This is a genomic window from Streptomyces sp. NPDC085866 (genome assembly GCF_044541035.1).
GTDB lineage: Bacteria > Actinomycetota > Actinomycetes > Streptomycetales > Streptomycetaceae > Streptomyces.
The window spans coordinates 951-57906 of record NZ_JBITSQ010000032.1; the positions used below are offsets into that span (position 1 = coordinate 951).

General features: G+C 71.9%; 52 protein-coding genes (1 of these 52 running past the window's edge). 39 read left to right on the forward strand and 13 right to left on the reverse strand.

Annotation, left to right across the window (positions count from 1 at the left end):
• The first annotated feature begins 342 nt into the window (after nt 1-342).
• A complete protein-coding gene (locus ACIF83_RS44840; RefSeq protein WP_399736387.1) occupies nt 343-1152 on the forward strand; it encodes a hypothetical protein in 810 nt (269 codons plus the stop codon).
• Between the two features lie 93 nt (nt 1153-1245).
• On the opposite strand, the gene ACIF83_RS44845 is transcribed toward ACIF83_RS44840, so the two are convergent.
• Complete coding sequence (locus ACIF83_RS44845) at nt 1246-2529, reverse strand: DUF1015 domain-containing protein (RefSeq protein WP_399736309.1); 1284 nt, start codon at nt 2527-2529, stop codon at nt 1246-1248.
• Between the two features lie 73 nt (nt 2530-2602).
• Between ACIF83_RS44845 and ACIF83_RS44850 the strand changes: the two genes are divergently transcribed.
• The 4 genes from ACIF83_RS44850 to ACIF83_RS44865 all read left to right on the forward strand — a co-directional run bounded on the left by ACIF83_RS44850 (nt 2603) and on the right by ACIF83_RS44865 (nt 6718).
• On the forward strand, nt 2603-3670 hold the full coding sequence (locus ACIF83_RS44850) for an HAD-IIA family hydrolase (RefSeq protein WP_399736312.1): 1068 nt from the start codon (nt 2603-2605) through the stop codon (nt 3668-3670).
• Nucleotides 3671-3768: 98 nt separating this feature from the next.
• Entirely contained in the window at nt 3769-4812 is a 1044-nt protein-coding gene (locus tag ACIF83_RS44855; RefSeq protein WP_393476563.1) for a FecCD family ABC transporter permease, read from the forward strand.
• Nucleotides 4809-5846 carry a FecCD family ABC transporter permease gene (locus ACIF83_RS44860; protein ID WP_393476560.1) on the forward strand — a complete coding sequence of 346 codons (1038 nt, stop codon included), beginning with the start codon at nt 4809-4811 and terminating at the stop codon, nt 5844-5846. Before ACIF83_RS44855 ends, ACIF83_RS44860 begins: the two co-directional genes overlap by 4 nt.
• Before the next feature lie 59 nt (nt 5847-5905).
• Entirely contained in the window at nt 5906-6718 is an 813-nt protein-coding gene (locus ACIF83_RS44865) for an ABC transporter ATP-binding protein (RefSeq protein WP_393476557.1), read from the forward strand.
• Here ACIF83_RS44865 and ACIF83_RS44870 read toward each other — a convergent pair.
• Nucleotides 6702-7049 (reverse strand): SCP2 sterol-binding domain-containing protein, encoded by a 348-nt coding sequence (locus tag ACIF83_RS44870; RefSeq protein WP_393476555.1) that lies wholly within the window; start codon nt 7047-7049, stop codon nt 6702-6704. The two genes, ACIF83_RS44865 and ACIF83_RS44870, sit on opposite strands and share 17 nt — an antisense overlap.
• A gap of 42 nt (nt 7050-7091) precedes the next feature.
• On the opposite strand from ACIF83_RS44870, the gene ACIF83_RS44875 reads away from it, so the two are divergent.
• From ACIF83_RS44875 to ACIF83_RS44900, 6 genes are all read left to right on the forward strand, one after another.
• Complete coding sequence (locus tag ACIF83_RS44875; RefSeq protein ID WP_393476552.1) at nt 7092-7400, forward strand: hypothetical protein; 309 nt, start codon at nt 7092-7094, stop codon at nt 7398-7400.
• A gap of 69 nt (nt 7401-7469) precedes the next feature.
• Nucleotides 7470-8285 carry a TlyA family RNA methyltransferase gene (locus ACIF83_RS44880; protein WP_386574498.1) on the forward strand — a complete coding sequence of 272 codons (816 nt, stop codon included), beginning with the start codon at nt 7470-7472 and terminating at the stop codon, nt 8283-8285.
• Nucleotides 8282-9199, forward strand: coding sequence for an NAD kinase (locus tag ACIF83_RS44885; RefSeq protein WP_386574499.1), 918 nt, complete (start codon nt 8282-8284; stop codon nt 9197-9199). Before ACIF83_RS44880 ends, ACIF83_RS44885 begins: the two co-directional genes overlap by 4 nt.
• Nucleotides 9200-9238: 39 nt before the next feature.
• The gene (gene recN / locus ACIF83_RS44890) at nt 9239-10981 is read left to right on the forward strand and encodes a DNA repair protein RecN (protein ID WP_393476549.1); all 1743 of its coding nucleotides are present in this window, start codon (nt 9239-9241) and stop codon (nt 10979-10981) included.
• A gap of 10 nt (nt 10982-10991) precedes the next feature.
• Nucleotides 10992-11753, forward strand: coding sequence for a hypothetical protein (locus ACIF83_RS44895; protein WP_393476546.1), 762 nt, complete (start codon nt 10992-10994; stop codon nt 11751-11753).
• 323 nt (nt 11754-12076) lie between these two features.
• Entirely contained in the window at nt 12077-13213 is a 1137-nt protein-coding gene (locus ACIF83_RS44900; RefSeq protein ID WP_393476543.1) for a glycosyltransferase family 4 protein, read from the forward strand.
• Here ACIF83_RS44900 and ACIF83_RS44905 read toward each other — a convergent pair.
• The 3 genes from ACIF83_RS44905 to ACIF83_RS44915 form a co-directional block, all read right to left on the reverse strand.
• Nucleotides 13210-14859 (reverse strand): PucR family transcriptional regulator, encoded by a 1650-nt coding sequence (locus tag ACIF83_RS44905; RefSeq protein WP_393476541.1) that lies wholly within the window; start codon nt 14857-14859, stop codon nt 13210-13212. The two genes, ACIF83_RS44900 and ACIF83_RS44905, sit on opposite strands and share 4 nt — an antisense overlap.
• A 49-nt stretch (nt 14860-14908) precedes the next feature.
• The gene (locus ACIF83_RS44910; RefSeq protein WP_393476538.1) at nt 14909-16291 is read right to left on the reverse strand and encodes an FAD-binding oxidoreductase; all 1383 of its coding nucleotides are present in this window, start codon (nt 16289-16291) and stop codon (nt 14909-14911) included.
• Between the two features lie 67 nt (nt 16292-16358).
• Nucleotides 16359-18161: a glycoside hydrolase family 15 protein gene (locus ACIF83_RS44915; RefSeq protein ID WP_393476624.1), complete on the reverse strand. Its 1803-nt coding sequence runs from the start codon at nt 18159-18161 to the stop codon at nt 16359-16361.
• A gap of 527 nt (nt 18162-18688) precedes the next feature.
• Here ACIF83_RS44915 and ACIF83_RS44920 point away from each other — a divergent pair.
• The 12 genes from ACIF83_RS44920 to ACIF83_RS44975 all read left to right on the forward strand — a co-directional run bounded on the left by ACIF83_RS44920 (nt 18689) and on the right by ACIF83_RS44975 (nt 32717).
• The gene (locus ACIF83_RS44920; protein WP_393476622.1) at nt 18689-20338 is read left to right on the forward strand and encodes a CTP synthase; all 1650 of its coding nucleotides are present in this window, start codon (nt 18689-18691) and stop codon (nt 20336-20338) included.
• Nucleotides 20339-20437: 99 nt separating this feature from the next.
• Nucleotides 20438-21064: an NUDIX domain-containing protein gene (locus ACIF83_RS44925; RefSeq protein ID WP_393476535.1), complete on the forward strand. Its 627-nt coding sequence runs from the start codon at nt 20438-20440 to the stop codon at nt 21062-21064.
• A 163-nt stretch (nt 21065-21227) separates the two neighbouring features.
• A complete protein-coding gene (locus tag ACIF83_RS44930) occupies nt 21228-23300 on the forward strand; it encodes a tetratricopeptide repeat protein (RefSeq protein WP_399736325.1) in 2073 nt (690 codons plus the stop codon).
• Between the two features lie 149 nt (nt 23301-23449).
• On the forward strand, nt 23450-24565 hold the full coding sequence (gene ald, locus ACIF83_RS44935; protein WP_399736391.1) for an alanine dehydrogenase: 1116 nt from the start codon (nt 23450-23452) through the stop codon (nt 24563-24565).
• 413 nt (nt 24566-24978) lie between these two features.
• On the forward strand, nt 24979-26112 hold the full coding sequence (locus tag ACIF83_RS44940; protein ID WP_145882658.1) for a ParA family protein: 1134 nt from the start codon (nt 24979-24981) through the stop codon (nt 26110-26112).
• The gene (locus ACIF83_RS44945; RefSeq protein WP_393476526.1) at nt 26097-26648 is read left to right on the forward strand and encodes a hypothetical protein; all 552 of its coding nucleotides are present in this window, start codon (nt 26097-26099) and stop codon (nt 26646-26648) included. The genes ACIF83_RS44940 and ACIF83_RS44945 overlap by 16 nt, the downstream gene beginning before the upstream one ends.
• Before the next feature lie 467 nt (nt 26649-27115).
• The gene (locus tag ACIF83_RS44950; RefSeq protein ID WP_399736394.1) at nt 27116-28255 is read left to right on the forward strand and encodes a segregation/condensation protein A; all 1140 of its coding nucleotides are present in this window, start codon (nt 27116-27118) and stop codon (nt 28253-28255) included.
• On the forward strand, nt 28252-28905 hold the full coding sequence (gene scpB, locus ACIF83_RS44955; RefSeq protein ID WP_393476523.1) for an SMC-Scp complex subunit ScpB: 654 nt from the start codon (nt 28252-28254) through the stop codon (nt 28903-28905). Before ACIF83_RS44950 ends, scpB begins: the two co-directional genes overlap by 4 nt.
• Nucleotides 28905-30026: a pseudouridine synthase gene (locus ACIF83_RS44960; protein WP_398140831.1), complete on the forward strand. Its 1122-nt coding sequence runs from the start codon at nt 28905-28907 to the stop codon at nt 30024-30026. Before scpB ends, ACIF83_RS44960 begins: the two co-directional genes overlap by 1 nt.
• 198 nt (nt 30027-30224) lie before the next feature.
• Complete coding sequence (locus tag ACIF83_RS44965; RefSeq protein ID WP_398140830.1) at nt 30225-30944, forward strand: NUDIX hydrolase; 720 nt, start codon at nt 30225-30227, stop codon at nt 30942-30944.
• Nucleotides 30941-31963 (forward strand): ADP-ribosylglycohydrolase family protein, encoded by a 1023-nt coding sequence (locus ACIF83_RS44970; RefSeq protein WP_393476514.1) that lies wholly within the window; start codon nt 30941-30943, stop codon nt 31961-31963. The genes ACIF83_RS44965 and ACIF83_RS44970 overlap by 4 nt, the downstream gene beginning before the upstream one ends.
• A gap of 4 nt (nt 31964-31967) precedes the next feature.
• Nucleotides 31968-32717 carry a DNA polymerase beta superfamily protein gene (locus ACIF83_RS44975; protein ID WP_393476511.1) on the forward strand — a complete coding sequence of 250 codons (750 nt, stop codon included), beginning with the start codon at nt 31968-31970 and terminating at the stop codon, nt 32715-32717.
• On the opposite strand, the gene ACIF83_RS44980 is transcribed toward ACIF83_RS44975, so the two are convergent.
• Entirely contained in the window at nt 32643-33386 is a 744-nt protein-coding gene (locus ACIF83_RS44980; RefSeq protein WP_393476508.1) for a DNA polymerase beta superfamily protein, read from the reverse strand. The two genes, ACIF83_RS44975 and ACIF83_RS44980, sit on opposite strands and share 75 nt — an antisense overlap.
• Nucleotides 33387-33408: 22 nt before the next feature.
• Entirely contained in the window at nt 33409-33792 is a 384-nt protein-coding gene (locus tag ACIF83_RS44985; protein ID WP_393476505.1) for a Rieske (2Fe-2S) protein, read from the reverse strand.
• Nucleotides 33793-34021: 229 nt separating this feature from the next.
• Between ACIF83_RS44985 and aroH the strand changes: the two genes are divergently transcribed.
• The 5 genes from aroH to der all read left to right on the forward strand — a co-directional run bounded on the left by aroH (nt 34022) and on the right by der (nt 38469).
• Nucleotides 34022-34390 (forward strand): chorismate mutase, encoded by a 369-nt coding sequence (gene aroH, locus ACIF83_RS44990; protein WP_393476502.1) that lies wholly within the window; start codon nt 34022-34024, stop codon nt 34388-34390.
• Nucleotides 34387-35472 carry a prephenate dehydrogenase gene (locus ACIF83_RS44995; protein ID WP_393476500.1) on the forward strand — a complete coding sequence of 362 codons (1086 nt, stop codon included), beginning with the start codon at nt 34387-34389 and terminating at the stop codon, nt 35470-35472. Before aroH ends, ACIF83_RS44995 begins: the two co-directional genes overlap by 4 nt.
• 98 nt (nt 35473-35570) lie before the next feature.
• Nucleotides 35571-36266, forward strand: a complete 696-nt coding sequence (gene cmk, locus ACIF83_RS45000; RefSeq protein WP_393476497.1) for a (d)CMP kinase — start codon at nt 35571-35573, stop codon at nt 36264-36266.
• Nucleotides 36267-36319: 53 nt separating this feature from the next.
• Nucleotides 36320-36907, forward strand: coding sequence for a lysophospholipid acyltransferase family protein (locus ACIF83_RS45005; RefSeq protein WP_393476616.1), 588 nt, complete (start codon nt 36320-36322; stop codon nt 36905-36907).
• A 77-nt stretch (nt 36908-36984) separates the two neighbouring features.
• On the forward strand, nt 36985-38469 hold the full coding sequence (der, locus tag ACIF83_RS45010; protein WP_393476494.1) for a ribosome biogenesis GTPase Der: 1485 nt from the start codon (nt 36985-36987) through the stop codon (nt 38467-38469).
• Between the two features lie 64 nt (nt 38470-38533).
• Here der and ACIF83_RS45015 read toward each other — a convergent pair whose 3' ends face one another.
• Both ACIF83_RS45015 and ACIF83_RS45020 read right to left on the reverse strand, forming a co-directional pair.
• A complete protein-coding gene (locus ACIF83_RS45015; RefSeq protein ID WP_393476492.1) occupies nt 38534-38929 on the reverse strand; it encodes a hypothetical protein in 396 nt (131 codons plus the stop codon).
• 157 nt (nt 38930-39086) lie between these two features.
• The gene (locus tag ACIF83_RS45020) at nt 39087-39872 is read right to left on the reverse strand and encodes a hypothetical protein (protein ID WP_393476613.1); all 786 of its coding nucleotides are present in this window, start codon (nt 39870-39872) and stop codon (nt 39087-39089) included.
• Nucleotides 39873-40412: 540 nt separating this feature from the next.
• Here ACIF83_RS45020 and ACIF83_RS45025 point away from each other — a divergent pair.
• The 3 genes from ACIF83_RS45025 to ACIF83_RS45035 all read left to right on the forward strand — a co-directional run bounded on the left by ACIF83_RS45025 (nt 40413) and on the right by ACIF83_RS45035 (nt 42770).
• Complete coding sequence (locus ACIF83_RS45025; protein WP_399736339.1) at nt 40413-41099, forward strand: transglycosylase family protein; 687 nt, start codon at nt 40413-40415, stop codon at nt 41097-41099.
• Nucleotides 41100-41190: 91 nt separating this feature from the next.
• Nucleotides 41191-42189 (forward strand): helix-turn-helix transcriptional regulator, encoded by a 999-nt coding sequence (locus ACIF83_RS45030; RefSeq protein ID WP_399736342.1) that lies wholly within the window; start codon nt 41191-41193, stop codon nt 42187-42189.
• Nucleotides 42190-42554: 365 nt separating this feature from the next.
• Nucleotides 42555-42770 carry an I78 family peptidase inhibitor gene (locus ACIF83_RS45035; protein WP_393476483.1) on the forward strand — a complete coding sequence of 72 codons (216 nt, stop codon included), beginning with the start codon at nt 42555-42557 and terminating at the stop codon, nt 42768-42770.
• Nucleotides 42771-42883: 113 nt separating this feature from the next.
• Here ACIF83_RS45035 and ACIF83_RS45040 read toward each other — a convergent pair whose 3' ends face one another.
• Together ACIF83_RS45040 and ACIF83_RS45045 are read right to left on the reverse strand one after the other, a co-directional pair.
• Nucleotides 42884-43918 carry a phosphatase PAP2 family protein gene (locus ACIF83_RS45040; RefSeq protein WP_399736345.1) on the reverse strand — a complete coding sequence of 345 codons (1035 nt, stop codon included), beginning with the start codon at nt 43916-43918 and terminating at the stop codon, nt 42884-42886.
• A gap of 239 nt (nt 43919-44157) precedes the next feature.
• Nucleotides 44158-45363: a mannosyltransferase family protein gene (locus tag ACIF83_RS45045; protein ID WP_399736348.1), complete on the reverse strand. Its 1206-nt coding sequence runs from the start codon at nt 45361-45363 to the stop codon at nt 44158-44160.
• 261 nt (nt 45364-45624) lie between these two features.
• Here ACIF83_RS45045 and ACIF83_RS45050 point away from each other — a divergent pair, with 261 nt between their 5' ends.
• Together ACIF83_RS45050 and ACIF83_RS45055 are read left to right on the forward strand one after the other, a co-directional pair.
• Entirely contained in the window at nt 45625-47265 is a 1641-nt protein-coding gene (locus ACIF83_RS45050) for an MFS transporter (protein ID WP_398140822.1), read from the forward strand.
• 67 nt (nt 47266-47332) lie between these two features.
• Nucleotides 47333-48517 carry an acyl-CoA dehydrogenase family protein gene (locus ACIF83_RS45055; RefSeq protein ID WP_393476472.1) on the forward strand — a complete coding sequence of 395 codons (1185 nt, stop codon included), beginning with the start codon at nt 47333-47335 and terminating at the stop codon, nt 48515-48517.
• A gap of 39 nt (nt 48518-48556) precedes the next feature.
• Here the strand turns inward: ACIF83_RS45055 and ACIF83_RS45060 are convergent, their stop codons facing one another.
• Both ACIF83_RS45060 and ACIF83_RS45065 read right to left on the reverse strand, forming a co-directional pair.
• The gene (locus ACIF83_RS45060) at nt 48557-48994 is read right to left on the reverse strand and encodes a cell division protein SepF (RefSeq protein WP_398140821.1); all 438 of its coding nucleotides are present in this window, start codon (nt 48992-48994) and stop codon (nt 48557-48559) included.
• A 239-nt stretch (nt 48995-49233) separates the two neighbouring features.
• Complete coding sequence (locus ACIF83_RS45065) at nt 49234-50181, reverse strand: ABC transporter substrate-binding protein (protein ID WP_393476466.1); 948 nt, start codon at nt 50179-50181, stop codon at nt 49234-49236.
• A gap of 456 nt (nt 50182-50637) precedes the next feature.
• Between ACIF83_RS45065 and ACIF83_RS45070 the strand changes: the two genes are divergently transcribed.
• From ACIF83_RS45070 to ACIF83_RS45095, 6 genes are all read left to right on the forward strand, one after another.
• Nucleotides 50638-51495 (forward strand): amino acid ABC transporter permease, encoded by an 858-nt coding sequence (locus ACIF83_RS45070; protein WP_393476464.1) that lies wholly within the window; start codon nt 50638-50640, stop codon nt 51493-51495.
• Nucleotides 51492-53252, forward strand: a complete 1761-nt coding sequence (locus tag ACIF83_RS45075; protein ID WP_393476461.1) for an FAD/NAD(P)-binding protein — start codon at nt 51492-51494, stop codon at nt 53250-53252. Before ACIF83_RS45070 ends, ACIF83_RS45075 begins: the two co-directional genes overlap by 4 nt.
• The gene (locus tag ACIF83_RS45080) at nt 53249-54010 is read left to right on the forward strand and encodes an amino acid ABC transporter ATP-binding protein (protein ID WP_393476459.1); all 762 of its coding nucleotides are present in this window, start codon (nt 53249-53251) and stop codon (nt 54008-54010) included. The genes ACIF83_RS45075 and ACIF83_RS45080 overlap by 4 nt, the downstream gene beginning before the upstream one ends.
• A gap of 33 nt (nt 54011-54043) precedes the next feature.
• Nucleotides 54044-55108, forward strand: coding sequence for an LLM class flavin-dependent oxidoreductase (locus ACIF83_RS45085; protein ID WP_399736399.1), 1065 nt, complete (start codon nt 54044-54046; stop codon nt 55106-55108).
• Nucleotides 55109-55255: 147 nt separating this feature from the next.
• A complete protein-coding gene (locus ACIF83_RS45090; protein WP_393476454.1) occupies nt 55256-56038 on the forward strand; it encodes a DUF1684 domain-containing protein in 783 nt (260 codons plus the stop codon).
• Between the two features lie 201 nt (nt 56039-56239).
• Nucleotides 56240-56956, forward strand: the 5' portion of a protein-coding gene (locus ACIF83_RS45095; RefSeq protein WP_393476451.1) for a S1 family peptidase. The gene runs 183 nt beyond the window's last position; the window shows 717 of its 900 coding nt (coding positions 1-717); its start codon is at nt 56240-56242; the stop codon falls past the right edge of the window.

Consider the following 56956-nt stretch of genomic DNA (forward strand, 5'->3'; position numbering starts at 1 on the left):
CCCGCCTACCGCCGCGACGACCGGCGCGACGACAGCCGCGGCGGCTACGGCGATCGTGGCGGTTTCCGCCGCGACGACCGCCGTGACGACCGCCGCGACGACCGCCGTGACGACCGCCGTGACGACCGCCGTGATGACCGAGACCGCGGTGAGCGCGGTGGCTTCCGTGGCCGGGACGACCGAGGCAGCCGTGGGCCCCGGCCGGCCGACCGCGGTGGTCGGCCGGGTGGCTTCCGCGGGCGTGACGGGCGTGACGACCGCCGTGACGACCGCCGTGACGACCGGCGTGGTGGCGGCCGCTTCCGCGACGAGCGCGACCGGGACCGTGAGCCGATCAAGCGGCTGCCGATCCCGGAGGACGTCACCGGTGACGAGATCGACAAGGACGTCCGGCAGGAGCTGCAGAGCCTGCCCAAGACGCTCGCGGAGGACGTCGCCAAGAACCTGGTGATGGTCGCGCGGCTCATCGACGAGGACCCCGAGGGTGCCTACGGCTACTCCAAGGTGGCCCTGCGTCTGGCGTCCCGTGTGGCCGCCGTACGCGAGGCCGCCGGGTTCGCGGCGTACGCCAGCCAGAAGTACAGCGAGGCCCTCGCCGAGTTCCGTGCCGCGCGGCGCATGACCGGCAGCGCCGAGCTGTGGCCCGTGATGGCCGACTGCGAGCGTGGGCTCGGGCGGCCGGAGAAGGCGCTGGACATGGCCGGCGCCCCCGAGGTGCACAAGCTGGACAAGGCCGGGCAGGTCGAGATGCGGCTCGTCGCGGCGGGTGCCCGCCGTGACATGGGTCAGCTGGACGCGGCCATCGTGACCCTGCAGAGCCCCGAGCTGGCCTCCAACTCCGTCCAGCCGTGGACCGCGCGACTGCGCTACGCCTACGCCGACGCCCTGCTGGCCGCGGGCCGGGAGAACGAGGCGCGCGAGTGGTTCGCGAAGGCCGTCGAGGCGGACCGGGACGGCAGCACGGACGCCTCCGACCGGCTCGCCGAGCTGGACGGCGTGGAGTTCGTCGACGCCCTCGACGAGAACGAGAACGAGAGCGAGAACGAGAGCGAGAGCGGGAACAAGGAGGTCGAGGGTGGCAACGAGGACCAGCGCGATGACAGCGCTGCCTCTGCGGACGCCACCGCCGCTCAGGACGACGACAAGGACTGACCCGAGCGGGTGACGACGTGACAAAAGGGCGGGACCGGCCGGTCCCGCCCTTTCGCATGTGTGCTGACAGATCTGTGGGATCTGTCAGGTCCTTCAGATCTCCAGCGCCCGCAGCACCAGCCCCGACGCCGGCTTGGGGCCGAACGACGTCGACTTGCGGGGCATGGTCACGCCCTGGCGGGCCAGGTCGCGTACGACGTCCTCGTGGACCGGGTGCAGCAGGACGGCCGTACCGCCGTCGCGCTCCGCCTTCGCGACCGTGGCGGAGGTGTCGTGGATGTAGGCGATGTGGGCCGGGGAGTCCTCGGGGATGTGCCAGACGTGGTCGAGGAGTGTGGCGTGCAGGACCGTGGCGTCCAGGGAGCGCCAGGCGGCCGGACGGTCCTGGGGGATCGTGCGGGCCAGCAGGTCCGGGTCCGGGAGGTCGACGAGGTGGAAGGCGCCGTCGCCGGCCAGCAGGAAGGCGTTGCCGGCACAGGCCGCGTCCGCCAGCAGTCCCAGCGCCTCGGCCAGCGGCACGTCGAGGTGGCGTACCCGGAAGAGGCCGTTCAGGGCTGTCAGTGCGTCCGCGACCGGCAGGCCGTGCAGCAGGCGGTGGATGGCGCGGACGCGCAGCGGGTAGCGGGCGGTGTCGACCAGCAGGACCAGGCCGTGGTCCCAGGGGCTGGGGGAGGGGTGCTCGGCGCGCAGCAGCCGGTAGGTGGCCCAGCGGTGGTGGCCGTCGGCGATGAGGGCCTGGTGGTGGCCCAGGTCGGACTGGATGCGGGCCACGTCGGCGGGGTCGGTGACCGACCACAGGCTGTGGTGGAATCCGTCCTCGGTGGTCGTGGCCAGCAGCGGGGGCTGTTCCGCCGTGCGCTCGACGACCTCGGCCGCCGCGCCGTTGCCGTGGTAGGTCAGCAGCAGGGGTTCCAGGTTGGCGCGGGTGGCGCGCATCAGGGCCGCGCGGTCGGCGACCACCGGGGGCATGACGTCCTCGTGCGGCAGCACCACGCCGTCCGCGGGCTCTGACACGCGTAGAGCGCCGATGAGACCGCGCTGGACCATGCCGTTGCCGTCCCGCTGTTCGTACACGTACAGGGCCGGGTCCGGGTCGGTGGTCAGGACGCCCTCGGCGAGCCAGCGGCGCAGGGTGTCGGCTGCCTGTTCGTTGCGGGCGCTGGGGGTGCCGGCCTGGGGGAGGATCAGACGGACGATGTTGTACGGGTCCGCGGCCTCGAGATGGTGCAGGCCGTCGGGGCGGACGACGACGTCGTAGGGCGGGGAGGTGACGGAGGCCAGGCTGCCGACCCGGTCGGGGTCGTAACGAAGGCCTCGGAACGGGGTGAGTTCCAGGCCTCGGCGCGCCGTTGCTTCCGAGTGACCTGCAGTGTTCATCCCGGCATCGTACGTGTGTCAGTGGCGTGCGGGATGATCGGGGGAGAGACCGTCGAGCAAGGAGCGATGTGGAATGAGCCAGGGCGTCAGGACGAGGCCCGAGGGCAGTGGGCAGCCCCTGAGCGAGGCGTACGACACGGCGCTGCTCGATCTGGACGGGGTGGTGTACGCGGGCGGGAGCGCGATCGTGCACGCCGTCGACTCGCTGGCCGAGGCCCGCGCGTGCGGGATGCATCTGGCCTACGTCACCAACAACGCGCTGCGCACGCCGGACGCCGTGGCGGAGCACCTGACGGAGCTGGGGATACCGACGGGGGCAAACGACGTCATCACCTCGGCGCAGGCGGTCGCGCGGCTGATCAGCGAGCAGGTGCCGGCCGGGTCGCGGGTGCTGGTGATCGGTGGTGAGGGGCTGCGGGTGGCGCTGCGCGAGCGCGGTCTGACGCCGGTGGAGTCGGCGGACGACGATCCGGCGGCGGTGGTGCAGGGGTACGGCGGGCCCGAGCTGACGTGGGGGCGGTTCGCGGAGGCGTCGTACGCCGTGGCGCGCGGGGTGCCGTGGTTCGCGTCCAACACCGACCTGACGATTCCCAGCGGGCGGGGCATCGCACCGGGCAACGGGGCGGCCGTGGAGGTCGTCCGGATCGCGACGGGTGCGGAGCCTCAGGTGGCGGGCAAGCCGCTGCCCCCCATGCACCGGGAGACGATCCTGCGTACGGGCGCGAAGCGGCCATTGGTGGTCGGGGACCGGCTGGACACTGACATCGAGGGCGCGTTCAACGGCGGGGTGGACTCGCTGCTGGTGCTGACCGGTGTCACGGACGGCCGGCTGCTGCTGGCCGCGCCGCCGCAGTACCGGCCGACGTATGTGGACGCGGATCTGCGCGGGTTGCTCACGGGCCAGCCGGAGGTCACCGAGGACGGGGCCGGTTTCCGCTGTGGGGGCTGGACGGCGACCGCAGGGGCGATGGGGGTCCCCTCTGCTGGAGCGAAGTCGGGAGCTTGGGGGAGGCTGGAGCTGGAGGGCGAGGGCGATGCCCTGGACGGGCTGCGGGCCCTGTGCGCGGCGGCCTGGACGGCTGCCGGGGACGGTTCCTGCGAGCTGGACGGAGGGAAGGCGCTGGCCCGGCTCGGGCTCTGACCGCGCGTCAACCTGGGGACCGACAACCGCAGGATCGAGACCTCGGCATCGAGACCTCGGCATCGAGATCACATGCGAGGGTAGGCTAACCTAACTTCGTGTTGGTCGACAGTCCTCCGGAACAGCGCGCGGAGACCGCCCCCGCGCCCCCAACCCGCCGGGCGGTACGGGCCCTTGGGCTCCTCCTCTCCGTCGCGATCCTGGTGCTCGTCGCCCTGGCGAGCATCGCGATCGGGGCGAAAGCGCTGACGTCGGACCAGGTCTGGCACGGCCTGTTCCACGACACGGGGACGTACGGCGACGTCGTCGTCGACGAGCGGCTCTCGCGTACGGTCCTCGGTCTGCTGGCCGGCGCCGCGCTCGGCCTGTCCGGGGCGGTGCTGCAGGCGCTGACCCGCAACCCGCTGGCCGACCCGGGGCTGCTCGGCATCAACGCCGGTGCCTCCGCCGCCGTCGTCACGGCCATCACCTACTTCGGCGTCACCAGCCTCACCGGCTATGTGTGGTTCGCCTTCGGCGGGGCGGCGGCGGTCGGCGCGCTGGTCTGGTTCCTCGGCGGCAGCCGGGGCGCCACACCGGTACGGCTGGCGCTCGCCGGTACGGCGATCAGCGCCGCGTTGTACGGCTATCTCCAAGCCGTGATGATCATGGACGACGCGGCGCTGGCCAGAATGCGCTTCTGGACGGTGGGTTCGCTGGCCTCGGCCACCGACTCGACCATCGTGCAGGTGCTGCCGTTCCTCGCGGCCGGCACGCTCCTCGCGCTCGCCCTGGCCCGGCCGCTGAACGCCGTGGCGATGGGCGACGACACCGCGCGTGCCCTCGGTGCCGACCTGGCCCGCACCCGGACGCTGGCCATGCTCGCCGCCACCGTGCTCTGCGGCGCCGCGACCGCGGCCTGCGGCCCGATCGTCTTCGTCGGCCTGATGGTCCCGCACGTCGTGCGCTCCTTCACCGGCCCCGACCTGCGCTGGATCCTGCCGTACACGACGGTCCTGTCCCCCGTGCTGCTGCTCGGCGCCGACGTCATCGGCCGGGTCGTGGCCCGCCCCTCGGAGCTCCAGGTCGGCATCGTCACCGCGATCATCGGCGGTCCGGTCTTCATCTTTCTCGTACGACGGCGGAGGACGGCCCAGCTGTGAAGACCAACCGTGTCATCAGGACGCCGGGCGGGCTCTCGCTGCGGCTGGACGTGCGGGCCGTCACCGTCGTCGTCCTGCTGCTGCTCGCCGCGCTCGCCGCGAGTGTCGTGCTGATCGGTACCGGCGACTTCCCGATCTCGGCGAGCGACGTGGTAAGGACACTGCTCGGCGACGGCAACGCCGGCCAGGAGTTCATCGTCGACGAGCTGCGGCTGCCGCGGGTCCTGGTCGGGCTGCTGGTCGGCGCCTCCCTGGGGCTCGGCGGGGCGCTGTTCCAGGCCGTCACCCGCAATCCGCTGGGCAGCCCGGACGTGCTCGGCCTCGGGCAGGGGGCGACCGCCGGGGCGCTCGTGATGATCGTGCTGTTCTCCGGGAGCGCGGCCCAGGTCACCGTGGGCGCGCTCGTCGGCGGCCTGGTGACCGGGCTAGCCATCTATCTGCTCGCCTGGAAGCAGGGCGTGCACGGTTATCGACTGGTCCTGGTCGGAATCGGCCTCTCCGCGGTCGTCACGGCGATCAACGGCTATCTGCTCACCGTGTCCGACATCGTCGACGCGGCCCGTGCCGTCGTCTGGATGACGGGGTCCCTCAACGGCCGCGACTGGGACCAGGTCTGGCCGCTGCTCGGGCTGTGCGCCGTACTCGTGCCGCTCGTCCTCGCCAACGCGCGCGGCCTCAGGACGATGGAGATGGGCGACGACGTCTCGAACGCCCTCGGCGTGCGCGTCGAGCGGGTACGGGCGCTGCTGATGGTGGCCGCCGTCCTGCTCACCGCGACCGCCACCGCCGCGGCCGGCCCGGTCGGCTTCGTGGCCCTCACGGCACCCCAGCTCGCCCGTCGCCTGACCCGGTCTCCCGGCCCGAACCTGCTGCCGTCCCTGTGCATGGGCGCCGCCCTCCTGGTCACCGCCGACTGGGCCTCGCAGCGCGCCTTCGGCGCCGACCAGCTGCCCGTCGGCGTGGTCACCGGGGTCCTCGGCGGCGTCTACCTGCTGTGGCTCCTGGTCACCGAGCGCAGGGCGGGCCGGATATGAGCGGCTCGGGGAAGCCGGACACGAGCGGCTCAGCGATCAAGAACACCCGAAGGAGCACTGTGAACCGCCTGTCCGCCGAGAACGTCACGCTCGCCTACGACCAGCGGGTCATCGCCGAACAGCTGTCGGTGGAGATCCCCGACAACTCCTTCACGGTGATCGTCGGCCCGAACGCGTGCGGCAAGTCGACGCTGCTGCGGGCGCTGTCGCGGATGCTCAGGCCGAGCCGGGGCCGGGTGCTGCTGGACGGGCAGGTCATCCAGTCGATGCCCGCCAAGAAGGTCGCCCGGACCCTCGGCCTGCTGCCGCAGTCGTCCGTCGCGCCGGACGGGATCACCGTCGCCGACCTCGTCGGCCGCGGCCGCTACCCGCACCAGGGCATCCTGCGGCAGTGGTCGGCGGAGGACGAGCGGGTCGTCCAGGAGTCCATGGCGCAGACGGGCGTCGCCGAACTCGCCGACCGGTACGTGGACGAGCTGTCCGGCGGCCAGCGCCAGCGCGTGTGGATCGCCATGGCGCTCGCCCAGCAGACCCCGCTGCTGCTCCTGGACGAGCCGACCACCTACCTCGACATCCAGCACCAGATCGACGTCCTCGACCTGTGCGCGGAGCTGCACGAGACCCAGGGCCGCACCCTCGTCGCCGTCCTGCACGACCTCAACCACGCCGCCCGTTACGCCACCCACCTCATCGCCCTGCGCGGCGGCCGGGTGATCGCCGAGGGCGCCCCGAACGACATCGTGACGGCCGAGCTGGTCGAGGAGGTCTTCGGGCTGCGCTGCCAGATCATCGACGACCCCGAGACCGGGACCCCCCTGGTGGTGCCGGCCGCCAGGAAGGCGCGTACGGCGCGGGTTACAGCAGCTTCCTGAGCCGGAACAGGTCCAGCAGGTTCGCCTCCAGCCGCACCCGGCCCGAGCCCCAGGCGGTCGCGAAGTTCAGTTCGCCGTTCACCAGGGCCACCAGGTCGTCGCCGGCCATGGCGAGCCTGATCTGCGCCTTCTGGCGCGGTGGCCCCGGGTACGTCTCGTCCACCTCGATCCGGCCGCCGGTGAGCCGGCCGGCGAAGGTGACGTCCAGGTCGGTGATGTGGCAGCTCACGGAGCGGTCCAGGGCGGCGGCCGCGCGAGCGTCGCCCTCGGCGCCCTGCATGTTGTCCGAGAGCTTTCCCAGTGCGGCGCGGCACTCCTCGATCGTGGCCATCGCGCACGACGGTACCCCAGCGGTTCGGGGTAGCGTCTGGGCATGAGCGAGTCCGTGTCAGAGGCCGAGGTCGGCACCGAGTTCATGGCCGGGGCGGAGGCCGTGGCCGATGTCGAACCCGAGTACGACCCCGCCGCCCCCGCACCCCTGAACGTCCCCCGCACCCCGACCGGCAACGCCGAGGTCGACGCCCAGCTGGAGCGGCTGGGTGACACCGACCACCTCGCCACCGACGGACATCTCGAGGTGTACGAGGATGTACATCGGGGGTTGCGCGACGCGCTCACCGCGCTCGACGCCCGCCCGGGACCTCCGGTTCCCACCCGGCACCCGACCGTCGCCCCTCAATGAGACCCTTCGGGGAGACCCTTCGGGTCACACCTTTTGAATCGCCGTACGAAAGCAGGAGCTGAACCGAACGTGGCAGGAGTCGCACGCCGCCGTCTGGACGCGGAGCTGGTCCGCCGGAAGCTCGCGCGCTCGCGCGAGCACGCCAGCCAGCTGATCGCCGCCGGGCGGGTCACCGTCGGCAAGACCGTGGCGACCAAGCCGGCCACGCAGGTGGAGACCGCGGCGGCGATCGTGGTCCAGTCCGACGACAGCGATCCCGACTACGTGTCGCGGGGCGGGCACAAGCTCGCGGGCGCGCTGGAGGCCTTCGTACCGCAGGGGCTCGTGGTCGAGGGGCGGCGCGCGCTGGACGCCGGCGCGTCCACCGGAGGCTTCACCGACGTCCTGCTGCGCGCGGGCGCCGCGCACGTGGTCGCCGTGGACGTCGGATACGGCCAACTCGCGTGGTCTCTCCAGAGCGATGAACGCGTCACCGTCAAGGACCGTACGAACGTACGCGAGTTGACGCTCGAGGCGATCGATGGGGAACCTGTGGATCTTGTCGTGGGTGATCTGTCCTTCATCCCGCTGGGGCTGGTGCTGCCCGCCCTGAAGCGGTGCGTGAAGCCGGACGCCGACCTGGTGATGATGGTCAAGCCGCAGTTCGAGGTGGGGAAGGAGCGGCTCGGCAGCGGGGGTGTCGTACGGAGTCCGCAGCTGCGGGCGGAGGCCGTGCGGGGGGTGGCCGAGAAGGCCTGGGAGCTGGGGCTCGGGGTGCGTGGAGTCACCGCCAGTCCGCTGCCCGGTCCCTCGGGCAATGTCGAGTACTTTCTCTGGCTGCGGTCCGGTGCCCCCGAACTGGACCCGGCCGACGTTGACCGTGCAGTGGCGGAGGGGCCGCGTTGACACAGAACCGAGCGCGTACTGTTTTCCTGCTCGCCCACACCGGGCGTCCCGCGGCGATCCGCAGTGCGGAACTCGTGGTCAAGGGACTGCTGGGACAGGGCATCGGGGTGCGGGTGCTGGAGGAGGAGGCGCGCGACCTGCCGCTGCCCGAAGAGGTCGAGCTGGTCAAGGAAGCGACACCGCAGTGCCTCGACGGCTGTGAGCTGCTGATAGTGCTCGGCGGCGACGGCACGCTGTTGCGCGGCGCGGAGTTCGCCCGGGCGTCCGGGGTGCCGATGCTCGGCGTCAACCTCGGACGGGTGGGGTTCCTCGCGGAGGCCGAGCGGGACGACCTCGATCGGGTGGTCGACCGGGTCGTCGCGCGGTCGTACGAGGTCGAGGAGCGGATGACCGTCGATGTCGTCGTGCACCGCAACGGGGACATCGTGCACACGGACTGGGCGCTGAACGAGGCGGCCGTGCAGAAGGCCGGCGCCGAGAAGATGCTCGAGGTCGTGCTCGAGATCGACGGGCGGCCGGTTACCGCCTTCGGGTGTGACGGGATCGTGCTGTCGACGCCGACCGGGTCCACGGCGTACGCGTTCTCCGCCGGGGGGCCGGTGGTGTGGCCCGAGGTGGAGGCGCTGCTGATGGTGCCGATCAGTGCGCATGCGCTGTTCGCCAAGCCGCTGGTCACCTCGCCGGATTCGGTGCTCGCTGTGGAGGTTCTGCCGCATATCCCGCCGGGGGTGTTGTGGTGCGACGGGCGGCGGACCATCGAGTTGCCCCCTGGGGCGCGGGTGGAGGTCCGGCGGGGGGCTGTGCCGGTCCGGCTGGCTCGGCTGCACCACGCTTCGTTCACGGATCGGCTCGTGGCCAAGTTCGCGCTGCCGACCCATGGGTGGCGGGGGGCGCCGCACCACTCGCCGGAGTGAGATAGGCGGGCCGTGTGCACTCGCCCGCCCGGACCTCGTATGGTCTGTTCCGTGTTGGAGGAGATGCGGATACGGTCGCTCGGGGTCATCGACGATGCTGTCGTCGAGTTGTCGCCGGGGTTCACCGCCGTCACCGGTGAGACGGGTGCGGGCAAGACCATGGTGGTCACCAGCCTGGGGCTGCTGCTCGGTGGGCGGGCTGACCCGGCGCTCGTGCGGATCGGGGCCGGGAAGGCGGTCGTGGAGGGGCGGATCGCCGTCCCCGCGGACGCCGCCGCCGTCGTACGTGCGGAGGAGGCCGGGGCCGAGCTGGACGACGGTGCCCTGCTGATCAGCCGTACCGTTTCCGCCGAGGGGCGCTCGCGGGCGCACCTGGGCGGGCGCAGCGTGCCCGTGGGGCTGCTCGCCGAGCTGGCCGACGACTTGGTGGCCGTGCACGGGCAGACCGACCAGCAGGGGCTGCTGAAGCTGTCCCGGCAGCGGCAGGCCCTGGACCGGTACGCGGGCGACGGCGTCACCGTGCCGCTGGCCAAGTACACCGAGGCCTACCGGCGGCTGCGGGCGGTCTCCGCCGAGCTGGAGGAGATCGTCACGCGCGCGCGTGAACGCGCCCAGGAAGCCGACATGCTCCGGTACGGGCTCGAGGAGATCGCGGCCGTGGAGCCGCGGGCCGGGGAGGACGTGGAGCTGGCCGAGGAGGCGGAGCGGCTCGGGCACGCCGAGGCGCTGTCGTCCGCCGCCACCGCCGCGCACGCCGCCCTGGCGGGCAATCCCGAGGACCCCGAGGGGATCGACGCCTCGACCCTCGTCGCGGGCGCGCACCGGGCCCTGGAGGCCGTCCGCTCCCACGATCCCGCGCTCGCCTCCCTCGCCGACCGGATCGGTGAGGTCGGGATCCTGCTCGGCGACGTGGCCGGCGAGCTGGCCGGGTACGCCGACGACCTGGACGCCGACCCGCTGCGGCTGGCCGCCGTGGAGGAGCGCCGCGCCGCGCTGAACGGCCTCACGCGCAAGTACGGCGACGACATCAACGCCGTTCTCGCCTGGGCCGAGCAGAGTGCCGCGCGGCTCACCGAGCTGGACGGCGACGACGAGCGGATCGACGAGCTGACCGCCGAGCGGGACGTGCTCCGTACCGAGCTGGGCGGGCTGGCGCAGGCGCTGACGGACGCCCGGACGGAGGCCGCCGAGCGGTTCGCCGCCGCGGTGACCGCCGAGCTGGCCTCGCTGGCGATGCCCCACGCGCGCGTGTCCTTCGACATCCGGCAGACCGAGGACCCGGAGGGCGTCGAGGTCGACGGGCGCACGGTCGCGTACGGGCCCGCGGGCGCGGACGAGGTCGAGCTGCTGCTCGCCCCGCACCCGGGCGCGCCGCCGCGGCCCATTGCCAAGGGCGCCTCCGGCGGTGAGCTGTCCCGCGTGATGCTGGCCGTGGAGGTCGTGTTCGCGGGGACCGACCCCGTGCCGACGTACCTCTTCGACGAGGTCGACGCCGGTGTCGGTGGCAAGGCCGCGGTGGAGATCGGGCGGCGCCTGGCGAAGCTCGCCAGGACCGCACAGGTCGTGGTGGTCACCCACCTGCCCCAGGTCGCCGCCTTCGCCGACCGCCAGCTGCTGGTCGAGAAGACCAACGACGGCTCGGTCACCCGCTCCGGCGTGAAGGTGCTGGAGGGCGAGGAGCGGGTCCGCGAGTTGTCCCGGATGCTGGCCGGCCAGGAGGACTCGGAGACTGCGCGTGCGCACGCGGAGGAGCTGCTGGCCACGGCCCGAGCGGATCTGTGACGCCGACGGGATGATCGACCGCGCCCGAAGGTCCCGCTCGTTCCTGCTGTCCGCCGCGCTCACCCGGGCCGGCCAGACGTTCCTGCGCGCCGAGCCGCCCGGCGGGCGCGAGCGCTGGGAGCGGAAGAACCACGCGGGGCGGACCGTCGGGCTGTACGCCGGGCCCGCCTCGGCTCTCGGCACGGCGGTCGCGGCCGCCCGGGTGCACCCCGGTGCCGGGCTCGCGGTGCTGGCCGCCGGGGCCTGCGGGGCGTACGACGACGTCGCCGGGGCCGGGGATCCGCGGCGTGGGTTCCGGGCACACCTGGGTGCGCTGCGGGACGGTGAAGTCACCAGCGGGGCCGTGAAGTTGTTCGGGATCTCCGCCGCCGGGCTGGTGGCCGGTGCCCTGATGAAGGAGCGGCCCCTCGACAAGGCGCTGGCGGGTGTGGTGATCGCCGGGGCCGCGCACTTCGTGAACCTGGTAGACGTACGGCCGGGGCGTGCCGCCGGTGCGGTCCTCGCGCTCGGGGCGCCGGGGCTGCTGCGCAACGGGCCGGGCGGGGAACTGGCCGCGGCGGCCCTGGGCGGTGCCGCGGCCGTGCTGCCCGACGACCTCGGGGAGCGCGTGATGATCGGTGACGCCGGGGCGCACGCCCTGGGGGCGGCGCTCGGTGCCGCCGTGGTCGCGTGCAACCGGCGCACGGGGTTGCTCGCGCACGCCGTTGTAGTGGTGGCTGCTGCGGCATATGGGGACCGGGTGAGCGCCGCGGCGCGCGCTGTGAGTCTCTGACCTGGCGGTACGGGCGCCCGTACCGTTCCGTCGAGCCGAGGTCTTCTTCACCCGTGTGGGTGACATGCTCCGGCGCACTGCTCCGGCCCGCCGCGCTGTGCGCCTCCCCGGATTACCCGGAACGGCCGTACGTCCTGGCATGCTTGGCAGGTAACGCAGGGCGGGCGGCGGGTGAACGCAGCGCGGGTGGCGGGTCGAACGCAGTCCGCGCGGGAGGCGCGCGGTATGTCCTTCCGCCCCTCTCCGCCCGATACCTTCAGTACGTTTCTTCCTTCAGTACTTTTCTTCGTGATCGCCCGCGCCGAGTCAGGAGCCCCGGCCTCGTGAGCCCCGTGAGCAGCAACGCACCGCACGGCCAGTCGCCGCTGCGCACCGTGCAGGTGCTGGGCGGAGGCAACGCCGGCAGCAGTGCGCACGTGCGCTCCCTGGCCGAGGGGCTCGTCGCCCGGGGCGTGCGGGTCACGGTGTGCGCCCCAGACGAGGCCGATCACGCCTACGACTTCACCGGGGTCGGCGCCGACCATGTGCACGTCCCGCGCAGCAGCGACCCGGGCTCCGTGGCCGCGCTCCGGGCGGCCTGCGCCGACGCCGACCTGGTGCACGCGCACGGACTGCACGCCTCCTTCCGTGCCGTGCTCGCGCTCAGCGGGCGCCGCACCCCGCTGGTGGTCACCTGGCACAACCGGGCCCGGGCCGAGGGGGCGCGGGCGCATCTGCTGCGGCTGCTGGAGCGGCGCGTGGTCAGGACGGCCGCCGTGGTGCTCGGCACCACCTCCGACCTGGTCGACCGGGCGCGCCGGACGGGCGCCCGGGACGCCCGGCTCGCGGCCGTGGGCCTGCCCGGGCGGCGCCGCCCGGTCGACCACGACGACCCCGACCGGCTGCGGCCCAAGACCCGCGCCGAACTCGGCGCCACCGGCCGCCCGGTGCTCATGGCGGTCGGCTCCCTCGACCGGGAGCGCGGCTACGACGTCCTGCTCGACGCGGCCCGCGCCTGGCGGGACCTCGACCCGGTACCGCTGGTCGTCGTGGCGGGGGAGGGGCCGCTGCGGCCGGTGCTGCAGCGGCGGATCGAGGACGAGGAGCTGCCGGTGCGGCTCGTCGGACGCCGCGAGGACGTGCCCGAGCTGCTCGCGGCCGCCGATCTCGCACTGGTGACCAGCAGTTGGGAGTCCCGGTCCGTCCTCGCCCAGGAGGCGCTGCACGCGCGTGTGCCGCTCGTCGCGACCCGTGTCGGCGGCGTCCCGGACCTGGTCGGCGACGCCGCCGAACTCGTCCCGTACGGCGACGCGGAGGCGCTCGCGGACACCGTCGTACGGCTGCTCGCGGATCCGGAGCGGCGCGAGCTGCTGCGGGAGCGGGGCACGCGACAGGCGGCCACCTGGCCGACGGAGGACGAGACCGTCGCCCAAGTGCTCAGCGTCTACGACGAGTTGACCCAGCCGAGGCCGCTCGCCTAGGGCACGTGCCGACGCGCCCGCAGGGCGAGGCTCAACGCCAGTACGGTCTGCGGGTCGTCGAGGTCGGTTCCCAGCAACTCCCCGATGCGGGCGAGCCGGTTGTAGAGGGTCTGGCGGTTGAGGTGCAGCTCGCGGGCGGTCTCCGCCTTGCGGCCCGCATGCGCCAGATAGGTCTCCAGGGTGGGCAGCAGCGGCGGCTTGGAGCGGAGGTCGTGGTCGCGCAGCGGGCCGATCGCGCGGTCCACGAAGGCCGCCAGGTCCGGGTGGTCCCGCAGCCGCCACAGCAGCAGGTCGATGTCCAGGCGGCGGGCGTCGTACCAGGGGCGGTCGGTCAGGCCCTGCGCCGCCGTCGCCGTCTCCGCCGCGTGCCGCAGGCCCGCCGACGCGGCCGCCCAGCCACCGGCCACCCCGACCACCACGACCGGCGGCGGGGCGCCCGGCCGCTGCATCCCGGCCCGCTCGACGCCCGCCCGCAGCGCCGCCGCCACCCGGTCCGCGACCGCGGAGCGCTCCGACTCCGAGCGCAGCCCGAGCAGCACCGGCACCCGGCCCTCGACCGGCCGCACACCCAGCAGCACCGGCACGCCCACCGAGGCCAGCTCCTCGGCGACCGCCCGCGCCAGCACCGCCCAGCCTCCGCCGGGGGAGAGCGAGTCCCCGACCCGCATCACCACGGGCAGCAGCGGGCTGTTGCCGGGCTTGAAGCCGAGGACCCGGGCCTGCGCCGGGGCGTCCTCGGCAGTGATACGGCCCTCGGCCAGATCGGTCAGGAAGTCGCCGCGCCCGCGCGCCGCCAGCTCCTCCTCCTGCCGGGCCTGCATCAGCACCACGGCCAGGATGCCCGCGGCCCGCTCGGCGGCGATCCGGTGCACCGGAGCCAGCGGCGAGCGCACCGGCAGCAGCACCAGCCGGGCCCGTACCGCCCCCGGCCCCGCTCCCGGCCCGCCGCCGGGCACGTCCACGAGCACCGAACCGGCGGGCGGCGGCGCGTCCTTGTGCGGACCCCGTAGCCCCTCCCACACCTGCAGCGGATCCGCGCCCTCGGGGCCGGACCCGGCGGCGTACAGCAGCCGGCCGTCCACCGTCTCCAGGAACACCGGGTTGGCGCTGAAGTCGGCCAGGATGCCCAGCACCTGAGGTACCCCGCCACCGCCCAACAGTGCCTCGGTACACCGCCGGTGCACCTCCTCCGCACGCTGCAGCAGCGCGTAGTGGCCGTTGACGATCTCGGTGTGGATCTCCTCGGTGACGGTCACGAACGGCACCTCGCGGTGCAGCTGGACCAGGGGCAGCCCCGCGCTGCGGGCGGTGTCCACCAGGGCGGCCGGCAGCCGGGTGAAGCGCGGGCCCAGCTCCACCACCAGCGCGGCGATCCCGCGCTCGGCGAGGGTGCGCACGAACGCGCGCTGCTCGGCCGGGCGGGTCCCGAGGCCGTAGCCCGTGGTCAGCAGCAACTCGCCGCCCTTGAGCAGCGAGGCGATGTTCGGCACCTCGCCCGCGTGCACCCAGCGGACCGTGCGCCCCAGCCGGTCGGCGCCCGCCAGGATCTCCGGGAGCCCACTGCGCAGTCCCGGCAGCTCCAGCGCCCGTTGAACGGTGATCCCGGCGCCCTGAGTGGCGAATCTGCTCTCCGTACCGCTGTCCATGGAGCGGACGCTACCTGCGCAAACGCCCGGACGACAGCTCGGGAGCCGGCTACACCGGACGGATGTTGTGGTTGAAGCGGAACACGTTGTCGGGGTCGTACGCCCGCTTCACCTTCTCAAGGCGCAGCAGGTTCCCGGCGCCCAGCCCCGCGCGCACCCGCTCGGCGCCCTCCTCGCCGATGTAGTTCAGGTACACATCACCCGTGCTCCACGGCCGGACGCCCGCGCGCACGTCCCGCACCCAGGCGACGGCCCGCTCGTCGTCGGCCGGGTCCTCCCAGACGGCGAACGGGTGCACCGCCCAGGGCGCGTCCCGGTAAGGCACCGGGTACTCGTGCGGACCGGCGGCGATCGCACCGCCCTGCGGGAAGACGATGTGCTGGGTGGCGGTCGGCACGGGCATGTCCGCGGCCCGGGCGCAGTAGACGTCCACCAGCTCGTCGGGCAGACCCGTCAGATACTCGGCCGACCAGTGGTTCCGCAGGCCGGGCGGAACGTCCAGCATGCACTGCAGGTCCACGTACGGCACCGAGCCGACCAGCCCCGACTCGTGCGGCAGCGCCAGCAGCGGCTCGGCCAGCTTGCGCAGGTCCTCCTCGCCACCGGTGTACGTCAGCAGCGCCGCGCACACCAGCCGCCCGACCAGGTGCTCCGGCACGAACTCCGCGGGCGGGCCGGTGAGGTACAGCACCGCGCCGCCCAGCTCGTCGGGGCCGGTGCCGAGGACCTCCCGGAAGGTGCGGACCGCGGCCGGGCCGGCCTCCGGCAGGTACAGCAGCAGGGCGACGGCGAACTCGGGCAGCTCGTGCAGCTCCAGGGTGAGCGCGGTGGCGACGCCGAAGTTGCCGCCGCCGCCGTGCAGGGCCCAGAACAACTCCGGGTTCTCGTCGGCGTTGGCGTGCACCTGCTCGGCGTCGGCGGTCACCAGTTCCACCGCGATGAGGTTGTCGACGGCCAGGCCGAAGGCGCGGTCCAGCCAGCCGGTGCCGCCGCCCAGCACGAACCCGCCGACGCCCGTGGACGAGATCCGGCCACCGGTGGTCGCGAGGCCGTAGGGCTGGGTGGCCCGGTCCAGCCGGCTCATCGTGGCCCCGCCCTCGACCCGGACCGCCTCGCTCGCCGGATCCACGGTCACCCGGTGCATCCGGCGCAGGTCCACCACGAGCGCGCCGTCGCCCAGGGCCGTACCGGCCACGCTGTGCCCGCCCCCGCGCACCGCGATCGGCAGGTCGAGTTCCCGTCCGAAGCGCACCGCCCGGACCACGTCGGCCGCGTCCGCGCACTGCGCGATCACGGCAGGACGCTTGTCGATCATCCCGTTGAAGACGGCACGCGTGTCGTCGTAGCCCACGTCCCCCGGGGCGAACACCTCGCCGGCCAGATCCTCGCGCAGCGCGGCGAGGGCCGCGCCCGCCTTCGAGAGGGAAGCCATGGCCGCCCCCTTCCGCGCAGGGGGTAGTTCGCTTCCAGCCTAGGCAGGCCCGGTCACCCGGTCGCGCTCAGCCGCCGTACGCTCCGGAGGCCGTCAGCCGCAGCGCGGTGTCGATCAGCGGAACGTGGCTGAAGGCCTGCGGGAAGTTGCCGACCTGGCGCTGCAGGCGCGGGTCCCACTCCTCGGCGAGCAGACCGAGGTCGTTGCGCAGCGCGAGGAGCTTCTCGAACAGCTTGCGGGCCTCGTCCACCCGGCCGATCATCGCCAGGTCGTCCGCCATCCAGAACGAGCAGGCCAGGAAGGCACCCTCGTCGCCCGGAAGGCCGTCGACGCCCTCGCTCTCGCCCTCCGTCGGGTAGCGCAGGATGAACCCGTCCGTGGTGGACAGCTCGCGCTGGATCGCCTCGATGGTGCCGATCACCCGCTTGTCGTCCGGCGGCAGGAAGCCCATCTGCGGAATCAGCAGCAGCGAGGCGTCCAGCTCCTTGGAGCCGTAGGACTGGGTGAACGTGTTGCGCTCCTGGTCGTAGCCCTTCTCGCACACGTCCCGGTGGATGTCGTCGCGCAGTTCCTTCCAGCGCTCCAGCGGACCGTCCGCGTCACCGGACTCGATCAGCTTGATGGTGCGGTCCACCGCCACCCAGGCCATCACCTTCGAGTGCACGAAGTGCCGGCGTGGGCCGCGCACCTCCCAGATGCCCTCGTCCGGCTCCTGCCAGTGGTCCTCCAGGTAGCGGATCAGCTTCAGCTGGAGCAGGGAGGCGTAGTCGTTGCGGGCCAGACCCGTCATGTGCGCCAGGTGCAGGGCCTCGGTGACCTCGCCGTACACGTCCAGCTGGAGCTGGTGCGCCGCGCCGTTGCCGACCCGGACCGGGGCGGAGGCCTCGTAGCCCGGCAGCCAGTCCAGCTCGGCCTCGCCCAGCTCGCGCTCGCCCGCGATGCCGTACATGATCTGCAGGTTCTCCGGGTCGCCCGCGACCGCCCGCAGCAGCCACTCGCGCCAGGCCCGGGCCTCCTCGCGGTAGCCCGTGCGCAGCAGCGAGGACAGGGTGATCGCCGCGTCCCGCAGCCAGGTGTAGCGGTAGTCCCAGTTGCGGACGCCGCCGATGTCCTCGGGGAGCGAGGTGGTGGGCGCCGCGACGATGCCACCCGTCGGGGCGTACGTCAGCGCCTTCAGGGTGATCAGCGAACGGATCACCGCCTCGCGGTACGGACCGTGGTACGTGCAGTGGTCGACCCACTCGCGCCAGAAGTCCTCCGTCGCCGCCAGCGACTGCTCCGGCTCCGGCAGCGGCGGCGGCTCCTTGTGCGAGGGCTGCCACGAGATGGTGAACGCGATCCGGTCACCCGGGGCGACCGTGAAGTCGGCGTAGGTGGTCAGCGACTTTCCGTAGGTCTCGGCCTCCGTGTCGAACCAGACCGAGTCGGGTCCGGCGACCGCCACCGTCCGGCCCTCGTGCTTGTGCACCCAGGGCACCACCCGGCCGTAGGAGAACCGCATCCGCAGCGCGGAGCGCATCGGCACCCGGCCGGTGACGCCCTCCACGATCCGGATCAGCTGCGGCGCGCCGTCACGCGGCGGCATGAAGTCCGTCACGCGCACGGTGCCGCGCGGGGTGTCCCACTCCGACTCCAGGATCAGCGAGTCGCCGCGGTAGCTGCGCCGGGCGGCCGTGGGGGGCTGCGCGTCGGCCGCGTGCGCCGGGCCGAGCCGCCAGAAGCCGTGCTCCTCGGTGCCCAGCAGGCCGGCGAAGATGGCATGCGAGTCGAAGCGGGGCAGGCACAGCCAGTCGACTGTGCCGTCCCGGCAGACCAGTGCCGCGGTCTGCATGTCTCCGATGAGTGCGTAGTCTTCGATGCGCCCGGCCACGTGCAACTCCAGTCGAACGGCCACGTCACCCCCGCACAGGGGGGCTGTCGCTAGTGCGGTCAAGGGGTCGTTGTTGTGCGTCGTTGAGCGGTGAAGCAAAGCAGCCCGCCGAGCCCTGAGGCAACACGACAGTCTTTGCTCAACGAACTGCCGCGCTCTCGTTGTTCCGGGTGATGCAGGCGGGGGTGTGCCGTCGTTCCGGTCGGGCTCGGCAGCGAGTGTCCGAGCAGGATACGACGCACGTAGATGATCTGCGCGCCGCTCCAGGCAACCCGTGTGGGCCGAACGAGTGACCAGCGGGTGATATCGATGTGACCACTGCGCACCTGTGTATACGCACGTGGTGCCGTCCCGTGTCGGCACGAGCGCGGAGCGTGGCCGGAAGCCATCCCGTCCAGGCGCTGATACGCTGGTAGCCCGTGGACCGGTGGGCGACAAACCCCCGAACCGCAGCGACGGCACCTCCGGAAATCTCCGGGTGGCAGCCGCACAGCACAGACAGCGACCACGGGAGCCCCCTCTTGGCCATGCCGCCGAAATCTACGACGACCAAGCACATCTTCGTCACCGGGGGTGTCGCCTCCTCGCTCGGCAAGGGCCTCACCGCCTCCAGCCTGGGCATGCTGCTCAAGGCCCGTGGCCTGCGCGTCGTGATGCAGAAGCTCGACCCGTACCTGAACGTCGACCCGGGCACGATGAACCCCTTCCAGCACGGTGAGGTGTTCGTCACCAACGACGGCGCCGAGACCGACCTGGACATCGGCCACTACGAGCGCTTCCTCGACCGCGACCTGGACGGCTCCGCCAACGTCACCACCGGTCAGGTCTACTCCACGGTGATCGCCAAGGAGCGGCGCGGCGAGTACCTGGGCGACACCGTGCAGGTCATCCCGCACATCACCAACGAGATCAAGCACCGCATCCGGCGCATGGCCACCGACGAGGTGGACGTCGTCATCACCGAGGTCGGCGGCACGGTCGGCGACATCGAGTCGCTGCCGTTCCTGGAGACCGTCCGCCAGGTCCGCCACGAGGTCGGCCGGGACAACGTCTTCGTCGTCCACATCTCGCTCCTTCCGTACATCGGCCCGTCCGGTGAGCTGAAGACCAAGCCGACCCAGCACTCCGTCGCCGCGCTGCGCAACATCGGTATCCAGCCCGACGCGATCGTGCTGCGCTGCGACCGCGAGGTGCCGACCGCGATCAAGCGCAAGATCTCGCTGATGTGCGACGTCGACGAGGCCGCCGTCGTCGCCTGCCCGGACGCCCGCTCGATCTACGACATCCCGAAGGTCGTGCACACCGAGGGCCTGGACGCCTACGTCGTGCGCAAGCTCGACCTGCCCTTCCGGGACGTGGACTGGACGACCTGGGACGACCTGCTCGACCGCGTCCACAACCCCGACCACGAGATCACCCTCGCCCTGGTCGGCAAGTACATCGACCTGCCCGACGCCTACCTGTCGGTCACCGAGGCGCTGCGCGCGGGCGGCTTCGCCAACAAGGCCCGCGTCAAGATCAAGTGGGTCACCTCGGACGACTGCAAGACCCCGGCCGGGGCCAAGGCGCAGCTCGCCGACGTCGACGGCATCTGCATCCCCGGCGGCTTCGGCGACCGCGGTGTGCTCGGCAAGGTCGGCGCCATCCGCTTCGCCCGCGAGAACAGGATCCCGCTGCTCGGCCTCTGCCTGGGCCTGCAGTGCATCGTGATCGAGGCCGCGCGCAACCTGGCCGACATCCCGGACGCCAACTCCACCGAGTTCGACCCGGCCACCGCCCACCCGGTCATCTCCACCATGGCCGAGCAGATGGACATCGTCGCCGGTGAGGGCGACATGGGCGGCACGATGCGGCTCGGCATGTACCCGGCGAAGCTGGCCGAGGGCTCCATCGTGCGCGAGGTGTACGACGGCAAGGAGTACATCGAGGAGCGGCACCGTCACCGCTACGAGGTGAACAACGCCTACCGCGCGGAGCTGGAGAAGAAGGCCGGCATCCTCTTCTCGGGCACCTCGCCGGACGGCAAGCTCGTCGAGTACGTCGAGTACCCGCGCGACGTCCACCCCTACCTGGTCGCCACGCAGGCGCACCCCGAGCTGCGCTCGCGGCCGACCCGTCCGCACCCGCTCTTCGCCGGCCTGGTGAAGGCCGCCGTCGAGCGGAAGAATTCCAAGTAACACACCGGTTGTACGGTGGCCGGGGTGCATACCTTCAAAGGTGCGCACCCCGGTTTCACTTTTGCCGGGTTTTTTTGAAAGCGTGTGGGAGGACAGGGCATGACGATCAAGGACACCCCCGAGGAGTGGGAGATCCGGGCGACGGAGACCCCCTTCCGGGGCAACAAGACCTCCGTCCGCACGGACGACGTGGTCATGCCCGACGGCTCCGTGGTCCGCCGCGACTACCAGGTGCACCCCGGCTCGGTCGCCGTCCTCGCCCTGGACGAGGAGGACCGCGTCCTGCTCATCCGCCAGTACCGCCACCCGGTGCGGCACAAGCTGTGGGAGATCCCGGCCGGCCTGCTCGACGTGCCCGGCGAGAACCCGCTGCACGCCGCCCAGCGCGAGCTGTACGAGGAGGCGCACGTCAAGGCCGAGAACTGGCGGGTGCTGACCGACGTGTACACCACCCCCGGCGGCTGTGACGAGGCCGTACGGATCTTCCTCGCCCGTGATCTGTCCGAGGCCGAGGGGAAGCGCTTCGAGACGGAGCACGAGGAGACCGACATGGAGTACGCGCGCGTGCCGGTCGACGAGCTGGTGCGCCTGGTGCTCTCCGGCGACGTGCACAACAACTGCCTCGTCGTCGGTGTCCTCTCCCTGGTGGCGGCCCGCGGCGGGGAGGGTCTCGACGCGCTGCGCCCGGCCGACGCGCCGTGGCCCGCACGCCCTTTCGAGTCCTGAACCCACCCGTCCGCGCATTGGTGTGACGATCGCCTGATCCGATCGGGGGACGTGCCCGCCGTGCTCCTCCCGGAACGTCGCAGAGCGTGAACTAGGCTCTGGAAAACGCCCGTACCGGAAGATCCGGCGGGCTTGCGCGTGCGGTGGGACGGGAGCGTGGCCCGTGACGGATCAGGCGGTGGACACAGACGGCGGGCGGCTGTCCGCGCACCCGGCCACGGGGGACCATTTCCTGGGCCGCACACGGGAGTTGAAGGGACTGCGCGCCGACATCGAGCGCGCGGGTCTGGACACCCTCTCCGGCCGCAAGGCACCCCGCGCGCGTGTGCTCCTCATCGCGGGCCGCCCCGGCTCCGGCCGGAGCGCCCTCGCCGAGGAACTCGTACGACAGGTCGCCGAGCGTTACCCCGACGGAGTGCTGCGGGCCCGGCTCAGCGAGCCCGACGGCACCCCCGTACCGATCGAGCGCACCGCCCGCGAGCTGCTCGCCGCGCTGGACGTGCAGGCACCCGCCGGGGCCGCCGAGGACGACCTGACGGAGGAGCTGCGCGCGGCCCTCGCCGAGCGGCGCGTCCTGCTCCTGCTGGACGACGCGGCCGGTGCCGAGCAGGTCGACGCGCTGCTGCCGGACGCCCCGGACTGCCTGGCGGTCGCCGTCTCCGGCGGCCCGCTCACCGGCATCGCGGACGTCCGCCCCTGCACCCTGGGCGGCCTCGACACCAAGTCCGCGGTGGAACTCCTCACCCGCTACACCGGCTCGGTCCGCATCACCGTCGACCCGCGCTCCGCCGAGAGCCTGGCCGAGGCGTGCCAGGGCCACCCGGCCGCGCTCACCCTGGCCGGCGGCTGGCTCGCCTCCCGGCCCCAGGCGGCCGTGTCCGACCTCGCCAAGCGGATGCACACCGACGCCGTCGCGGGCGCCGAGGGCGACAGCACCCCGCTGGCCCGTGTCTTCCGGCTCGTCCACGACCAGCTGGCGGACCCCGCGGCCCGGATACTGCGACTGCTCTCGCTGGCGCCGGCCGGCCTGATCGACCCGCACACCGCCTCGGCCCTGGCCGGCTGCTCGGTGGGCGCGGCCCGCGCCGCCCTGGACGAGTTCGTCCTGCTCGGCCTGCTGCGCACGGTGGACTCCCCGCTGCCCGAGTACGACGTCCCCGGCTGTCTGCACCCGCTGCTGCGCTCCTTCGCCGAGAGCCTGGAGCGCCCGGCGGAGCTGCAGCTGGCCCGGGCCCGCATGCTGGAGCGGACCGTACGGCTGCTGCAGTCGTGCCGCGCGATCACCGAGACGGACAGCCCGCAGGCCCGGGAGAAGCTGCAGGAGATGCCCAAGGCGCTGCGCTTCCCGACCCCCCGGGCTGCCGAGGAGTGGCTGCGCGTGCGCCGGCCCGCCCTGCTGGCCGCCGTCCGCGTGGCCGTGGCCGACGGGGAGCTGGACACCCTCGCCCGCCGGCTGATGTCCCAGCTGGTCAGGGCCATGGCGGCGCACTTCGGCACGCAGGCGGCCGCGCCCGACCTGTACGGCCTCCACGGTCTGGTCCTGGATGTCGCCGAGCGGCGCGGGCTGCACCGGGAGCGGGCCGCGGCTCTGCTGAACCTGGGCGATCTGGACGCGCAGACCGGCCGCACCCGGGACGCGCTGGCCCGCTACCGGGCTGCCCTGGACGCCGGACGCGAGGCGAACGACCCGTACGCGACCCGCCGCGCGATGGAATCCGTAGGCGGCGCGTACCAGGAGCTGGGGGACTACGACCGGGCCGCCGACTGGTTCGGCCGGGCCCTCGCCGAGCGGCTGGCCCGGGGCGAGCGCACCGAGGCCGCCCGGCTGTACGGCCGGATCGCCACCGCCCACACCTACGCGGGCCGCTACGGCGAGGCGCTCAGGAACTGGCGGGCGGCCGTCGCCGGGTACCGCAAGGACGGTGATGTCGCCGCGCACGCCCGGGCGTTGAGTGAACTGGCCCGGGTCCAGGAGTACGCGGGGCGGCCCGAGGAGTCGCTGCGCACCTGCCAGGAGGCCGTGGAGTGGGCGCGGCGCGCCGACGAGGTCCGGCTGCAGGCCGCGCTGCAGCTCAGGCTGGCCGACACCCTGGACCGGCTCGGCGACCCGACGGCCGCCCGCCTGCACCGCGCGACGGCAGAGCGCATGCTGAACGAGGAGCACCCGGAGGAGGACTCCGGCCCGGATCAGGACGCTAACGCCTGCGAAATCCGTAGTGCATCCAGCGAAGATTGATGCAATGAAAGGCTAGACACTCGGAACACCTTCATTAAACTGGCTCTGCCGCTCGTTCTCCTGCGGTGTCTCCCGGTGTGCCCCTGCATGCCTGGGTATGTCTTGTAATGCACCCCCCCATACCCTCTGAGCCAAGGACCGTGATCGACGTGAAGGTCGGCATCCCCCGCGAGGTCAAGAACAACGAGTTCCGGGTGGCCATCACCCCCGCCGGTGTGCACGAGCTGGTGCGCAACGGGCACCAGGTCGTCATCGAGCGGGGCGCCGGCGTCGGCTCCTCGATCACGGACGACGAGTACGTCTCCGCCGGCGCCGAGATCCTCGGGACGGCGGACGAGGTCTGGGCCGCCGCGGACCTGCTCCTGAAGGTCAAGGAGCCCATCGCGGAGGAGTACCACCGCCTCCGCAAGGACCAGATCCTCTTCACCTACCTGCACCTGGCCGCCTCCAAGGAGTGCACGGACGCGCTCATCGAGTCCGGCACCACGGCCATCGCCTACGAGACGGTCGAGCTGCCGAACCGCGCGCTGCCCCTGCTCGCCCCGATGTCCGAGGTCGCGGGCCGCCTGGCCCCGCAGGTCGGCGCCTACCACCTGATGGCCCCGGTCGGCGGCCGTGGCGTGCTGCCGGGCGGCGTCCCGGGCGTGACCCCGGCCAAGGTCGTCGTCATCGGCGGCGGTGTCTCCGGCTGGAACGCCACCCAGATCGCCGTCGGCATGGGCTTCGACGTGACCCTGCTCGACCGCGACATCAACAAGCTGCGCGAGGCCGACAAGGTCTTCGGCAGCAAGGTCAAGGCCATCATGTCCAACTCCTTCGAGCTGGAGAAGGCCGTCCTCGACGCCGACCTCGTCATCGGCGCCGTCCTCATCCCGGGTGCCAAGGCTCCGAAGCTGGTCACCAACGAGCTGGTGTCCCGCATGAAGCCCGGAAGTGTTCTTGTCGACATCGCGATCGACCAGGGCGGCTGCTTCGAGGACTCGCGTCCCACCACGCACGCCGACCCGACCTTCCGGGTCCACAACTCGGTCTTCTACTGCGTCGCCAACATGCCGGGCGCGGTGCCGAACACCTCCACCAACGCCCTCACCAACGCGACGCTGCCGTACATCGTCTCGCTGGCCAACAACGGCTGGGTCGAGGCGCTGCGCCGCGACGCCGCGCTCGCCAAGGGTCTCAACACCCATGACGGCAAGGTCGTTTACAAGGAGGTCGCCGAGGCCCACGGCCTGGAGCACGTCGAGCTGGAGACCCTGCTCGGCTGAGCCTCCGACCCGGTGAGCCGCTAAGTCACCGACAGGTAAAAGGCGATTCGTCAACACACATCGTCAACACCGCGCACCCGGCCGGACCTTGCCCGACAAGGTCCGGCCGGATGTGTGTATGGTCACTTTGCGGCTCTCGGTCAACTCGCCTCGAACGTAACCCTTCGACCGATTCGCACACCGGTGAAACCTGCTGTGCGACGGCCGTACGCCCTTGACAGCGGGATGTTTCATTGCCGACACATCCTGCCGGGTCCGGCGGATTGTGTTGCTGCGGACCGCCGACACGCCATAGAGTCGCCAACCGTCGGCATGGTGCCACGCTGACCTTGTCTAGAAGTTTCCTGGTCACCAAGGAGGTAAGACGACTTGTGAATGAGTCGACATTTTCTCCCGGGGGTGGTCAACCAGGAATGCCTGTACGGGGCCAGGGCTCCGCGGGATTCGAGGCTGTCGGCTCCGTAGCTGTGCGCACCTTCGCAGCCCACCAGAGTCCGGGTCAGCAGACCGCCCGGACAGCACACCAGAGCATGGATGGCCATCACGTGAACGCCATGGCCGGCGACGGAAGTGGCGCGCCCCACAACCACTTCGCCGACTACGACGAACTGCCCGAGGGGCACTTCTACGACCCCGACGCCGAATACGAGCCGGACCCGGAGTACGCGGCCACGCTCGCGCCCGACGCTGCCCGTCAGCGCCGTGAGCGCGTCGGCCCGACCGGACGCCCGCTGCCGTACTTCCCGATCCCGGGCCCGCTGACCGACCACGGCCCCGCGAAGATCATCGCGATGTGCAACCAGAAGGGCGGCGTCGGCAAGACGACGTCGACCATCAACCTGGGTGCCGCGCTCGCGGAGTACGGCCGGCGCGTGCTGCTCGTGGACTTCGACCCGCAGGGCGCGCTGTCGGTGGGTCTCGGCGTCAACCCGATGGAGCTCGACCTCACCGTCTACAACCTGCTCATGGAGCGGGGCATGTCCGCGGACGAGGTCCTGCTGAAGACGGCGGTCCCCAACATGGACCTGCTGCCGTCCAACATCGACCTGTCGGCCGCGGAGGTCCAGCTGGTCTCCGAGGTCGCGCGCGAGTCGACGCTGCAGCGGGCCCTGAAGCCCCTGCTGCCCGACTACGACTACATCGTGATCGACTGTCAGCCCTCGCTCGGCCTGCTCACGGTCAACGCGCTGACGGCCGCTCACAAGGTGATCGTCCCGCTGGAGTGCGAGTTCTTCGCCCTCCGCGGTGTCGCGCTGCTCACCGAGACCATCGAGAAGGTCCAGGAGCGGCTCAACCCCGAGCTGGAACTGGACGGCATCCTGGCCACGATGTACGACTCGCGCACGGTCCACAGCCGCGAGGTGCTGGCCCGTGTGGTCGAGGCGTTCGACGACCACGTCTACCACACGGTCATCGGTCGCACGGTCCGCTTCCCGGAGACCACGGTCGCCGGTGAGCCGATCACCACGTACGCCTCCAACTCCGTCGGTGCCGCCGCCTATCGCCAGCTCGCCAGGGAGGTGCTCGCCCGGTGTCACGCCGAGTGAGTCTGCCCGGGGCCGACGAGCTGTTCCGTACGACAGGGGGGATGGCGCTCCAGCCGTCCACGCCCCGGCGCGCGGCCAACGGCGAGGCCCGGGTGCCGGCTCCCGCGGGGGAAAGCGACGAGGTGGCCGCCGCCGAGGACGCGCCGGCGTCGGTGCCCGTCCAGGGCGGTGACGGAGAGGGTGCGGAGCATGTCGCGGCGGAGGCCGAACCGGCCGAGGCCGGCGAGTCCCGCACGCGGCCGTCCCGGCGGCAGGCTGCGCAGGAAGGTTCTGCCGCCGCCGCGCAACCCCGCAAGCGGGGACGGGCGGCGTCCCGGCGGCCCAGTGGGCGCGAGCGGCACGACGAGAAGATCACCGTGTACGTCTCCGCCGAGGAGCTGATGGACCTCGAGCACGCGCGGCTGGTCCTGAGAGGCGAGCACGGGCTGGCCGTCGACCGTGGCCGCATCGTCCGCGAGGCGGTGGCCGTCGTCCTGGCCGACCTGGAGTCCCGAGGGGACGCGAGCATCCTGGTGCGGCGGCTGCGGGGTCGGTAGTCGGCGTCGCGGGCGGTAAGCGGTAGCCTGCGACGGCCATGACCTCGAACGACGTCCCCGCCCCCGGCCCAGCGGCCGGCCGCAGACGTGCGCTCGGACGGGGCCCGGGGACTGTGCGGCCCGAGCCGCCCGAGACCACATCGCCGCCGACCGCGGCACCAGCGGCACCGCTGGGAGCCGCCGAGCCGGAGGCCGTGTCTTCACTGGGAGCTGCCGAGCCGGAGGTCGTGCCTTCGCCGGAGGGCGTCGAGCCTGAGCCTGCAGTGCCGCTGGAGGCTGTCGAGCCTGAGCTCGTAGCCTCGCTGGAGGCTGCCGGGCCGGAGGTCGTGCCTTCGCTGGAGGGTGTCGAGCCTGAGCTCGTAGCCTCGCTGGAGGCTGCCGGGCCGGAGGCCGTGGCTTCGCTGGAAGCGGCCGAGTCGGGGGCCGTAGCGTCGCTGGAGGCTGTCGAGTCTGAGGTCGTGCCTTCGCTGGAGGCTGTCGAGCCTGAGCCCGCAGTGCCGCTGGAGGCTGCCGGGCCGGAGGCCGTGGCTTCGCTGGAACCCGCCGAGCCGGAGGCCGTAGCGCCGCTGGAGGCTGTCGAGCCGGAGGCCATGGCTTCGCCGGCAGTCGTGGAGCCGGAGGCGGTGGCCTCGTCGGCGATTGTCGAGCCCGAGCCGGGGGCGCTGTCTCCGGGGGCAGTGGCGCCTGGGCGGGGGGCGGACACCGCGGTCGTGCCGGAGCCGGTGGCCGGAGGCCGGCCGGAGTCGTCGGGCGGGCGTGGTTCCGGGGAACCGCTCGCCGAGAACGCCGCCCCCTCCGACGGTGTCTTCAAGGTGCGGCTCTCCAACTTCGAGGGGCCCTTCGACCTTCTCCTCCAGCTCATCTCGAAGCACAAGCTGGACGTCACCGAGGTCGCGCTCTCCAAGGTGACCGACGAGTTCATGGCGCACATCCGGGCCATGGGGCCGGACTGGGACCTGGACCAGACGACCGAATTCCTCGTCGTCGCCGCCACCCTGCTGGACCTCAAGGCGGCCCGGCTGCTGCCCGCCGCCGAGGTCGAGGACGAGGCCGACCTAGCGCTGCTGGAGGCCAGGGACCTGCTGTTCGCGCGGCTCCTGCAGTACCGCGCCTACAAGCAGATCGCCGACATCTTCAACCAGCGCCTGGACGAGGAGGCCCGCCGCTACCCGCGTACCGTCGGCCTGGAGCCCCAGCACGCCGAGCTGCTGCCCGAGGTCGTCATCAGCATCGGCCCCGAGGGCTTCGCCAAGCTCGCGGTCAAGGCGATGCAGCCCAAGGCCAAGCCGCAGGTGTACGTGGACCACATCCACGCCCCGCTGGTGAGCGTGCAGGAGCAGGCGGGCATCGTGGTCGCGCGGCTCAGGGAACTCGGCGAGGCCAGCTTCCGCGCGCTGGTGGAGGACACCGACGACACCCTCACGGTCGTCGCTCGGTTCCTCGCGCTGCTGGAGCTGTACCGCGAGAAGGCCGTGGCCCTGGAGCAGGAGACCGCGCTCGGCGACCTGCTCGTGCGCTGGACCGGCGGTGACGGGAACGCGGCACCGATGGTCACCGACGAGTTCGACCGGCCGCCCGAGGAGCCCAAGGAGGAGAAGAAGGCATGAGCGAGGAGACCGCGGAAGTCCCGGCGGGACTCCGTACCGTCGCCGATCTCGACCTCAAGCCCGCCCTGGAGGCGGTCCTCATGGTCGTGGACGAGCCCGCGACCGAGGAGCACCTGGCCAGGATCCTGGAACGGCCGAAGCGGCAGGTCGCGGACGCGCTGCGGGAGCTGGCCGACGACTACACCGTGCAGGGCCGGGGCTTCGAGCTGCGGTTCGTCGCGGGCGGCTGGCGTTTCTACAGCCGCGCCGAGTACGCGCCCGCCGTCGAGCGGCTCGTGCTGGACGGCCAGACGGCCCGCCTGACCCAGGCGGCACTGGAAACCCTGGCCGTCGTCGCCTACCGCCAGCCCGTCAGCCGCAGCCGCGTCTCCGCCGTGCGCGGAGTCAACTGCGACGGTGTGATGCGCACCCTCCTGCAGCGCGGTCTGGTCGAGGAGGCGGGCGCGGAACCCGAAACAGGTGCGATCCTGTACAGGACGACGAACTACTTCCTGGAGCGGATGGGCCTGCGCGGCCTGGACGAGCTCCCGGAGCTCGCGCCCTTCCTGCCGGAGGCGGAGGCGATCGAGGCCGAGACGCAGGAGGGCGTACCGTCGTTCGATCCGGACGCTCCGGATTCCGAGGACGCAGACGACAAGACGGAACTTTGATGCGAAGCAGTAGCGGCAGGAACAGCAGCGGAAACAACGGCGGGAGCCGTGGTGGCAACAGCGGCGGCCGCGGCGGGAGCAGCGGTGGCCGCGGTAATTACCGCGGCGCCGGGAACGCCCGCGACGACAAGCAGGGCGGCCGGCCGAAGAAGCCGCGCCCGGAGGAGCGGCGCTACGACGTAGGCCCCGGCGCCACTCAGGACGGCCCGAAGTCGGGTCGTGGCGCTTCGGCGCGCGGCGGCGCCAAGGGCGGGCCCAGGCAGAGCCAGGGCACCGGGCGCGGCCGTACGGCTCCGGCGAGTTCCCGTGAGTACGACGCCCGCGCCGAGGAGCGCAACCGCGAGCGGTACGCGGGCAAGAAGGACGTCAAGCTGCCCAAGACCTTCCCGGGCGCCGAGCAGGAGGGCGAGCGGCTGCAGAAGGTCCTCGCGCGCGCGGGCTACGGCTCCCGGCGCGCCTGCGAGGAGCTGATCGAGCAGGCCCGCGTCGAGATCAACGGCGAGATCGTCCTGGAGCAGGGCCGCCGCGTCGACCCGGAGAAGGACGAGGTCAAGGTCGACGGCCTGACCGTGGCGACCCAGTCGTACCAGTTCTTCTCGCTGAACAAGCCCGCCGGTGTCGTCTCGACGATGGAGGACCCCGAGGGCCGCCAGTGCCTCGGTGACTACGTCACCAACCGCGAGACCCGGCTCTTCCACGTCGGGCGGCTCGACACCGAGACCGAGGGCGTCATCCTGCTCACCAACCACGGCGAGCTGGCGCACCGGCTGACCCACCCGAAGTACGGCGTGAAGAAGACCTACCTCGCCGCCATCGTGGGTCCGATCCCGCGCGACCTCGGCAAGCGCCTGAAGGACGGCATCCAGCTGGAGGACGGCTACGCGCGTGCGGACCACTTCCGGGTCGTCGAGCAGACCGGCAAGAACTACCTGGTCGAGGTGACCCTGCACGAGGGCCGCAAGCACATCGTGCGCCGCATGCTCGCCGAGGCCGGCTTCCCGGTCGAGAAGCTGGTGCGCACCTCCTTCGGCCCGATCACCCTGGGCGACCAGAAGTCGGGCTGGCTGCGCCGCCTGTCCAACACCGAGGTCGGGATGCTCATGAAGGAGGTCGACCTCTAGGAGGCGCCTGCATGGCCTTCTGACGGCCGGTTCCGGGTTCTCCGGGACCGGCCGTCGGCATATCCGCGAACGGGGCTCCAAGGGGCGCTGAGGGGCTTGCGGATCATCCGTGCGCACCTTTATGGTCGTAACGACTATTAGTCGGGTTGACCGTGAAGACCGGCCACGCAGGCCGGCCCTGAAGGGGGTGAGCGGGGCATGGAGGGCTACGACAAGTACGCCCACGAACCCTTCGCCGTCACCGTCGACCTCGCCGTCCTCACGCTCCGTGCCGGCGCCCTGCACGTGCTGCTGGTCGAGCGCGGGCAGGAGCCGTACGTCGGTCAGTGGGCGCTGCCCGGCGGCTTCCTGCTGCCCGACGAGTCCGCGGAGACAGCGGCCCGGCGTGAACTCGCCGAGGAGACCGGGCTCGACGACGTCTCCGGGCTGCACCTGGAGCAGCTGCGCACCTACAGCGAGCCCGGCCGCGACCCCCGGATGCGGGTCGTGTCCGTCGCCTTCACCGCGCTGCTGCCCGAGCCTCCCGAGCCGCGCGGCGGCGGTGACGCGGCCCAGGCCCGCTGGCTGCCGTACGACACCGCCCGACCGCTCGCCTTCGACCACGAACGGATCCTGGCCGACGCCCACGAGCGGATCGGCGGCCGGCTGGAGAACAGCTGCGTCGCCACCGCCTTCTGCCCGCCCGAGTTCACCCTCGGCGAGCTGCAGCAGGTCTACGAGACGGTGTGGGGCACGGCCCTGGACCGCCCCAACTTCCGCCGCAAGGTGCTTGCCACGCCCGGATTCGTGGAACCCGTCCCCGGCGCTGCCCGGCTGACCGGCGGCCGCGGCAAACCGGCCGCGCTCTACCGCGCGGGCACCGCCACCACCCTGCACCCGCCCCTCCTCCGACCGTCCCGGGAAGGACGCCCCGCATGACCACGTTCCACGCGAGCAAGCGCCCCGCCTCCGGATCTTTGATCGGACTCGCCCTCGGGGACGCCCTCGGCTTCCCGACCGAGTTCAACGACGTGCCCTCGATCCTTGCCAAGTGCGGCCCCTGGCGGGAGATGCAACTGCCGAAGCGCGCCTTCGTCTCCGACGACACACAGATGACCCTCGCCTTCGGACGCGCCCTCAGGACGGCCATGGACCGTGGTGTGCTCGCCCCGAAGCGGCTGGAGCGGCCGCTGCGCGAGGAGTTCGTGGACTGGTACCAGTCGCCGGACAACAACCGCGCCCCCGGCCGCACCTGCCTGACCGCGTGCGCGCTGCTGAAGGAGGAGGGTCGGCCCTGGCAGGAGGCCAGCCAGATCGGCTCCAAGGGCTGCGGCGCCAACATGCGCGTCGCCCCCGTCGGGCTCGCCCCCGGCCTCAGCGACGAACAGCGCGCCGGCGCCGCCCAGTTGCAGTCCGCGCTCACCCACGGACACCCCACCGCGCTGGCCGCCTCCGACCTGACCGCCCGCGCCGTCCACCTGCTCGCCCGGGGCACCGACCCGGCCGGACTGGTCGGACAGCTGCGCTCGTACGCCCGCGACAACCGCAGCCGCTACCACCACACCTGGCTCGGCGACCTGTGGACCCGCTCCCAGGACCCCAGCCCCGAGCACTTCATCGCGCGCGGCTGGGACGAGTGCCTGGAGATCCTCGGCCGCGTCCAGGAGGCGGTGCGCACCGTCTCCCCGGAGACCGACCCGTGCCTGGCCACCGGTGCGGGCTGGATCGCGGAAGAGGCCTTCGCCACCGGGCTGCTGTGCTTCCTGCTCTTCCCCGACGAGCCCCTCACCGCCCTGCGCCGGGCCGCCTGCTCCTCGGGCGACTCGGACTCGATCGCCTGCCTCACCGGCGCCTTCGCGGGCGCCTGGCGGGGCGCGGACGCCTGGCCCACCGAGTGGGCCGACCGGGTCGAGTACCGGGGGGACCTGTTGGCACTGGGAGCGCTCTGGGACGCTTAGGCCCATGATCGACGACCTCGACATGGACCTGACGCCGGTGATCGCCGAACAGCCCGACCCGCTGCTGTTCGCGACCGTCTCCGGAGCCCACCTCTACGGCTTCCCGTCCCAGGACTCCGACCTGGACCTGCGCGGCGCCCACCTGCTGCCCACCGCCGACCTGGTCGGGCTGCGCGAGCCGGAGGAGACGCGGTCGCGGGCGTGGGTGCGGTTCGGCGTCGAGATGGACCTCGTCACCCATGACGTGCGCAAGTTCGTACGGCTGATGCTCCGGCGCAACGGCTATGTGCTGGAGCAGCTGCTCTCGCCCCTGGTCGCGCACACCACCGAGGAGCACCGGGAGCTGATCGGCCTGGTGCCGGGCGTACTCACCAGCCACCACGCCCACCACTACCGCGGGTTCGCGGTGACCCAGTGGCGGCTGTTCGAGAAGACCGGCGAACTCAAGCCGCTGCTCTACACGTTCCGTGTGCTGCTCACCGGCGTCCACCTGATGCGCAGCGGCGAGGTGCAGGCCCATCTGCCCACGCTCCTGGAGCTGGTGGACGCGCCCGGCTACCTGACCGAGCTGATAGCCGCCAAGGCGGAGCGGGAGCACCGCATCGCCGATATCGAGCACGTGCGCGTGGAGGCCGACGTGGAGCGGCTGCACGCCGTGCTCGACGCGGCGCAGGCCGCCTCAGCCCTGCCCGACGCGCCCAGCGCGTACGACGCGCTGCACGACTTCGTGGTGCGTGTCCGGCGGGCAGGCTGACGCACGGCGCACCCGGTACAGGAAGTCGGCCACGCGCGCGTGGTCCGGTTCCGGCGGCAGCGGGGTGCGGTGCAGGGCCTGCTCGGTCTCGTCCGCGAGCCGGACCATCCACGCCTCGACCTGTGCCCAGGGGAGCTCGCCCCGCTTCACCGCCAGCAGCGGCTCTCGCTGGTCACCGACGTCGAGCCGCAGCTCTCCGGTGCGCAGCAGGTCGCGGGCGCTCATCAGCAGGCGGAGCAGGTGCATCGCGTGCTTCCAGCGCGGGGCGCCCGTCGTACGCACGTCGGCGTCCAGCTTGCGGCGCTGGCCGAGGGCGTAGCGGGTGAAGGTGTCGTGGGCGCGCCGGGAGAGGAAGGCGCCGCGCAGGGACAGCAGCTCGCGGCCGGTGGCGTCCACGTGCTCCACCAGCGGGGAGTGCAGGCACTCCAGGATGTTCGGGTTGCCGCGCAGCGCCAGCTCGCAGAACCGCTCCAGCTCCCAGGAGAACCGCTCCTCGCCCGGTCCCTCCACGTGCGTCGGCGGCTTCTCGAACCGCCAGAACAGCGGGGTGGGGGCGAGGAAGACGCCTCTGCGGTCGGTGTCGCTGGTGTCCGTGGCCAGGCCGAAGGCCCGCGATCCCATGACACAGGCGTAGATCGTGTGGTCGCGTACGAGGTCCTCGGGCTGCATCCCCGGAGCGTACGCGCGCCCCTCACGCCAGGTGGATCGAATTTCCGTCCACCTTGATCGTCTTGGGGGGCAGCGGCCTGGTCGCCGGGCCGTGCGCCACCGAGCCGTCGGCGATGTGGTACTTGCTGCCGTGACAGGGGCAGTCGATGGTGCCGTCCGCCACCTGGTTCACCGTGCAGCCCATGTGGGTGCAGATCGCCGAGAAGGCCTTGAAGTCGCCCTTCGTCGGCTGGGTGACCACGATCTTCTGGTCCTTGAAGATCATGCCGCCGCCCTCCGGGATGTCACCGGTCCGGGTCAGCTGCCCGCTGTCCGGCGCCGTGGAGTTCTCGCCGCCGCCGCAGCCGGCGGCGAGCGCCGCCGCGCCCGTCGCGAGAACCGTGCGCCGCGTCGTGCTGTAGGTCATCTCGTCGCTCCGAAGGTCGCCAGGAAGAGACATCGGCAGGGAGAAAGCCGTAATTCGCGACATCTTTCCATCAAAGGTGTACAAGTCGAAGGAAGCGAAGAGGCCGGCGGGACCGTCCTCACCGGGTCGGCCCGCGTCTCAGCCGGCGGGCGCCGCGCACCCTGCCTGCGTGGTCTGACTACGCTGGACGGACCAAGAGCCGATACGCATGTCAGCAAGGAGCAGCGCCGTGGCGGTACGAGCGGTCCGGGGGGCCGTCCAACTGGAGCGGGACGAGGCCGGTCACATGGAGGAGCAGGTGGGCGCCCTGCTCACCGCCGTCCTGGAGCGGAACGGGCTCACCACCGACGACCTGATCAGCATCTGGTTCACGGCCACCCCCGACCTGCACAGCGACTTCCCGGCGGCAGCCGCCCGCAAGCTCGGCATCGGCATCGGCGATGTACCCCTGATCTGCGCCCAGGAACTGGACATCGAGGGCGCCATGCCCCGGGTCGTCCGGGTGCTCGTGCACATCGAGTCGGACACGCCTCGCGCCGACATCGCCCACGTCTACCTCGGCGCCGCCGCCGCCCTGCGCAAGGACATCGCCCAGTGAGGACCGCACTCGTCATCGGCACCGGGCTCATCGGCACCTCCGCCGCGCTCGCCCTGACCCAGCGGGGCGTCGTGGTCCACCTCGACGACCACGACCCCGAGCAGGCCCGCACGGCGGCCGCGCTCGGCGCCGGCACCGACGAGGCCCCCGACGGCCCGGTGGACCTCGCGATCGTCGCCGCCCCGCCCGCCCACGTGGCCGGAGTCCTCGCGGACGCCATGGCCCGGGGAGTGGCGCGCGGCTACGTCGACGTGGCCAGCGTCAAGGGCGGCCCGCGCCGCGAGCTGGAGGCCCGTGGCCTCGACCTCTCCTCCTACATCGGCACCCACCCCATGTCCGGCCGGGAGAAGTCCGGCCCGCTGGCCGCGACCGGCGACCTCTTCGAGGGCCGCCCCTGGGTGCTCACCCCGACCCGGGACACCGACACCGAGGTGCTGAACCTCGCCCTGGAACTGGTCTCGCACTGCCGGGCCGTGCCGGTCGTCATGGACGCCGACGCCCACGACCGGGCCGTCGCCCTCGTCTCCCACATGCCCCACCTGGTCTCCAGCATGGTCGCCGCGCGCCTGGAGCACGCCGAGGAGGCGGCCGTACGCCTGTGCGGGCAGGGCATCCGCGACGTGACCCGGATCGCCGCCTCCGACCCCCGGATGTGGATCGACATCCTCTCCGCCAACCCCGGACCGGTCGCCGACCTCCTCGCGGACGTCTCCTCCGACCTGGACGAGACCGTCCGCGCCCTGCGCGCCCTGCAGTCCTCCGACGAGGACAAGCGGCGCGCGGGCGGCCAGGGCATCGAGGACGTGCTGCGCCGCGGGAACGCTGGACAGGTGCGGGTCCCGGGCAAGCACGGCAGCGCGCCGCGCGTGTACGACACCGTCGTCGTCCTCATCGACGACCAGCCCGGCCAGCTGGCCCGCATCTTCGCGGACGCGGGACGGGCCGGGGTCAACATCGAGGACGTACGCATCGAGCACGCCACCGGACAGCAGGCCGGTCTGGTCCAGCTCATGGTCGAGCCGAAGGCCGCACCGGTCCTGAAGGAGGCCCTGCGGGAGCGGGGCTGGGCCCTGCGGCAGTAAAGCCCGGTGAGGGCGCCTCCCGGGAGCCAGTAACCTTGTGCGGGACGCCCTCGCGTCCCCCACCCACCCGCCACCCTTCACCAGGAAGGTGCCCTCCCGTGGAAAACGGCGCCGCCCCGACCGCCAAGCCCGTGATCGTCGCCATCGACGGCCCCTCCGGCACGGGCAAGTCGAGCACGTCGAAGGCCGTCGCCGCGCAGCTCGGCCTGAGCTACCTGGACACCGGCGCCCAGTACCGGGCGATCACCTGGTGGATGGTGACCAACGGCATTGACCTGGAGGACCCGACCGCGATCGCGGCCGTCGCCGGCAAGCCGGAGATCGTCTCCGGCACCGACCCGGCCGCCCCGACCATCACGGTCGACGGTGTCGACGTCGCCGGTCCGATCCGCACCCAGGAGGTCACCTCCAAGGTCAGCGCGGTCAGCGCGGTGCCCGAGGTGCGCACCCGGATCACCGAGCTGCAGCGCTCGCTGGCCGTCGGCGCGGAGTACGGCATCGTGGTCGAGGGCCGCGACATCGGTACGACCGTGCTGCCGGACGCCGACCTGAAGATCTTCCTCACCGCCTCCCCGGAGGCCCGTGCGGCCCGCCGCAGCGGCGAGCTGAAGGGCGCGGACATCCACGCCACCCGCGAGGCGCTGATCAAGCGGGACGCGGCCGACTCCAGCCGCAAGACCTCGCCGCTCGCCAAGGCCGGCGACGCCGTCGAGGTCGACACCACCGAGCTCACCCTCGCCCAGGTCATCGAGTGCGTCGTCACCCTGGTCGAGGAGAAGCGAGCCGGGAAGTGAGCCTTCCGTCCGAGCGGGGCGCCGAGGTCGGGCGGCGGATCGGCGTCGGCCTGATGAACGGGCTGTGGAAGCCGCGCGTGCTCGGCGCCTGGAGGGTGCCCGCGAGCGGCCCGGCGATCCTCGCCGTCAACCACTCCCACAACATCGACGGTCCGATGGTCATGGGCGTGTCGCCCCGGCCGACGCACTTCCTGATCAAGAAGGAGGCGTTCGTCGGTCCATTGGGCACGTTCCTGACCGGCATCGGCCAGCTGAAGGTGGACCGCAACTCCGCCGACCGCACGGCGATCGGCGACGCCCTCGGCGTCCTGGACAACGGGGGAGTGCTCGGCATCTTCCCGGAGGGCACCCGGGGCGAGGGCGACTTCGCCTCGCTGCGCGCCGGGCTCGCCTACTTCGCGGTCCGCAGCGGGGCACCGATCGTGCCCGTGGCGGTCCTGGGAAGTTCCGAGAAGCCGGGACGGTTGATAAAGGGACTGCCCCCGCTGCGCTCCCGCGTCGATGTCGTCTTCGGCGACCCGTTCGAGGCAGGCGACGGCAGCGGACGGCGCACGCGCAGGGCACTCGACGAGGCGACCGAGCGGATCCAGAAGCAGCTCACCAGCCACCTGGAAAACGCCAGGCGCCTGACCGGGCGCTAGGCGACACTTGAGTAGTGGATCAGCCCCTGACGGGCCGCTCCACCGATCACCACGATGAACGACGAGGTACGGACTTCATGAACGACCAGATCCAGCCCGACGGCTCGGCCGAGCACGAGTACGAGCACGGGGCGCTCGGCGACGCCGAGTACGCGGAGTTCATGGAGCTCGCCGCCGAAGAGGGCTTCGACATCGAGGATGTCGAGGGCGCCATCGAGGCGGCCGGCCACGGTCCGCTGCCCGTGCTCGCCGTCGTCGGCCGCCCCAATGTCGGCAAGTCGACCCTGGTGAACCGGATCATCGGCCGCCGCGAGGCGGTCGTGGAGGACCGGCCGGGCGTCACCCGCGACCGCGTCACCTACGAGGCCGAGTGGGCGGGCCGCCGCTTCAAGGTCGTCGACACCGGCGGCTGGGAGCAGGACGTCCTCGGCATCGACGCCTCCGTGGCCGCCCAGGCCGAGTACGCGATCGAGGCGGCCGACGCGGTCGTCTTCGTCGTGGACGCCAAGGTCGGCGCCACCGACACGGACGAGGCGGTCGTACGACTGCTGCGCAAGGCCGGCAAGCCGGTCGTGCTGTGCGCCAACAAGGTCGACGGCCCGAGCGGCGAGGCCGACGCGGCCTACCTGTGGTCCCTGGGCCTCGGCGAGCCCCACCCGGTCTCGGCCCTGCACGGCCGCGGCACCGGCGACATGCTCGACGCCGTCCTGGAGGTCCTGCCGACCGCGCCCGAGCAGACCTTCGGCGGGGCCGCGATCGGCGGCCCGCGCCGCATCGCCCTGATCGGCCGCCCGAACGTCGGCAAGTCCTCCCTCCTGAACAAGGTGGCCGGCGAGGAGCGCGTCGTCGTCAACGAGCTGGCGGGCACCACCCGCGACCCGGTCGACGAGCTGATCGAACTGGGCGGCGTGACCTGGAAGTTCGTCGACACCGCCGGCATCCGCAAGCGCGTCCACCTCCAGCAGGGCGCCGACTACTACGCCTCCCTGCGCACGGCCGCGGCCGTGGAGAAGGCCGAGGTCGCGGTCATCCTGATCGACGCCTCCGAGAACATCTCCGTGCAGGACCAGCGGATCATCACCATGGCCGTCGAAGCCGGCCGCGCGATGGTCATCGCCTACAACAAGTGGGACACCCTCGACGAGGAGCGCCGCTACTACCTGGAGCGGGAGATCGAGACCGAGCTGGCCCAGATCGCCTGGGCACCCCGCGTCAACGTCTCGGCCCGCACCGGCCGCCACATGGAGAAGCTGGTCCCGGCCATCGAGACCGCGCTCGCCGGCTGGGAGACCCGTGTGCCCACCGGCCGTCTGAACGCCTTCCTCGGCGAGCTGGTCTCGGCCCACCCGCACCCGGTCCGGGGCGGCAAGCAGCCGCGCATCCTGTTCGGCACCCAGGCCGGCACCAAGCCGCCGCGGTTCGTCCTCTTCGCCTCCGGCTTCATCGAGGCGGGCTACCGGCGCTTCATCGAGCGCCGCCTGCGCGAGGAGTTCGGCTTCGACGGCACCCCGATCCACATCTCGGTGCGGGTGCGCGAGAAGCGCGGCACGAAGAAGAAGTAGTACCGACACGGCCCGTCACGAAGGGCGGCTCCTGCTCCAGGAGCCGCCCTTCGTCGTACGTACGTCACACACTCCGGCGCGGAGCGGGCGGCAGCCCCGCCGGAACATGGTGCATCCCGGTGTCCTGCTGCCGCCCGAGGGTGCCGACCCGCTGCCACTGCGACTGCTGCCGAGCGCTGTAGGCTCCCGCGCTGTAGGCGCTGTACGAGCTGCTGAACGACCCCGGCCGGTGTCCGCCGTACGAGCCCGTGCCGTGCGGCATGTTCCCGAAGGCCGTGAAGTCCAGCCCCTCCTCGCCGCTGCGGTCACCCGGCAGCGTACGGAAGGTCTTGACCCACTCCGCGTAGAGCGAGTCGTAGATCGGCGTGGCCGATGGCCCGCCGACCCCCTCCTGCCCCGACCGCGCGGACGGAATAGAGGGGAAGGCGGAGCGGCGGGAGGGAGCGTCGTATGCGTGCACGTATGTCCAAACGACGGCAACCTCGAAGGGATGCGGCCGGTGTACGGCATTCAGGGGTGCGGGCCGCATCGGTGTGCGGCTCCGCCGCGTGGGCGCGACAAGCCACGAACCACCCGCAGCCGCCGAACAGGCACAGCCCCCACCCCGCAGGCGACTGTCAGGTACCCGCAAGAGGCAGCGCCGCAGCCACCAGCTTCCCGTTCGCCGCAGCCTTGTCCAGCGCCTCTCGCAGCAGGTCCTCCCGCGGCTGCCGCCCGATGGACCCCACCGGCGCAGCGAACATCAGCACCTGCTGGTGCTTGTTGGCGGCAGCCCGCCAGCTGTCCGTCACCTGCAGCGGCTGATGCGCCTGCCACCAGGCCACCGGCTGCCCTCCGTTGATGCCCGGCTGCAGCACCGCGTGCAGCTGGCCGACGGCGAGCAGCACCGACCAGCCGTGCAGCACCGGCGGGACGGTCGCCAGCTCGGTCACCGGCATGAAGCCCTGCTCGATGAGGAGCGGGAGGAAGTCGTCACCGGCCGCGGTGGAGCCGGGGCGCACGATGGGCGCGGTCGGCTCGACCACGAGCGCGGGGTGCAACTCGCCCTCGACGAGGACGAGTCCGCTGGTCACGCCGAGCACGGCCTGCTCGGGCACCGCCCTGTGCGGCTCGCCCACGCCGGCGGCGCTGCCGCCGATGGAGCGGACCGCGCCCTGCAGCTGCTCCTCGGTGACCTGGACGACCTGCGAGGGCAGGCAGCTGGCGTGGGCGAAGGCGAGCACGGCGGTCTCGTCGCCGACGAACAGAACGGTGCTGGTGCGCTCCTGCTCGGAGTCGCCCGGGGTGCGGCAGGACGTGCAGTCGTAACTGCCCGGGGCGTTCTCTCCGGCGAGCAGCCGGTCGGCTTCTTCGTCGCCGATCTCGGCGCGTACGGCGTCACTGACGTCGAGCATGCGCGGCACGGTGGCTCCCATCGGGATGCGGTGCTGGGTCGGCCGGGTGGCTCCCGGCTCCTGAGCCCCGGGGTTCCGGGCTCATGAAGAAGACAACGGGTGTCCTGTGGTGGTGGTCACGCCCAGGGGATAACGGAATCGAACCAACCGCCGCACAGGGTCACCTTCGGCACGGAATCGGCCACTCACCGTCAACTCGTCGCACAGTCAAGGAACTTGAACGGGTGAAGTGAGTCACAGATCGCCTGAGCGGGTGGTCGAAAAATCATGAAATCGGCGGATGAAATGGCTGGCCGAAAATCGCCGATACCCAGGGTAACGGCGAACTGGCCTGGAATGACAGGGAGTTGGTTGATATCGGCGGCCCGATCTCCCTACATTCCTCCGCCGTGTGCAGCGAGCACCGCTCGGGTACGTCCGCCGGCCGGCACCAGGCAGAGCACGATCAGGTACCGGCCGCGGCGGACGGGGCGGGCGCGACGAACCGCGGTCCTACGCGGGGAGGCGTGCTCCGCCTGGGGGAGCCCGGGTTCGTGGAGAGGGAATTACATGTCAGAGTGTGCCGATACCACCCGCAACACCGCTCGTCACGACAGCGCCCGCAAGGGCCGTACGGCGGCCGCCCTCGCCGGGGCGGCGCTGCTGGCCCCACTGGGGCTGCTGGCCGCGACCGGCAACGCCGCCGCGGCGGACAACGGAGTGTGGGACCGCATCGCCCAGTGCGAGAGCGGTGGCAACTGGCACATCAACACCGGCAACGGCTACTACGGCGGGCTCCAGTTCTCCGCCGGCACCTGGCGCGCGTACGGCGGCACCGCCTACGCCCCGACGGCCGACCGGGCCTCCAGGAGCGCGCAGATCGCCGTCGCCGGCAAGGTTCAGCACGCCCAGGGCTGGGGCGCCTGGCCGGTCTGCTCGGCCCGGGCCGGAGCCTCCGGCACGGCACCGGCGGCCGGCTCCCCGAGTGCGAGCACCCCGGGCACGAGCGCCTCGAAGAGCAGCGCGACGACGAAGTCCGCCCCGGCCGAGTCCGTTCCGGCGAAGGCGCCGGAGCGCGCGACGGGCCACACCGGCCGCAGCGCGTCCCGCGGTGACTACACCGTTCGCGAAGGCGACACCCTGAGCGCCATCGCCGCCCGGCACGGGACCACCTGGCAGCGGATCTACGCCGCCAACGAGAAGGTCATCGGCGACGACCCGAACCTGATCGTGCCCGGCCAGCGCCTGGCGCTCTGAGGCACGCGACGGGTGCCGAGCACCCGACCAGTACAGCCGCTGTCCTGAATGAGGACAGCGGCTGTCCGCATCGGCTGGCAGACTCGCCCCCATGTTGGAGACGTCGGCACGACTGCTGCGCCTGCTCTCGCTGCTCCAGGCCCACCGCGAATGGTCCGGCGCCGAACTCGCCGAGCGGCTCGGTGTCACCCCGCGCACGGTCCGCCGGGACGTGGACCGGCTGCGGGAGCTGGGCTACCCGGTCAACGCGAGCCCCGGCACCGGCGGCGGCTACCAGCTCGGTGCGGGTGCCGAACTGCCCCCGCTGCTGCTGGACGACGAGGAGGCCGTCGCCGTCGCCGTCGGACTGCGCACCGCGGCGGGACAGGGCATCGAGGGCATCGGCGAGACCTCCGTTCGGGCCCTCGCCAAGCTGGAACAGGTGCTGCCGGACCGGCTGCGCCGCCGGGTGGGCGCCCTCAACGCCTTCACCGTGCCGATGCTGCGCAGCGGTCCGCCGTCGACCCCCGTCGACCCGGCCGTGCTCACCGAACTCGCCCACCTGTGCCGGGACGCCGAGCGGCTGCGCTTCGAGTACCTGAGCCACGAGGGCACCGCCAGCCGCCGTACCGTCGAGCCGCACCGGCTGGTGTGCACCGAGCGGCGCTGGTACCTGGTCGCCTGGGACGTCGACCGCGAGGACTGGCGGACCTTCCGCGTCGACCGCATCACGCCGAAGCCGCCGCACGGCCCGCGCTTCGACCCGCGCGAGCCGCCCGCCGGGGATCTCGCCGCCTATGTGTCGAGAGGTGTCTCCACGAGCGCGTACGCCGCGCACTCCACCGTCCGGCTGCTGGTACCGCTGCGGGAGGCGGCCGAGCGGATCTCGCCGTCCGCGGGGATGCTGGAGGCCGACGGAGCGGACGCGTGCATCCTGCGCAGCGGTGCCCCGAACCTCGAGGTGATGGTCATTCACATCATGATGACGGGCCTCCCCTTCGAGGTGCTGGAGCCAGTCGAGCTGAACGAGGTGATCAGGAGGGTCCGGGACCGGCTGGACGCCGCACTGGCGCGGGGCGCGGGGCCGCGGGGCGGATCCGGGACGGACTGACGCGTACGTCGGTTGTGTGCTGAACCCGTGAATTTCCTATGCGGTGTCAGCTCGTCGGGCATGGCACCGGATTCCGTGGGGAATCGCACCCGGGACCTGCTCCGATCGGCATCGAGGCGTATTCCGGCGGGTAATTCGAGGGGCTGCTCCGACACACGGGAATTCTGTTCGATTGCCCCGGCGGGCGATACGGAAACCCCCGTACGTGTGATGCCCGCTGCGGTAGCAGCTGATGTCACGACGACGGAAACGCGTGTCGGGAACCTGTGACAGAAGTGTGACCGGAGAGGGACCGGAGAGGGCCCCGGGACGCGGTCCGCCGGGTCCGGCTTCCGTCGTCGTCCGATGCGGCCTAGCGTGGCCGCATGGCACCGATTCCCACTCCGCCAGCGGAGCCCCAGGACAGTCCGGACGGGTACGTCGGCCTCGACGCCGCGCGCGCCGAGCGGCTCGCTCGGGAGCGCGGGTGGTCGACGGTACGGTCGCTGCCGCCGGGCACGATCATCACGATGGAGTACCGGACGGGCCGGCTCAACTTCGAGGTGCGGGACGGCCGGGTGGCCCGCGCCTGGAAGGGCTGACCCCGCTCCCGCCGGCCGCTGCGACGAAGGCCCCGCTCCCTGTTCCCGGGAGCGGGGCCTTCGTCATGGCGGGGGTTGGCTGTGCGTACCGGCCCCGCCGCCGTGGTGGAGCGTCAGTTGCCGGTCAGGGGGCGGGCCGGCTGGGAGGTGCCGCGCGGGAGACGGTCGGCGTGCGGCGGGCGTCGGCTGCCCGCGGGGGTGACCGGGGTGCGCTCCGAACGAGCCGTGTGCGGGCCCGGGGCCAGGTGGATCGGGGCCCGGGAGCCGCGCACCGGCGACACCGGCTCGCGGGCCGGGGCGGCGCTCTGCTCGGCGGGCGCGGGGCGCGGCTTGAGCAGCACCGGCGAGGGCCTGACCGGGACGGCCGATGCGGGCACCGTACGGGCGCGGCGGGCGCGCCAGCGGTCGCGCAGGTCGAAGAGCGCGGTCTCGGCCTTGGCGACCAGCGGTTCGAACCAGGGCAGGGCGAGCAGGATCAGCAGGCCGGCGGCCCAGCCCAGCAGCACGTCGCTCAGCCAGTGCGTACCAAGGTAGACGGTGGTGAGGCCGACGCCGAGCGAGGTGACCGCGGAGAGCGCGGACAGCCAGCGCCGCGCTCTCGGGGTGGAGGCCAGATACGCCAGGATTCCCCAGGTCACCACCGCGTTGGCGGTGTGGCCGCTCGGAAATATATCGCCGCCCAGACCCATCTCGTTCGAGCCGATCACGGTCGCGTAGTGCGGACCGAGCCGCCCCATGCCGAGCTTGGCGGCGCCGACCGTGATGTTGAGCAGCAGCAGCGAGGCGGCCAGGGTCAGCAGCGGGCGGAGCGTGTGCTGCCGCCAGGAGCGCCAGCCGAGCCAGGCCGCGACCATCACGGCGGTGGGGCCGCGCTGGCCGAGCACCACGTAGTAGTCGAGGAAGGCGTGGATCTGCGGCCACTGCTGGTAGGGCCGGAAGAACATGACCTGCCAGTCGAGCCGGACCAGCCAGGAGGTGATCACCACGGCCCAGACGATCGCCAGGTAGAAGGCGAGGGTCGCGGTGAACAGCACGACCCGGTGCCGGCTCATCCTCGGCACGTCGATGTGAGCCGGTCGTTCCGGCTCACGGTCCAGCCTGGCGAACACCCGGTCCAGACTCCGGGTGAGGTTTCGTTCGGTACGCACCCAATCGACGTTACAGCGAGTGAGCTCTGTTCCCGGTCGAAACAGCGTCTTTGTGATGACGATGTGATGTGGGAAACCTCTCAGGAGCGGTCTGAATTCCTGGGATTCCGCAATCCTGTGAGCCTGCTTCCTGCAATTCCTTTGATCATGTCGGGGGGTCGGTTTTATGGCGCTTATGAATTCGTTCACCGAATCATGGGATGGAATTCAGAGGGCGCTCATCGAACCGCCGAAGTTGATCACGGGGGGCCGGAGCCGTTCAGCCAGAAGGCCCCGTAGACCGCCGCCGCCACCGCCACACCCGCCGTGACCAGCAGCGATCTGGACGTCCGTAGCCGGGCCAGGGCGCGGGCGAGCGGGAACAGCACCGGGAAGGCCGGCATCAGCAGCCGCGGTTTCGACCCGAAGTAACTCGACGCGCACAGGGCGAGGGCCAGCACGACACCCGTGTACACCAGCAGTGCGACGGGCTGGCCCTGGCGTACGCCGGTCACGTAGAGCCAGATCAGCAGAGCCACCCCGATGATCAGGCCCGCGCCGGCGAGAGCCGACGGAAATGACGTGAACTTGTCGACTACGAAGCGTGCGAAGGCGTACCCGCCGTCGAACCCGTTGCGCCACCCGGCCTGCACATCGAGATATCCGAGCGGCCCCCTGCCGGTGTGGTGACCGACCCAGAGGACATAGCCGGCCGCGCCCAGGGGCGCGAGAAGCATGCCGAGGGCGCGTCGCCAGACGGGTGCGCCGGTGGTGAAAGAAGGGGCGCGTGTCGTGTCGTGTGCGCCGTGCGTCCCCGGTGCGCTTCGGTCTTGCACGAACGAGATCACGCCCGCCACCCACACCGCCGCCACCACCGCGAGCCCCACCGGCCGGGTCAGTCCGGCCAGCGCGGCCAGTGCGCCCGCGCTCACCCACCGGCCGGTCAGCACGGCGTACAGCGACCACGCGGCCAGTGCCGTGAACAGCGACTCGCTGTACGCCATCGACTGCACGATCCCGACCGGCAGCACCGCCCACAGCAGCACCGCGCAGACCCCCACCCTCGGCCCGTACACCCACTCCGCGACCGCGAAGATCCCCCAGGCCGCCGCCAGTGAGGCGAGCAGGCCGACGACGAAGCCGGCGTCCGCGTACGACAGCGACGTGACCGCGTGCAGCAGCCGCTCCAGCCAGGGCAGCAGCGGGAAGAACGCCAGGTTGGAGTGGACATCGCCGTTCGGCAGCCGCACCTCGTAGCCGTAGCCCAGCTCGGCGACCCGGGTGTACCAGAGGGAGTCCCAGCGCGCGGTCAGCAGCGTGTACGCGCTCTTGTCGCGCGCGCCGCTCCACACGCCCAGCGCGACCAGGCCCAGGGCGCGGACGGCCGCGTACCCGAGGAGGGCCGGCGCCGCCCGGCGCAGAGCGGGGGTGCGGGGTGGTGCCACGCGCGTGTCAAGATCGGTCACGGGCTCGATTATCGACCGGACGCGGAACCGGACAGCCCCCCCGGGGCGTGGTCAAGAGCGGGCGTAGTGGCGTACGCCACACGGGTTCGGTCCTGCGTGTGAGAGGTCCGCCACGTGGCCCCGCAGTGAACTCGCGTACGCTGACGAGTCACCCGCGTGGGTTTGCGCGGGCCGGAGACACCGCTCCTCTCCGGCCGTACGACGGGGAGTCCCCACCCCGCCGATCCGCCGCCCGCGAGGGATCATCTGGGAGGTACGTAGATGTCCGGGACGACCACGGCTGCCGTACGGCTGCGCCGTCGGGCGACCGGGGCCGGGGCAAACCGCTGGGTCGTCCTCGTCGTCCTCTGCGTCAGCCTGCTGCTCGTCGCCCTAGACGCGACCGTGCTGCACGTGGCGGTCCCCGCCGTCACCGAAGACCTCAGGCCCGGCGCGATAGAGCTGCTCTGGATCGTCGACGTCTACCCGCTGGTCTGCGCCTCCCTGTTGATCCTCTTCGGCACCCTTGGCGACCGGGTCGGCCGCAGACGCATCCTCCTCCTCGGCTACGCCCTCTTCGGTGTCGCCTCCGCCGTGGCCGCCCTCGCCCAGACCGCCGAGACGCTGATCCTCGCCCGGGCCCTGCTCGGCGTCGGCGGCGCGATGATCATGCCCGCGACCCTGTCGATACTCCGCCAGGTCTTCCCGGACCGGCGCGAGCGTGCGCTGGCCATCGGCATCTGGAGCGCGGTCGCGGCCGTCGGCGCGGCGGTCGGTCCGCTGCTCGGCGGGTTCCTGCTGGAGCACTTCTGGTGGGGCGCGGTCTTCCTCGTCAATATCCCGCTGATGCTCGTCAGCCTGCCGGTCGGCCGGATGCTGCTGCCCGAGTCACGCGGCGAGCGGGGCGGCCCGTGGGACGTGGTCGGCGCGCTGATGGCGGCGGTCGGCCTGTTCGGGGTCGTGCTGGGCGTGAAGCAGCTGGGCGGCGGCCAGTCGCCCGCCAGCCCGTTCACCGTGATGCCGCTGCTGGTGGGTGCTGCGCTCCTCTTCTTCTTCGTACGACGGCAGGGGCGGCGCCCGCACCCGCTGGTGGACCTGCGGATGTTCCGTCGGCCGGCGTTCAGCACCTCGGTGGGCTGCATCGTGCTGGCGATGCTCGCGCTGGTCGGCCTGGAGCTGATCGCCGCGCAGTACCTCCAGCTGGTGCTCGGTCTGTCGCCGCTGGAGACGGGCCTGAGGCTGCTGCCCCTGACCGTCGCGGCGATGGCGTCGGGCCTCGCCGGCGCGCGGATGCTGCGCCGCTTCGGACCGCGCCGGATGGTGTGCTTCGGCTTCTGCCTCACCGCCGCGGCGGTGCTGACCCTGACCGCGATGGGCGCGACCGACAACGCGGGCCTGCTGCTGTTCGGCTTCGTCCTGCTCGGGTTCGGCCTGGAGACGACCCTCTTCGGGGCGTACGAGTCGATGCTGAGCGAGGCCCCGGCCGAGCAGGCCGGCGGGGCCGCGGCGATCGGCGAGACGTCGTACCAGCTCGGCGCCGGGATCGGGATCGCGCTGCTCGGCAGCGTGATGAACGCGGCCTACGCACCCGGTCTCGCGTCGGTGCCGGGCGTGCCCCCGCACGCGTCGGACGCGGCGGGCCACTCGCTGGGCGAGGCCTACGAGGTCGCCGGGCGGCTCGGCGGGCCCGTGGGGGCCGCACTGCGCCGGGCGGCCCGGGACTCCTTCGTGCACGGACTGCATGTGACCCTGCTGGTGAGCGCGGGCCTGCTGCTGCTGGGCGCGGTGATGGCGCTGCGGCTGCCCCGGATCATGCAGTGCGGGGAGGAGGAGTCCGCCGAGGTGGAGCTGCCGTCCCCGCGGGAGGCCGAGAAGCCGAGGGTCGCCGTGGCGGCTCTGGACGTGCGGGACGCCGCGCCGTAACGTCGGCTGCACAGCGTAACTAGCGTTGCTAGTTTTCACCGTGCCTCAGTGTGCCGGAGGGTGTTCCATGTCCGCGAAGTTGCCCCCGTTCGACGCCGCCGACCCGCTCGGGATCGACGACCTCCTGGAGCCGGAGGACCTGGCCGTACGGGACACGGTCCGCAGCTGGGCGGCCGACCGCGTGCTGCCCTACGTCGCCGACTGGTACGAGAAGGGCGAGCTGCCCGGCATCAGGGAACTCGCGCGCGAACTCGGCGGGATCGGCGCCCTCGGCATGTCGCTCACCGGGTACGGCTGCGCGGGCGCCTCTGCCGTGCAGTACGGCCTCGCCTGTCTCGAGCTGGAGGCCGCCGACTCGGGCATCCGGTCACTCGTCTCCGTGCAGGGCTCGCTCGCCATGTACGCGATCCACCGGTTCGGCAGCGAGGAGCAGAAGCAGGAGTGGCTGCCCCGCATGGCCTCCGGCGAGGTGATCGGCTGCTTCGGGCTCACCGAGCCCGACCACGGCTCCGACCCCGCCTCCATGCGCACCCACGCCAAGCGCGACGGCGACGACTGGATCCTCAACGGCCGCAAGATGTGGATCACCAACGGGTCCGTGGCCGGCGTGGCCGTCGTCTGGGCGCAGACCGAGGACGGCATCCGCGGGTTCGTCGTACCGACCGACCGCCCCGGCTTCTCGGCGCCCGAGATCAAGCACAAGTGGTCCCTGCGCGCCTCGGTCACCAGCGAACTCGTCATGGACGACGTACGGCTGCCCGCCACCGCCGTACTCCCCGAGGTCACCGGGCTGCGCGGACCGCTCGGCTGTCTGTCGCACGCCCGCTACGGCATCGTCTGGGGCGCGATGGGCGCGGCGCGCAGCAGCTTCGAGGCGGCCCTGGAGTACGCGAAGACGCGGGAGCAGTTCGGGCGGCCCATCGGCGGCTTCCAGCTCACCCAGGCCAAGCTCGCCGACATGGCGGTCGAACTGCACAAGGGAATCCTGCTCGCCCACCATCTGGGGCGGCGGATGGACGCCGGCCGCCTGCGTCCCGAGCAGGTCAGCTTCGGCAAGCTCAACAACGTCCGCGAGGCCATCGAGATCTGCCGTACGGCGCGGACGATCCTCGGTGCCAACGGGATCTCCCTCGAGTACCCCGTGATGCGGCACGCGACCAACCTCGAGTCGGTGCTCACCTACGAGGGCACCGTCGAGATGCACCAGCTCGTGCTGGGCAAGGCGCTCACCGGGCTCGACGCCTTCCGCTGACCCCTCGGGGCCGAGGCAGGGCCGGTGAGCGGCCCTGCCTCAGCTCTGGTTGAAGAAGCCGTCCTCGCGCCGTGCCGCCGGCTCGCCGCTGATGATCTCCGTGTTCGCGGGCGTCAGCAGGAACACCCGGTTGGCGACCCGCTCGATCGTGCCCCGCAGGCCGAAGGTCAGTCCGGCCGCGAAGTCCACCACGCGCTTGGCGTCGGCGGGCTCCATCACCGTGAGGTTCATGATGACCGGGACCCCGTCCCGGAACAGCTCGCCGATGGCGCGGGCGTCCCGGAAGCTGTCCGGGGTGACCGTGCCGATCCGGCGGCCCTTCTCCTCCGCCGTGTCCGTGGCCACCTTCACCCGGGGGTCGGTGACCCAGGCGTCCCTGGACTCGGCACCCTCGGAGTAGTCGTCGTCGTAGTAGCGCTCGTCATCGTTGTCGTCGACGAGGCCGAGCCACGCACTCGCCTTGCGTACCGATCCCATGGACGCCTCCTCTCACAGCAGTCCTTCTTGCTTCCGCATCCCTATGGTCATCCATGATGCGGACGGCGCGCCAAGTGGATAGACGCCGCGCGGGGGGTTTGTGACGGTACTGGTGCAGAGACGATCCGTCGAGAGTCCTTGTGCCCCAAGGGTCTTGACTCATACGGCTGCTGACTGTGAGTGAAATATGATTGTCGGAGGCGGATGGGTGATGCACGGAGCGTACGGGTGAATGAACGTCAGTTCTTCAGCTCCGGCGGGCTGATCCGGGACTCGGCGATCGACGAGCCCGTCGTCCCCCACTTCTTCAGGATCCTGTCGTACGTGCCGTCGGCGATCAGCCTGTTCACCGCCGCCTGGAAGGCCGGGGCCAGCCTCGTGCCCTTCTTGAAGGCGAAGCCGACGTCCAGGCGGTGGTACTCGTTGAGGAACTTCAGGCCCTGCTGGTGGGCCACGGCGTAGCGCAGGCCGTTGATCGTGGACATCACGACGTCGCTGCGGCCCTGCTGCACCGAGGACCAGATCGCGCCCTCCTCGGAGTACGTCTGCACCCGGTACGCCTTCTTGCCCGCGTCGGTGCACACGTGCTTGTTCTCCTCCAGCGTGGCCTCGAAGGTCGTACCGGCGCTGGTGGCCACGTCGAGACCGCACAGTTGCCCGAGGTCGGTGATTCTGGACAGCTTGCTGTCCTTGCGGGTGGCGAAGCCCTGGCCGTCGTTTACGTAGGTGACGAAATCGATGGTCCTGCGGCGCTCGTCGGTGACGCCGAAGTTGCTCGCCCCGAAGTCGTACTTGCCGCTGTCCAGGGCGGGCAGGATCGCCTCGAAGCTCGCCTGTTCCACCTTGAGCCTGATACCGAGGACCTTGGCGACGGCCTTGGTGAAGTCGACGTCCTGGCCGGTCAGAGTCTTGCCGTCGTTCAGGTAGGTGGTGCCGGGCGGGGTGCCGCCGACGCTGACCGCGACGGTGAGGCCCGTGACGCCCGCCGGCAGCAACTTCGCTGCCGCGTCGTCCTTCCTGACGGCGGAGACCACGTCCGTGGTGGGCACCTTGTCGGACCCTGCCGCCACTTCGGCGGCCGCTGTCCCGCCCGGGCCACCGGACCCGGAGCCGCAGGCGGTGAGCAGCAGGGCGGCCGACGTGATGGCGGCGAAGGGCAGCAAAAGGCGATGGGCAGGCGTGTGCATCGAGCGGTCTCCTGGGAGCAGAAGGCGTGAAGAAGCGCGAGGGGAGGGGTGCGCGTGTGAAGGCGAAGGAGAAAGACAGCTGAGGAGAAAGCGAAAACAGGGAGAACGCATGGGCCCGCTCGGAGGCGGGCGCGCAGGGGGTCAGCTCAACAGGAAGAGGACCACACGCGACCGAAGTCGATGTGGGAGCGGGTGACCAGCCACTGCTGTGGATGCATGGGGCAAGTGGAACAGGCATCCGGTTCCGCGTCAACTGAGTTGAGACGTACGGCTCACAGTGTGGACGGCCTTGACAGCGGCGGGAAACGCCCACGTACTCTCGACGAACGGCCCTGCTGAGGGGCTCGGCCGTATGCGCGCCGCACGGCGCGCCCGTGTGAAGGCACCCACCGTGTTCGTCCCCCACTCTCGGCTTCGCTCGAGCGGGAGGGACCCCCATTGTCACGGAGCCTTCCCATGTCTTCCGACACCCTCGCCAAAGTCCCCACCGCACCGGAGATTCCCGAGCGCGCGGACGCTGTGACGATCGTCCCGCAGCGCCGGCTCGGCCAGTGGACGGCCGCCGTCGCCGTCCTGGTGCTGCTCGGGCTCGCCGTCAACTCGGTCCTGCGCAACAAGGCGTTCCAGTGGAACGTCGTCGCCGACTACTTCACCTCGGACTCCGTCCTGCGCGGCCTCTGGCTCACCCTGTGGCTGACCGCCGTCGTCATGGCCCTCGGCTTCGCCCTCGGCGCCCTGCTCGCCGCCTTCCGGCTCTCCGCCAACCCCGTGCTGCGGGCGGTCAGCTGGGGGTACGTCTGGCTCTTCCGGTCGATCCCGATCCTGGTGCAGCTGCTGCTCTGGTTCAACATCGGGGCGCTGTACCCGCAGATCCTCGGGGTGAAGACCGTCAACCTGCTCAGCCCGGTCGCCGTAGCCGTCGTCGGTCTCACCCTGCACGAGGCCGCCTACGCCGCCGAGGTCGTCCGGGGCGGCATCCTCTCCGTCGACCGCGGGCAGATCGAGGCCGCCCAGGCGCTCGGCCTGAGCCGGTGGCGGCGCTGGCGGCGGATCGTGCTGCCGCAGGCCATGCGCTCCATCGTGCCGCCCGCCGGGAACATGCTGATCGGTGCCCTCAAGGGCACCTCGATCGTCAGCGTCATCGCCGTCAACGACCTGCTGTTCTCGGCACAGTTGATCTACCACCGCACGTACCAGGTCATCCCGCTGCTGATGGTCGCCACCCTCTGGTACACCATCGTCACCTCGGTCCTCGGCGTCGGGCAGTACTACGTCGAGAAGCACTACGCGCGCGGGACGGAGTCCGCCCGATGAGGCCGCAGCTGGTGATCGTCGGAGCCGGGCCGCGGGGGACCGGACTCCTCGAACGCCTCGCCGCCAACGCATCCGAGCTGTACGCCGGTTCGGGCCTCGACATCCATCTGGTCGACCCCCACCCGCCGGGCGGCGGACGCATCTGGCGCGCGGCGCAGTCGCCGCTGCTGTGGATGAACTCGCACGCCGAGGACGTCACCATGTTCACGGACGAGACGGTGCAGATGGCCGGCCCGGTGCGCGAGGGCCCCACCCTGCACGAGTGGGCGCGGCTGGACGGCCGCACCTTCGCCGACCGGCAGCTCCAGGGCCGCTATCTGAGCTGGGTGTACGAGCGGGCCGTCGCCGAGCTGCCCCCGGGCGTCACCGTCCACCACCATCCCCGGCGCGCCTTGCGGGTGACCGGCCCACGTGAAGGGCGCCAGCAGGTGTGGCTGGAGGGCCGCCCGCGCCCGCTGCTCGCCGACCTGGTCGTCCTCGCCCTCGGGCACCTCGACTCCGAACCCGACCCCGACCAGGCCGAGTCGGCCGCGTACGCGCGGGAACACGGCCTGGTCCACCTGCCGCCCGACTTCACCGCCGACAGCGACCTGTCCCCGCTGAAGGCCGGCGAACCCGTCCTGGTACGCGGCTTCGGGCTGGCCTTCGTCGACCTGATGGTGCTGCTCACCGAGGGGCGGGGCGGGCGCTACGAGGGAGACACCTACGTCCCCTCGGGGCGCGAGCCGGTGCTGTACGTCGGCTCGCGGCGCGGAGTGCCGTACCACGCGAAGATCGGCTACGACTGGACCGGCCCCAGGCCCGCGCTGCCCCGCTTCCTCGGCCCGCCCGAGGTCGAGGCGCTGCTGGCCAGGCCGGGTGGCTTCGACTTCCGGCGCGATGTGTGGCCGTTGGTGGAGAAGGAGCTGGGCTTCGCCCACTACCACCGGCTGTTCACCGCCCACGCCGAGCGTACGGCGATGACCTGGGCCGCCTTCGAGGAGAGGTACGCGGCCGCCGCCGACCCCGCCGAGACCGCGGCGCTCGTCGCCACCGCCGTACCCGACCCGGCGGACCGCCTCGACCTCGCCGCGCTGGACCACCCCCTCGACGGGGTGCGGTACGCCTCGCACGAGGAGTTCCAGGAGGGGCTGCGCGGCTATGTCGAGAGTGACCTGAGCCGCCGTCACGATCCGGCGCACAGCGCCGACCTGGGCGTCTTCCTCGGGCTGCTGTCCGTCTACGGGCAACTGGTGCGGCTCGGGAACATCGGCCCCTGGTGGCACGGCTTCTTCAGCTACCTGGCGTCCGGGCCGCCCGGGCCCCGGCTGCGGCAGCTGCTCGCCCTGTCCCGGGCCGGGATCCTGCGGTTCGTCGGCGCCGACATGACCGTCACCGCCGAGGACGGGGTGTTCCGGGCCACCAGTCCCACCGTGCCGGGACACTCGGTCGAGGCACGGGCGCTGGTCGAGGCCCGGCTGCCCGAGCCGACCGTGGGACGGGCCCGCGACACCCTGCTGCGGGAGCTGCATGCCGAGGGTGCCGCCGAGACCCCCGACGGGCTGCTGCGCGTCGACCCCGCCGACGGCCGGATCCTCGAAGGGACCGGACGGCCGCATCCACGGCGCTTCGCGCTCGGCCCGTTCACCGACGCCCGCACGCCCGGCGTCTTCACCCGGCCGCGCACCGGCGGGCCCGCGTTCCGGCAGAACGACGCGACGGCGCGGGCCGTGCTGGCCTTCCTGAGCGCCTCACTTGTCAAGGAGTTCGCGCGATGAGCGTCATGGTCGACATCAGGTCGGTGCACAAGAGCTTCGGCTCGCTCGACGTCCTCAAGGGCATCGACCTGCAGGTGCAGGCCGGTGAGGTCACCGTCGTACTCGGCCCCTCCGGCTCCGGCAAGTCCACGCTGCTGCGCGCCATCAACCACCTGGAGAAGGTGGACCGGGGCGTGATCAGTGTGGACGGCTCGCTGATCGGCTACCGGCGTTCCGGCGACAAGCTGTACGAACTTCCCGAGCGCGAGGTGCTGAAGCAGCGCACACACATCGGCTTCGTCTTCCAGAACTTCAACCTCTTTCCGCACCTCACCGTCCTCGACAACGTCATCGAGGCACCGGTGTCCGCGCTGAAGCGGCCTCGGAAGGAGGCCGTGGAGCGGGCACGCCGGCTGCTGGAGCGGGTGGGGCTCGCCGACAAGGCCGACGCCTACCCCCGGCAGCTGTCCGGCGGTCAGCAGCAGCGGGTCGCCATCGCGCGGGCGCTCGCGCTGGAACCGAAGCTGCTGCTGTTCGACGAGCCGACCTCGGCGCTGGATCCCGAGCTGGTCGGTGAGGTCCTGGACGTGATCCGGGACTTGGCGCACCAGGGCACGACGATGATCGTCGTCACGCACGAGATCGCCTTCGCCCGCGAGGTCGCCGACACGGTGGTGTTCATGGCCGACGGGAGGGTCGTCGAGGTCGGGCCGCCGGACGAGGTGCTGGGCGCTCCGCGGGAGGAGCGGACGCGGGCGTTTCTGGCGAAGGTGCTGTGAGGGAGGGGAGTGGTGACCATCGGTTACGGTGCCGTGAGCGGGCGGTACGGGCGTGGGCTGTTGCATCTTGCCGCTGCCGTCGATCCACAGGGCTCCCTCGATGCCGCCTCCTACGTCGAGCTGGCGCAGCTCGCCGAGCGCGGTGGGCTCGACTTCGTGACGCTGGACGACTCCTTCGTGCGCCCAGGGCCCGACGTGCGCCCAGAGCCCGACGTACGCTCGGGGCCCGATCTGCGCCGAGGGCCCGATGTGCGCCCAGCACCCGACGCGCGCCCCGGGCCCGATGCGCTCGCCGTGCTGGCGCGCGTGGCGTCCGCCACCCGGCGGATCGGGCTGGTCCCGACCGTCACCACCGAGCACACCGAGCCCTTCCGCGTCAGGGCCGCCGTCGCCACCCTCGGCCGGGTCGGCCGAGGCCGGGCCGGCTGGCGGATCGACGTGTCCACCACCGAGGACGAGACCCGCCTCTCCGGGCGAGGACATGCTTCTGCCGTCGCCGCGCTGTGGCAGGAGGCGGCCGAAGCCGCCGAGGTGGTCGGGCGGTTGTGGGACAGCGGGCTGGACGGCGCGGAGCTGCCCCGGCCCCCGCAGGGCCGCCACCCCGTCCTCGTGGTCGACGCCACCGCGGGACCGGCCCGGTCCGCAGCGGCCCGGTACGCCGACGTGGCCCTGGTCCGGGTCGCCGATCCCGCGCAGGCCGGCGCCTTACGCAGACAACTGCGGGAGGAGGCGGAGGAGTTCGGCAGGAACCCCGGTGCCCTGCGCGTCCTGGTGAGTCTGCTCGTCGACCTCGGCGACGGCGAGTACGCGGCCGAGCCCGGGCACGGCGGAGGCGGGCCCCGGCCCACCGCGCAGGGCCCGCTGTACCGGGGCGGTCCCGTCGACCTCGCGGAGCTGATCGCCGCCTGGCACGCGGCGGACGTCACGGACGGCTTCCACCTCGTGCCCGTCGAGCCGCGCCGTGATTTGGAGCGGCTGGTCAACGGCACGGTCGCGTTGCTCCAGCACCGCGGCCTGTTCCGCACGTTCTACCCGGGCAGCACCCTGCGCGAGCACCTGGGCCTGAACCAGTACGCCGTGACCGGCGGAACGTCATGACCGGCGGAACGTCATGACCGTACGGCGGCAGGTGCCTTCGGCTTCGCGCCTCGTTCCGCACGGAATACCAGGGCGCAACCCCGCGCTCACACCTCGGGCTGCCCGACCCGCCGTGGGAGGGTCGAGCGTATGAAAGGAATGGATCGTATGACCGGCGACGCACCGGACGCGTGGAAGCAGTGGCACGAGGAGCGTGTGGAGAGGGTCTCGGCGCCCCATGGGCCGCTCGCGCTGACCGCCACCCACTGGGTCGAGGACCATCCGGAGGGGCGACTTCCGGACATTCCCGGGACGTGGGTGGCGGATGGTGACGGGGTGGTGCTCGCCGCCGCCGAGGGCGACGGGCTGACCCTGGACGGCAGGCCCTTCGCCGGGGAGGTCCACCTCGCCGCGGACCTCGGCCCGGAGGCCGAGTCGCGGGTCGCGCTGGGTGAGAAGCGGCTGGTCGTGCTGGTCCGCGAGGACGTGTGGGGAGTGCGGGTCTACGACCCCGCAGCCGAGGCCCGCCGCGTCTTCCGTGGCATCGAGGCCACCCCGTACGACCCGCGCTGGTCGGTACCGGGCCGCTTCACGCCGTACGACGACACGCGCACCGTGCAGGTCGGCAACGCGGACGGACGGGAGCGCGGGCTCGCCCTCGCCGGGGAACTCGCCTTCACCCTGGCCGGAAACGATCTCACGCTCCAGGTCGCGCAGCAGGGCGACGGCCGGCTGTGGGCGGTGTTCGGCGACGCCACCAGCGGCGACACCAGCTTCCGCTTCCGGTTCCTGTTCCCGCAGGCACCGGATGCCGAGGGTCGTACCACGGTCGACTTCAACCGCGCCCAGCTCCCGCCGTGCGCCTTCGCCGATCACTTCATCTGCCCCTTCCCGCCGCCGGGCAACCGGCTGGACGTGGCGGTCGAGGCGGGGGAGCGCGTCCTGAGCTGACGTCAGGGGGTCGGTGCGTACGAGTGGTTCAAATGTTGACGGCCGAAAGGCACCCTTGTGCCTACCGGCCGTTCGGCCGAATACTCCCCCTCAGCGCTTGTCAGGGGCATGCGTGTTCGGAACCCAGGACCGGCCCCTGGCTGCGCCTCACGGGCCCCGACCCCACGCGGGCCCCCGACTTCCCCTGGGAGGGAACGAAACGTGAGGATCAAGCGCACCACTCCCCGCAGCGGCATCGCAAGACGGACCCGGCTGATCGCCGTGGCCACCGGCTTCCTGGCCGCGGCTGCGTTCGCCGCCCCCACCGCGAACGCCAGCGACGCCCACGCGTTCAGCGCCACCCAGCTCACCAAGGCGAGCGACTCCGTCCTCAAGGCCGACATCGCCGGCACGGCCTGGGCGGTGGACAGCAAGACCAACCGTGTCGTCGTCACCGTCGACAGCACGGTCTCCAAGGCCGAGATCGCCAAGATCAAGCGGCAGGCCGGCGGCAACGCGGGCGCGCTGACCATCAAGCACACGTCCGGCAAGTTCAACAAACTGATCAGCGGCGGTGACGCCATCTACGGCGGCGCCTACCGCTGCTCGCTCGGCTTCAACGTGCGCAGCGGCAGCACGTACTACTTCCTGACCGCCGGTCACTGCGGCGAGGTCGCCTCGACCTGGTACAGCAACTCCGGCCACACCACGACGCTGGGCACGAACGTCGGCTACAGCTTCCCGGGCAACGACTTCGCGCTGGTGCGCTACACCAACTCCTCGATCGCGCACCCGAGCGCGGTGGGCAACCAGACCATCAGCAGTGCGGCCACTCCGTCCGTGGGCACGACCGTCTACCGGCGTGGTTCCACCACCGGTACGCACAGCGGGCGGGTCACCGCGCTGAACGCGACCGTCAACTACGGCAGCGGTGACATC

What these genes read in the sequence shown, in the direction of transcription:
- ACIF83_RS44845 (WP_399736309.1), bottom strand. Translation starts at nt 2,529, where the DNA reads ATGAACACTGCAGGTCACTCGGAAGCAACGGCGCGCCGAGGCCTGGAA.
- ACIF83_RS44850 (WP_399736312.1), top strand. Translation starts at nt 2,603, where the DNA reads ATGAGCCAGGGCGTCAGGACGAGGCCCGAGGGCAGTGGGCAGCCCCTG.
- ACIF83_RS44870 (WP_393476555.1), bottom strand. Translation starts at nt 7,049, where the DNA reads ATGGCCACGATCGAGGAGTGCCGCGCCGCACTGGGAAAGCTCTCGGAC.
- ACIF83_RS44875 (WP_393476552.1), top strand. Translation starts at nt 7,092, where the DNA reads ATGAGCGAGTCCGTGTCAGAGGCCGAGGTCGGCACCGAGTTCATGGCC.
- recN (WP_393476549.1), top strand. Translation starts at nt 9,239, where the DNA reads ATGGTCTGTTCCGTGTTGGAGGAGATGCGGATACGGTCGCTCGGGGTC.
- ACIF83_RS44895 (WP_393476546.1), top strand. Translation starts at nt 10,992, where the DNA reads ATGATCGACCGCGCCCGAAGGTCCCGCTCGTTCCTGCTGTCCGCCGCG.
- ACIF83_RS44905 (WP_393476541.1), bottom strand. Translation starts at nt 14,859, where the DNA reads ATGGACAGCGGTACGGAGAGCAGATTCGCCACTCAGGGCGCCGGGATC.
- ACIF83_RS44910 (WP_393476538.1), bottom strand. Translation starts at nt 16,291, where the DNA reads ATGGCTTCCCTCTCGAAGGCGGGCGCGGCCCTCGCCGCGCTGCGCGAG.
- ACIF83_RS44920 (WP_393476622.1), top strand. Translation starts at nt 18,689, where the DNA reads ATGCCGCCGAAATCTACGACGACCAAGCACATCTTCGTCACCGGGGGT.
- ACIF83_RS44925 (WP_393476535.1), top strand. Translation starts at nt 20,438, where the DNA reads ATGACGATCAAGGACACCCCCGAGGAGTGGGAGATCCGGGCGACGGAG.
- ACIF83_RS44940 (WP_145882658.1), top strand. Translation starts at nt 24,979, where the DNA reads ATGCCTGTACGGGGCCAGGGCTCCGCGGGATTCGAGGCTGTCGGCTCC.
- scpB (WP_393476523.1), top strand. Translation starts at nt 28,252, where the DNA reads ATGAGCGAGGAGACCGCGGAAGTCCCGGCGGGACTCCGTACCGTCGCC.
- ACIF83_RS44960 (WP_398140831.1), top strand. Translation starts at nt 28,905, where the DNA reads ATGCGAAGCAGTAGCGGCAGGAACAGCAGCGGAAACAACGGCGGGAGC.
- ACIF83_RS44965 (WP_398140830.1), top strand. Translation starts at nt 30,225, where the DNA reads ATGGAGGGCTACGACAAGTACGCCCACGAACCCTTCGCCGTCACCGTC.
- ACIF83_RS44970 (WP_393476514.1), top strand. Translation starts at nt 30,941, where the DNA reads ATGACCACGTTCCACGCGAGCAAGCGCCCCGCCTCCGGATCTTTGATC.
- ACIF83_RS44975 (WP_393476511.1), top strand. Translation starts at nt 31,968, where the DNA reads ATGATCGACGACCTCGACATGGACCTGACGCCGGTGATCGCCGAACAG.
- ACIF83_RS44980 (WP_393476508.1), bottom strand. Translation starts at nt 33,386, where the DNA reads ATGCAGCCCGAGGACCTCGTACGCGACCACACGATCTACGCCTGTGTC.
- ACIF83_RS44985 (WP_393476505.1), bottom strand. Translation starts at nt 33,792, where the DNA reads ATGACCTACAGCACGACGCGGCGCACGGTTCTCGCGACGGGCGCGGCG.
- ACIF83_RS45005 (WP_393476616.1), top strand. Translation starts at nt 36,320, where the DNA reads ATGAACGGGCTGTGGAAGCCGCGCGTGCTCGGCGCCTGGAGGGTGCCC.
- der (WP_393476494.1), top strand. Translation starts at nt 36,985, where the DNA reads ATGAACGACCAGATCCAGCCCGACGGCTCGGCCGAGCACGAGTACGAG.
- ACIF83_RS45025 (WP_399736339.1), top strand. Translation starts at nt 40,413, where the DNA reads ATGTCAGAGTGTGCCGATACCACCCGCAACACCGCTCGTCACGACAGC.
- ACIF83_RS45030 (WP_399736342.1), top strand. Translation starts at nt 41,191, where the DNA reads ATGTTGGAGACGTCGGCACGACTGCTGCGCCTGCTCTCGCTGCTCCAG.
- ACIF83_RS45035 (WP_393476483.1), top strand. Translation starts at nt 42,555, where the DNA reads ATGGCACCGATTCCCACTCCGCCAGCGGAGCCCCAGGACAGTCCGGAC.
- ACIF83_RS45050 (WP_398140822.1), top strand. Translation starts at nt 45,625, where the DNA reads ATGTCCGGGACGACCACGGCTGCCGTACGGCTGCGCCGTCGGGCGACC.
- ACIF83_RS45055 (WP_393476472.1), top strand. Translation starts at nt 47,333, where the DNA reads ATGTCCGCGAAGTTGCCCCCGTTCGACGCCGCCGACCCGCTCGGGATC.
- ACIF83_RS45060 (WP_398140821.1), bottom strand. Translation starts at nt 48,994, where the DNA reads ATGGGATCGGTACGCAAGGCGAGTGCGTGGCTCGGCCTCGTCGACGAC.
- ACIF83_RS45065 (WP_393476466.1), bottom strand. Translation starts at nt 50,181, where the DNA reads ATGCACACGCCTGCCCATCGCCTTTTGCTGCCCTTCGCCGCCATCACG.
- ACIF83_RS45070 (WP_393476464.1), top strand. Translation starts at nt 50,638, where the DNA reads ATGTCTTCCGACACCCTCGCCAAAGTCCCCACCGCACCGGAGATTCCC.
- ACIF83_RS45075 (WP_393476461.1), top strand. Translation starts at nt 51,492, where the DNA reads ATGAGGCCGCAGCTGGTGATCGTCGGAGCCGGGCCGCGGGGGACCGGA.
- ACIF83_RS45080 (WP_393476459.1), top strand. Translation starts at nt 53,249, where the DNA reads ATGAGCGTCATGGTCGACATCAGGTCGGTGCACAAGAGCTTCGGCTCG.
- ACIF83_RS45090 (WP_393476454.1), top strand. Translation starts at nt 55,256, where the DNA reads ATGACCGGCGACGCACCGGACGCGTGGAAGCAGTGGCACGAGGAGCGT.